General features: G+C 70.4%; 45 protein-coding genes and 3 pseudogenes. 20 read left to right on the top strand and 28 right to left on the bottom strand.

Annotation, left to right across the window (positions count from 1 at the left end; genetic code table 11):
- Positions 1-42: 42 nt before the first annotated feature.
- The 5 genes from ACFXOM_RS08845 to ACFXOM_RS08825 all read right to left on the bottom strand — a co-directional run bounded on the left by ACFXOM_RS08845 (position 43) and on the right by ACFXOM_RS08825 (position 5,307).
- The gene (locus ACFXOM_RS08845; protein ID WP_385037469.1) at positions 43-1,512 is read right to left on the bottom strand and encodes a M28 family peptidase; all 1,470 of its coding nucleotides are present in this window, start codon (positions 1,510-1,512) and stop codon (positions 43-45) included.
- Positions 1,513-1,650: 138 nt separating this feature from the next.
- Positions 1,651-2,823, bottom strand: a complete 1,173-nt coding sequence (locus tag ACFXOM_RS08840) for an ABC transporter permease (RefSeq protein ID WP_384947621.1) — start codon at positions 2,821-2,823, stop codon at positions 1,651-1,653.
- An 11-nt stretch (positions 2,824-2,834) separates the two neighbouring features.
- Positions 2,835-3,560: an ABC transporter ATP-binding protein gene (locus ACFXOM_RS08835; protein ID WP_384947618.1), complete on the bottom strand. Its 726-nt coding sequence runs from the start codon at positions 3,558-3,560 to the stop codon at positions 2,835-2,837.
- Positions 3,557-4,777, bottom strand: a complete 1,221-nt coding sequence (locus ACFXOM_RS08830; protein ID WP_385037466.1) for an efflux RND transporter periplasmic adaptor subunit — start codon at positions 4,775-4,777, stop codon at positions 3,557-3,559. The genes ACFXOM_RS08835 and ACFXOM_RS08830 overlap by 4 nt, the downstream gene beginning before the upstream one ends.
- Before the next feature lie 14 nt (positions 4,778-4,791).
- Entirely contained in the window at positions 4,792-5,307 is a 516-nt protein-coding gene (locus ACFXOM_RS08825) for a hypothetical protein (protein ID WP_384947612.1), read from the bottom strand.
- A gap of 130 nt (positions 5,308-5,437) precedes the next feature.
- On the opposite strand from ACFXOM_RS08825, the gene ACFXOM_RS08820 reads away from it, so the two are divergent.
- Together ACFXOM_RS08820 and ACFXOM_RS08815 are read left to right on the top strand one after the other, a co-directional pair.
- Positions 5,438-6,094 (top strand): response regulator transcription factor, encoded by a 657-nt coding sequence (locus tag ACFXOM_RS08820; protein WP_384947609.1) that lies wholly within the window; start codon positions 5,438-5,440, stop codon positions 6,092-6,094.
- Positions 6,091-7,368, top strand: a complete 1,278-nt coding sequence (locus ACFXOM_RS08815; protein WP_384947607.1) for a sensor histidine kinase — start codon at positions 6,091-6,093, stop codon at positions 7,366-7,368. Before ACFXOM_RS08820 ends, ACFXOM_RS08815 begins: the two co-directional genes overlap by 4 nt.
- A gap of 632 nt (positions 7,369-8,000) precedes the next feature.
- On the opposite strand, the gene ACFXOM_RS08810 is transcribed toward ACFXOM_RS08815, so the two are convergent.
- Positions 8,001-8,543: a TetR/AcrR family transcriptional regulator gene (locus ACFXOM_RS08810; RefSeq protein WP_384947605.1), complete on the bottom strand. Its 543-nt coding sequence runs from the start codon at positions 8,541-8,543 to the stop codon at positions 8,001-8,003.
- Positions 8,544-8,633: 90 nt separating this feature from the next.
- On the opposite strand from ACFXOM_RS08810, the gene ACFXOM_RS08805 reads away from it, so the two are divergent.
- Complete coding sequence (locus ACFXOM_RS08805; RefSeq protein ID WP_384947602.1) at positions 8,634-9,374, top strand: alpha/beta fold hydrolase; 741 nt, start codon at positions 8,634-8,636, stop codon at positions 9,372-9,374.
- 428 nt (positions 9,375-9,802) lie between these two features.
- Here the strand turns inward: ACFXOM_RS08805 and ACFXOM_RS08800 are convergent, their stop codons facing one another.
- Together ACFXOM_RS08800 and ACFXOM_RS08795 are read right to left on the bottom strand one after the other, a co-directional pair.
- On the bottom strand, positions 9,803-10,405 hold the full coding sequence (locus ACFXOM_RS08800) for a response regulator (protein ID WP_384947600.1): 603 nt from the start codon (positions 10,403-10,405) through the stop codon (positions 9,803-9,805).
- A complete protein-coding gene (locus ACFXOM_RS08795) occupies positions 10,402-11,541 on the bottom strand; it encodes a sensor histidine kinase (RefSeq protein ID WP_384947597.1) in 1,140 nt (379 codons plus the stop codon). Before ACFXOM_RS08795 ends, ACFXOM_RS08800 begins: the two co-directional genes overlap by 4 nt.
- A 383-nt stretch (positions 11,542-11,924) precedes the next feature.
- On the opposite strand from ACFXOM_RS08795, the gene ACFXOM_RS08790 reads away from it, so the two are divergent.
- Entirely contained in the window at positions 11,925-12,812 is an 888-nt protein-coding gene (locus ACFXOM_RS08790; RefSeq protein WP_384947594.1) for an ABC transporter ATP-binding protein, read from the top strand.
- 90 nt (positions 12,813-12,902) lie between these two features.
- On the top strand, positions 12,903-13,622 hold the full coding sequence (locus tag ACFXOM_RS08785) for an ABC transporter permease (protein WP_384947591.1): 720 nt from the start codon (positions 12,903-12,905) through the stop codon (positions 13,620-13,622).
- A gap of 166 nt (positions 13,623-13,788) precedes the next feature.
- On the opposite strand, the pseudogene ACFXOM_RS08780 reads toward ACFXOM_RS08785, so the two are convergent.
- The 4 genes and pseudogenes from ACFXOM_RS08780 to ACFXOM_RS08765 form a co-directional block, all read right to left on the bottom strand.
- Positions 13,789-14,227: pseudogene (locus ACFXOM_RS08780) on the bottom strand (transposase); the annotation flags it as partial.
- Positions 14,228-14,539: 312 nt separating this feature from the next.
- Positions 14,540-17,266, bottom strand: a complete 2,727-nt coding sequence (acnA, locus tag ACFXOM_RS08775) for an aconitate hydratase AcnA (RefSeq protein WP_385037463.1) — start codon at positions 17,264-17,266, stop codon at positions 14,540-14,542.
- 652 nt (positions 17,267-17,918) lie between these two features.
- Positions 17,919-19,226 (bottom strand): cation:proton antiporter, encoded by a 1,308-nt coding sequence (locus ACFXOM_RS08770; RefSeq protein WP_384947588.1) that lies wholly within the window; start codon positions 19,224-19,226, stop codon positions 17,919-17,921.
- A gap of 577 nt (positions 19,227-19,803) precedes the next feature.
- Positions 19,804-20,475 (bottom strand): TMEM175 family protein, encoded by a 672-nt coding sequence (locus ACFXOM_RS08765; RefSeq protein ID WP_384933536.1) that lies wholly within the window; start codon positions 20,473-20,475, stop codon positions 19,804-19,806.
- A 610-nt stretch (positions 20,476-21,085) separates the two neighbouring features.
- Between ACFXOM_RS08765 and ACFXOM_RS08760 the strand changes: the two genes are divergently transcribed.
- The 7 genes from ACFXOM_RS08760 to ACFXOM_RS08730 all read left to right on the top strand — a co-directional run bounded on the left by ACFXOM_RS08760 (position 21,086) and on the right by ACFXOM_RS08730 (position 26,698).
- Positions 21,086-21,490 carry a WXG100 family type VII secretion target gene (locus tag ACFXOM_RS08760; RefSeq protein WP_385037460.1) on the top strand — a complete coding sequence of 135 codons (405 nt, stop codon included), beginning with the start codon at positions 21,086-21,088 and terminating at the stop codon, positions 21,488-21,490.
- Between the two features lie 61 nt (positions 21,491-21,551).
- The gene (locus ACFXOM_RS08755) at positions 21,552-21,866 is read left to right on the top strand and encodes a WXG100 family type VII secretion target (RefSeq protein ID WP_384933541.1); all 315 of its coding nucleotides are present in this window, start codon (positions 21,552-21,554) and stop codon (positions 21,864-21,866) included.
- Positions 21,863-23,581, top strand: coding sequence for an RNase A-like domain-containing protein (locus ACFXOM_RS08750; protein WP_385037457.1), 1,719 nt, complete (start codon positions 21,863-21,865; stop codon positions 23,579-23,581). The genes ACFXOM_RS08755 and ACFXOM_RS08750 overlap by 4 nt, the downstream gene beginning before the upstream one ends.
- Before the next feature lie 57 nt (positions 23,582-23,638).
- A complete protein-coding gene (locus tag ACFXOM_RS08745) occupies positions 23,639-24,289 on the top strand; it encodes a hypothetical protein (RefSeq protein ID WP_384933547.1) in 651 nt (216 codons plus the stop codon).
- Positions 24,290-24,344: 55 nt separating this feature from the next.
- A complete protein-coding gene (locus ACFXOM_RS08740; RefSeq protein WP_384933549.1) occupies positions 24,345-24,662 on the top strand; it encodes an RNase A-like domain-containing protein in 318 nt (105 codons plus the stop codon).
- A 35-nt stretch (positions 24,663-24,697) separates the two neighbouring features.
- Positions 24,698-25,381, top strand: a complete 684-nt coding sequence (locus ACFXOM_RS08735) for a contact-dependent growth inhibition system immunity protein (protein WP_384947582.1) — start codon at positions 24,698-24,700, stop codon at positions 25,379-25,381.
- Positions 25,382-25,528: 147 nt separating this feature from the next.
- Entirely contained in the window at positions 25,529-26,698 is a 1,170-nt protein-coding gene (locus ACFXOM_RS08730) for a low temperature requirement protein A (RefSeq protein WP_385037455.1), read from the top strand.
- Positions 26,699-26,781: 83 nt separating this feature from the next.
- On the opposite strand, the gene ACFXOM_RS08725 is transcribed toward ACFXOM_RS08730, so the two are convergent.
- Positions 26,782-27,543 carry an NUDIX hydrolase gene (locus ACFXOM_RS08725; protein WP_384933556.1) on the bottom strand — a complete coding sequence of 254 codons (762 nt, stop codon included), beginning with the start codon at positions 27,541-27,543 and terminating at the stop codon, positions 26,782-26,784.
- Positions 27,544-27,928: 385 nt separating this feature from the next.
- On the opposite strand from ACFXOM_RS08725, the gene ACFXOM_RS08720 reads away from it, so the two are divergent.
- The 3 genes from ACFXOM_RS08720 (at position 27,929) to ACFXOM_RS08710 (ending at position 30,897) form a co-directional block, all read left to right on the top strand.
- The gene (locus tag ACFXOM_RS08720) at positions 27,929-28,261 is read left to right on the top strand and encodes a class I SAM-dependent methyltransferase (RefSeq protein ID WP_384933559.1); all 333 of its coding nucleotides are present in this window, start codon (positions 27,929-27,931) and stop codon (positions 28,259-28,261) included.
- 9 nt (positions 28,262-28,270) lie between these two features.
- Positions 28,271-29,800: a helix-turn-helix domain-containing protein gene (locus tag ACFXOM_RS08715; RefSeq protein ID WP_384933562.1), complete on the top strand. Its 1,530-nt coding sequence runs from the start codon at positions 28,271-28,273 to the stop codon at positions 29,798-29,800.
- 578 nt (positions 29,801-30,378) lie between these two features.
- The gene (locus tag ACFXOM_RS08710) at positions 30,379-30,897 is read left to right on the top strand and encodes a hypothetical protein (RefSeq protein ID WP_385037452.1); all 519 of its coding nucleotides are present in this window, start codon (positions 30,379-30,381) and stop codon (positions 30,895-30,897) included.
- Positions 30,898-31,215: 318 nt separating this feature from the next.
- On the opposite strand, the gene ACFXOM_RS08705 is transcribed toward ACFXOM_RS08710, so the two are convergent.
- The 6 genes from ACFXOM_RS08705 to ACFXOM_RS08680 form a co-directional block, all read right to left on the bottom strand.
- Positions 31,216-32,763 (bottom strand): MFS transporter, encoded by a 1,548-nt coding sequence (locus tag ACFXOM_RS08705; protein ID WP_384933568.1) that lies wholly within the window; start codon positions 32,761-32,763, stop codon positions 31,216-31,218.
- Positions 32,764-32,943: 180 nt separating this feature from the next.
- Complete coding sequence (locus ACFXOM_RS08700; RefSeq protein ID WP_384933571.1) at positions 32,944-33,657, bottom strand: GntR family transcriptional regulator; 714 nt, start codon at positions 33,655-33,657, stop codon at positions 32,944-32,946.
- A 39-nt stretch (positions 33,658-33,696) separates the two neighbouring features.
- Positions 33,697-34,668: an ornithine cyclodeaminase family protein gene (locus ACFXOM_RS08695; protein ID WP_385037449.1), complete on the bottom strand. Its 972-nt coding sequence runs from the start codon at positions 34,666-34,668 to the stop codon at positions 33,697-33,699.
- A gap of 52 nt (positions 34,669-34,720) precedes the next feature.
- Complete coding sequence (locus ACFXOM_RS08690; protein ID WP_384933653.1) at positions 34,721-35,773, bottom strand: proline racemase family protein; 1,053 nt, start codon at positions 35,771-35,773, stop codon at positions 34,721-34,723.
- Between the two features lie 26 nt (positions 35,774-35,799).
- Complete coding sequence (locus tag ACFXOM_RS08685; protein WP_384947577.1) at positions 35,800-36,801, bottom strand: proline racemase family protein; 1,002 nt, start codon at positions 36,799-36,801, stop codon at positions 35,800-35,802.
- 319 nt (positions 36,802-37,120) lie between these two features.
- Complete coding sequence (locus ACFXOM_RS08680) at positions 37,121-38,023, bottom strand: dihydrodipicolinate synthase family protein (RefSeq protein WP_384933579.1); 903 nt, start codon at positions 38,021-38,023, stop codon at positions 37,121-37,123.
- 380 nt (positions 38,024-38,403) lie between these two features.
- On the opposite strand from ACFXOM_RS08680, the pseudogene ACFXOM_RS08675 reads away from it, so the two are divergent.
- Positions 38,404-39,636, top strand: a pseudogene (locus ACFXOM_RS08675) (IS110 family transposase).
- A 47-nt stretch (positions 39,637-39,683) separates the two neighbouring features.
- On the top strand, positions 39,684-40,205 hold the full coding sequence (locus tag ACFXOM_RS08670; protein ID WP_384947574.1) for a hypothetical protein: 522 nt from the start codon (positions 39,684-39,686) through the stop codon (positions 40,203-40,205).
- A 33-nt stretch (positions 40,206-40,238) separates the two neighbouring features.
- On the opposite strand, the gene ACFXOM_RS08665 is transcribed toward ACFXOM_RS08670, so the two are convergent.
- From ACFXOM_RS08665 to ACFXOM_RS08650, 4 genes are read right to left on the bottom strand one after another with little or no spacing between them, the layout of a single operon-like run.
- Complete coding sequence (locus ACFXOM_RS08665; protein ID WP_385037446.1) at positions 40,239-41,957, bottom strand: FAD-dependent oxidoreductase; 1,719 nt, start codon at positions 41,955-41,957, stop codon at positions 40,239-40,241.
- On the bottom strand, positions 41,938-42,252 hold the full coding sequence (locus tag ACFXOM_RS08660) for a (2Fe-2S)-binding protein (RefSeq protein WP_385037443.1): 315 nt from the start codon (positions 42,250-42,252) through the stop codon (positions 41,938-41,940). The genes ACFXOM_RS08665 and ACFXOM_RS08660 overlap by 20 nt, the downstream gene beginning before the upstream one ends.
- Positions 42,249-43,520: an NAD(P)/FAD-dependent oxidoreductase gene (locus tag ACFXOM_RS08655; RefSeq protein ID WP_384947570.1), complete on the bottom strand. Its 1,272-nt coding sequence runs from the start codon at positions 43,518-43,520 to the stop codon at positions 42,249-42,251. The genes ACFXOM_RS08660 and ACFXOM_RS08655 overlap by 4 nt, the downstream gene beginning before the upstream one ends.
- A 54-nt stretch (positions 43,521-43,574) precedes the next feature.
- A complete protein-coding gene (locus ACFXOM_RS08650) occupies positions 43,575-45,935 on the bottom strand; it encodes a collagenase (protein ID WP_385037441.1) in 2,361 nt (786 codons plus the stop codon).
- A 212-nt stretch (positions 45,936-46,147) separates the two neighbouring features.
- Between ACFXOM_RS08650 and ACFXOM_RS08645 the strand changes: the two genes are divergently transcribed.
- Positions 46,148-47,551: an aminopeptidase P family protein gene (locus tag ACFXOM_RS08645; RefSeq protein ID WP_385037438.1), complete on the top strand. Its 1,404-nt coding sequence runs from the start codon at positions 46,148-46,150 to the stop codon at positions 47,549-47,551.
- A 168-nt stretch (positions 47,552-47,719) separates the two neighbouring features.
- Here the strand turns inward: ACFXOM_RS08645 and ACFXOM_RS08640 are convergent, their stop codons facing one another.
- Both ACFXOM_RS08640 and ACFXOM_RS08635 read right to left on the bottom strand, forming a co-directional pair.
- Positions 47,720-48,118, bottom strand: a complete 399-nt coding sequence (locus ACFXOM_RS08640; RefSeq protein WP_384933599.1) for a RidA family protein — start codon at positions 48,116-48,118, stop codon at positions 47,720-47,722.
- A gap of 320 nt (positions 48,119-48,438) precedes the next feature.
- Positions 48,439-49,569 (bottom strand): annotated as a pseudogene (locus tag ACFXOM_RS08635) (acyl-CoA dehydrogenase family protein); the annotation flags it as partial.
- 128 nt (positions 49,570-49,697) lie between these two features.
- Here ACFXOM_RS08635 and ACFXOM_RS08630 point away from each other — a divergent pair.
- Together ACFXOM_RS08630 and ACFXOM_RS08625 are read left to right on the top strand one after the other, a co-directional pair.
- Positions 49,698-51,314 carry an AMP-binding protein gene (locus tag ACFXOM_RS08630; RefSeq protein WP_385037435.1) on the top strand — a complete coding sequence of 539 codons (1,617 nt, stop codon included), beginning with the start codon at positions 49,698-49,700 and terminating at the stop codon, positions 51,312-51,314.
- 4 nt (positions 51,315-51,318) lie between these two features.
- Positions 51,319-52,149, top strand: coding sequence for a PaaX family transcriptional regulator C-terminal domain-containing protein (locus tag ACFXOM_RS08625; protein ID WP_384947563.1), 831 nt, complete (start codon positions 51,319-51,321; stop codon positions 52,147-52,149).
- Here ACFXOM_RS08625 and ACFXOM_RS08620 read toward each other — a convergent pair whose 3' ends face one another.
- The 3 genes from ACFXOM_RS08620 to ACFXOM_RS08610 all read right to left on the bottom strand — a co-directional run bounded on the left by ACFXOM_RS08620 (position 52,150) and on the right by ACFXOM_RS08610 (position 57,311).
- Complete coding sequence (locus tag ACFXOM_RS08620) at positions 52,150-54,558, bottom strand: bifunctional salicylyl-CoA 5-hydroxylase/oxidoreductase (protein ID WP_384933608.1); 2,409 nt, start codon at positions 54,556-54,558, stop codon at positions 52,150-52,152. It lies immediately after the preceding gene.
- A gap of 1 nt (position 54,559) precedes the next feature.
- Positions 54,560-55,387 (bottom strand): enoyl-CoA hydratase family protein, encoded by an 828-nt coding sequence (locus ACFXOM_RS08615; protein WP_384933611.1) that lies wholly within the window; start codon positions 55,385-55,387, stop codon positions 54,560-54,562.
- Positions 55,388-55,859: 472 nt separating this feature from the next.
- Positions 55,860-57,311 carry an amino acid permease gene (locus ACFXOM_RS08610; RefSeq protein WP_385037432.1) on the bottom strand — a complete coding sequence of 484 codons (1,452 nt, stop codon included), beginning with the start codon at positions 57,309-57,311 and terminating at the stop codon, positions 55,860-55,862.
- Between the last annotated feature and the right edge of the window lie 161 nt (positions 57,312-57,472).

Genomic DNA, 57,472 nt, shown 5'->3' with positions numbered 1-57,472 from the left:
ATGGTCGTCTGTGAGAATTCTTCTGCCGCTCGGGGCGGGCGGTTACCGGGTGGTGGCGCGGAGTGCGGCGTGGGAGGCGGTGGTGCAGATACCCAGGGCTGTGGTGCTGATGTTACTGAGGGTGTCGCCGGGGGCGTGGTGCTGGGGGTCGAAGGGCTGGCCGGCGACGCCGCCGAAGATGGCGGCCTCGTGGTCGTCCTTGAGACGCGCAGGGGCACTGTTGACGGTGTCGATCCCGGCTACCGGGATGCCGGCTTCGAGGAAGGGGACTTGGTCGGACATGCCGTCGACCGGGCCCTCCAACCAGGGCAGACCGATGGCGGCGAGGTGGTCGGTGTAGTGGCGCTGCGGGCCGTCGCCGTAGACGCTGATGACGTAGTTGGGGGCAGCGACCATGTCGGAATTGAAGTAGCCGCGGACGAGTTTGAGCGGTTCGGTGGCGACGAAGTGCCGAGAGCCGCGCATCCCGTCCTCCTCGCCGCCCCACCAGCAGAACTGGGCACGGCGCCCGGCGCGGGCGGTCGGGGAGAGAGCGAGGTCGAGCAGGAGCGCGGAGCCGGAGGCATTGTCGTCGATGCCGGGGCCCGCCGGGACGCTGTCGAGGTGAGCTCCGAAAAGATGGCGGGGGGCGGTGATATCCGGCGGGACGGTCAGGACGTTGAAGGTGTCGACCTGGCGCTCTTGCAGTTCGAGATCGACACGCACCGTCGCGCCCCCGGCGTCCATGTCCTGCCGCAGTGCGGTGGCGGCACTGGAAAAGACGGCGGCAGCCGGCGGCAGGCCGGTGTCGCCGGGAGCGTCGAAGAACAGGCCGATGAGAAAGTCGAATTGGTCGAGGTAGAACAGCACCGCCGAAACGTCGGCGGCGCGGGCGTGGACCAAGGCTCGGCGGGCCATTGCGGTCTGGTCGTCCGCGATCCGCTGGTGGCCGGACGGTCCGTCTCCTGTGTGGCAGCCCGTGCGGCGTTCCTGCCGGGCGCCGCGCAGCGTGTTCGGGCGCAGTTGCAGCAGCGCCACCTTTGCGCGGGCGTCGATCCCCTCCCAGCTGTCTGCGGCGTCGCCGAACGGGTCGCGTGGGACGACGAGTTCACCGATGTGTCCGCCGTCGGGCGATGCCGCCAAGCCATGCGCCGGGAAGTGGATCACCTCGCGCCGCTGCGGGCGGATCTGCTCCACGGTGTCGCGTACGAAGTCCGTACGGGGGTAGCCGAAGGGCTGACGTCGGGTGCGCAGGCCGGCCGCGTGGAGCCGGCGCTCCACGTAGCGGGCGGAGTGCTCGAAGCCGGGCCGGCCGGCCGCCCGGTCGCCGCCATGCCGCGCGGCGACGGCGTCCAGTGCGCGCAGGTGCTGCCGCACCCGCTCGCCCGCGCTCTCCGCAGGCGGGCAGGCGGGTGGGGCGCCGTACGCCTGCCCACCGAGGGCTGTTGAGGCCACGAGGCCGGTAGCTATCGCGCCCAGCACTCCTCTCCGGGACATCCCCTGTGGCTGCTGATGCGAGTGCGTCGATGTCATCGGGCGTTCCTTCTGGTCACTGATGGATCACTGTGGGATCGGGCGAGAGCGGAGGCGCTGGGCCGACCCCGGGGAGCGGGAGTTCCCGGTGAGCCCGCTCGGGGGCAGGCAGGGAGAGGGCCGTGGTGCGTGTCGGGATCAGGCCCCGGACAACGCCTCGGTCGGCGGCAGTCGGGAGGCCCGCACAGCCGGGTAGAGGCCGGCCAGGGCGCCGATCGCGAGGGTGGCGAGCAGGCCACCGGCCATCGCCCAGGCTGGAACGACGGCTGGCCAACCCTGAGAGAGGGCGTAGACGGCGGTGACAGCCGCCCCGATGACGATTCCGGCGATCCCGCCGATGCCCGCCAGCAGCTGGGACTCCGCGAGGAACTGCGTGCGGATGTTGCCGCGCCGTGCGCCGAGGGCGCGGCGTAGGCCGATCTCGGCGCGGCGTTCCAAGACGGAGATGACCATGGTGTTGGCCACGCCGACCCCGCCGACGAGGAGGGCGACCCCGCCGAGGCCGAGCATCAGACCGGTGAAGGCCTCGTCGGTGGCGCCCTTGGCGGCGAGGGCGTCCGAAGGGCGGCTGACGAGCACTTCGGTAGGTGCCTCGGGGTTGACGGTGGCGGCGAGGACCTCGCGCACCGCCGTGACGGCGCTGTCGGTGGTGCGGACGTAGAGCGTGGTGGGGTGTCCGTCGAAGGCGAGGTGCCGCTTGGCGGCGTCCCAGCCGACGAGCGCGCTGTCGTCAAGCTCGGGTGCCAGGGCCACCTCGTCGAGGATGCCGACGACGCTGAACCACTGACCGCCCAGCCATACCTGGGAGTCGGGGCTGATGCTGCCGATGCCCAGCCGGTCGGCGGCGCCTGCGCCAAGCACAGCGGCCGGATACCTGGAGGTGGCGGTGTTGAGCCACCTGCCGCGGGCGAGGGTGCCGCCGACGGTGTCCAGGAGGTCGAGGCGTGCAGCACGGACACTGATGCTGCTGTTCTCGGCGGCCGGGATGCGGTCGTTGCGGTAGACGTACGCCTTGACCTTGCCGGTGCCGGTCGCGGACTCGACCGGGGCGATACGGCCGACCATGTCGATGGAGCGTTCGGGGAGCTTGGCCTCGCCGCCGCTGAAGGTCCGGCCGGGGGCCGCGGTGAGGAGGTTGGTGCCGAGGCGGTCGAGGGTGCGCTGTAGTTCGGCGTGGCTGGAAGTGGAGATGCCCACAACGCCGATCATCGCCGCGATGCCGATGGCGATGCCGAGCGCGGACAGGAAGACCCGCAGCGGGCGGGCCCGCAGTCCAAAGGCTCCTACGCGAACGACGTCACGCGTGTTCATACGAGAGACCTTCAACACGGCGACACCGCCTGGGCGTCGGCCGGGCCGCTCTGCACGGAACCGGGCGCGGAGTCGTGCACGATGCGGCCGTCGCGCACGTGGACCTGGCGGGGTAGGGAGGCGGCGATCTCCCGGTCGTGGGTGATGATCACTACGGTGGTGCCCTCGGCGTTCAGGGCACGCAGCAGGTTCATCACCGTGGTACCGGAACGGGAGTCCAGGGCCCCGGTCGGCTCGTCCGCGAGGAGTAGGCTCGGCCCACCCACCAGGGCGCGGGCGATGGCAACGCGCTGCTTCTCGCCGCCGGACAGCTCGTGGGGCCGGTGGTAGACGCGGTGGCCGAGTCCGACCCGTTCCAAGGCCGTCCGGGCGGCGACGCGGCGCTGGGCGAGAGGGATGCCCGCGTACAGCAGGCCCTCGGCGACGTTGTCGAGGGCGCGGACGCCCGCCGTGAGGTGGAAGTGCTGGAAGACGAAGCCGATGTGGAGCGCGCGCAGCGCGGACAGTTCCCGGTCGCCGAGGGTGGCGACGTCGTGGCCGTCGACGGTGACGGTGCCGTGGTCGGGCCGGTCGAGGCTGCCGATCATGTTGAGGAGGGTCGATTTGCCTGACCCGGAGGGGCCGACGATGGCGACCAGTTCGCCGCGGTAGATGTCGAGGCTGACGCCGTCGAGGGCGGTGACGCCCCCGGGGTAGGAGCGGGTGATGCGGTCAAGGCGCACGACGGTGGAGGTCATCGCGGCACCCCGACCTTGTCGCCCGCCTTCAGTCCGTCGCCGGTGATCTCGACCCGGCCGTTGGCGAACATGCCGGTCTTCACCGCGACGGTGGTGGTGACGGAGCCCTTGACGACTTGGACGCCGTAGCCACCCTCCGACAGGGCGAGGAGTGCGGAGATGGGCACGGTCAGCACGTTCTTCTTCTTCTCGGAGGTGATCTCCACGTCGACGGGCGCGCCGTCGTAGCTTCCGAGCTTGTCCTTGTCCTTGTCGCCGATCCGAACGGTGACCTTGATGACGGTCTTGCTGTTGTCACCTCCCTGGCCGCCCCCGCCGGTCTCGGTGCTTGCCACCTTGCCGACGGAGGAAACGGTGCCGGCTGCGCGCGCGCCGTCGGGCAGGACAACAGCGACCACGTCGCCGCGGCGCACGAGGTTCTGCTTCTTGGCATCGAGGTCGATGACGACCAGCCGGCCGGTGCTGGTGTACGTCAAGACGGGTGAGCCGGGCCGGAGGGGCTCGCCCAGTTTCACCTCGTGGCCGGTGACGCGTATCTTGTCGCCGGCCACGACCAGGTCAGCGGGCTCAACTGTGCCCGTCTGCGGCACGCCGAGTTTCTTCTGCCAGCGCTTGACGGCCGCTGCAGTCTTGTCTGAGTACTCCTCGTCGGCGGTGAAGCCGATGTAGCCGAGGGCGACCAGTGCACGTTCCACCTCGGCAACGTCGGGGCCTTTTGTGCCGGGGTGCACAGCGCGGTAGAGCGGGGTGTCGCCGTAGATGAGAGGGACGGGCCGCCCGTCGACCTTGAAGGCGTTCTGGCCCTGCGCGACGGTGGTGCCGGGTTTCGGCATCCAGGTCACGGTGCCCGATGCGCCGCTCAGCAGGGGCTGTTTGTCGCCGTAGCCGAGGCTGCCGGTGACGGTGTCCTGGCGGGCGAGGTCGGAGCGGGTCACGGTGGCGGTCGCCGGTGGCAGGCCGCTGCTCTTGTCGGTTTTCCCGCCGTCGTCGCCGGCGCCGTACGCCACCACCCCGACGGTCCCCAGCACGACCGCGACCGCAACCGCGACGAGGGCGACGACGGTGCGGCGGCGGCGGACGCGCGGCGGCTCCTGCCGCCTGTCGTCAGGAGGCGTGTCCGGCGGGTTGTGCGCGGGTGTCTGTGCTGGGTCCGCCGGAACGGGGAGGCGGTCGGTGCGGTCCGACCGGTCGTCCGTGGTGCCCGGTGTGTGTGTCATTCCGTCGCCACCCGTCACTGCTTGGGGGCGGGGTTGACGTCCTTGCACTTCTCCGCAGCGGCCCGGAGCTTGTCCATGTCCTTCATGGCGTTCTGGTCGACCGGCAGGCCACCTGTCTCCGGGTCGGGGTCCGGGGCGTCGTAGCCGTTGGCGCGCAGGCACTTGACGTACTCGCGTGCCTGGGCGAGCTGCTTCGCGTCGGGCTTGGTGTCCTGCATGTCCTGCGCAGTGGGCGCGAACTCCTTGCACGCCGCGAGCGCGGCCTCCACTTCCTCGGGCGAGGCGGTCTGCTCGGGCGCGTCCTCGCCGGCCTTTCCACCGGGTGGCGCCACACCTCGCTCGGAGAGACAGGCGGTGTACTTCTTGCTCTTCTCGGCGGCGGTGAGTTGCTGTCCGCCCCTCTGCTTGTCACCGCCCGCGGAGGCGACACCGTCGTCGTCGCCGTTGTCGCCCCCGCAGGCGGCGAGCAGGAGGCTCATCAGCGGTATGGCGGCCAGCAGGCCCCATCGAGTACGCGAAATGGTACGCATGCGCTCAACAATCTCGTCCGTGCCGGGCGTCTCCCGGCGTCGGGGACCAGTAGAGGTGGGGCCCGGTATCCCCGGCGTAACCGGATGTGTTTACGTTCCGGTTATCCGCGCCTCTGCCATCCTGTGCGGCATGAGAGTGCTGATCGCCGAGGACGAGCGCATGCTGGCCGACGCCCTCGCCGAGGGACTGCGCGAGGAGGCATTCGCCGTCGACCTGGTGCACGACGGCGACTCCGCCCTGGAACACCTCTCCGTGCACGACTACGACGTGCTCCTGTTGGACCGCGATCTGCCGGTGGTGCACGGCGACGAGGTGTGCCGGGCCGTCGTGGGGTCCGGCGGCAGCACCCGGGTCCTGATGATCACCGCCGCCTCCGACGTGCCCTCCCGCATCGACGGTCTCGCCCTGGGCGCCGACGACTACCTCCCCAAGCCGTTCGCCTTCGAGGAACTCGTCGCCCGTGTGCACGCCTTGGCCCGCCGCGCCCGGCCTGCGGGCCCGCCCGCCTACGAACGAGCCGGGCTGCGGATGGAGACCGCTCGCCGCGAGGTCTACCGCGACGGACGCCACGTGCCCCTGGCACGCAAGGAGTTCGCCGTTCTTCTGGAACTACTCCGGGCGGACGGCGCGGTCGTCTCGGCCGAGGAGCTACTGGAGCGGGCATGGGACGAGCACATCGACCCCTTCACCAACGCCGTCCGCGTGACGGTGATGAAACTGCGCAAGAAGCTCGGGCAGCCACAGGTCATCCTGACCGTCCCGGGCGCGGGATACCGGATCCCGTGAGGCGCCTCGCGGGGTCGGCGCGACTCCCGCAGCCGCCCATCCGCATCCGGCTCACGCTCCTGTACGGCACCCTGTTCATGGCCTGCGGAGTGATTCTGCTCGCCGTGACCTACCTGCTGCTCGAAGCAGGGCTGGCCGAACGGTTCCAGGCGGCGGGGGCCCTGTATGTCACCAGGGAGGGCGGGATCACCCCGGTGCCCGAAGCCTCACTTGATCCCCTCGCGCAGGACTTCCGCGCCAGCCAAGCGGCCGGCAGCACCGGACTGCGTGAGCTGGAGGATGTCTACCGGGCCGTGGCCCTGCAGTCCCTGCTGCGCCAGGGCGCCCTCGCGCTGGGCGTACTCACGGTCGTGGCGGCGTTCTTGGGCTATCTGATGGCCGGCCGAGTGCTGCGTCCCCTGGACCGGATCGCGCAGACCGCGCAGCGCATCGCCTCCCGCGGCGACCTCGCCGAGCGGCTGGCATTCACCGGCCCGCGCGACGAGGTCACCCGGCTCGCCGACACCTTCGACACAATGATGGGTCGCCTGGAGAAATCCTTCCGGGACCAGCAACGCTTCATCGCCGACGCCTCCCACGAACTGCGCACGCCTCTCGCCATCAACCGCACCCTCATCGAGGTGGCCCTGCGCCGTCGGACGGCCACCGAAGACACCCGGCGCCTGGGTCTCTCCCTGCTCACCGTCAACGAACGCAACGAACGCCTGATCAGCGGACTCCTTGCCTTGGCCAAGGGGGAGGCGGGGGTCGCCGACTACACGCCCGTCGACCTCGCCGCGCTCACTCGTCACACCGCCGAGTTGCACCAACCGCAGGCGGACGCGGCAGGCATCGGCCTGCGACTAGAGATCCGACCGGCCATCGCCTCGGGCAACGCCGTGATGGTGGAACGCATCATCCACAACCTGCTCGAGAATGCCGTCCGCTACAACGGGCCGCACGGCTGGGTACGCCTCTCCACCGGCACCGCCCCCGACGGCGGCGCCGCCCTTACGGTCGAGAACACCGGCCCCGTGGTCGCGGGCCAAGACGTCGAGTCGCTCTTCCAGCCCTTCCGCCGCCTGGCAGCGGACCGCACCGAATCCGAGCGGGGCTCGGGCCTCGGCCTGGCCATCGTCCGGGCCATCGCGCGCTCCCACGGCGGGGAGGTCACGGCGCTTCCTCGCAAACACGGCGGGCTCATCGTCACCGCCGCCCTCCCCCGTTGGGTCCCGCCCCCGCACCGCGGCGGCCACCGCGGGACCGGGACGGGCGACACAGACGGCGCCCGGTGAAACCGGGCGGCGGACGCGGACGGAGCCGCGCACCGACTACACCGCAGTAGTAGCGCGTGACCCCCACAAGCCCAGCGAGGCCCTCGAACCAGCAGTGCCAGGCGGCATGGCAGAGCCCCTCTGAGACCAGGCCGGACAGCGCAGCGGCCCTGTCGATCGGGACCGGCGACAACCCTGAACGACTGGGCAGCGATGCTTCCTTCACCGCGCTCTGCGGCGTCAGTCCCGTCGAGCAGTCTCGGGCCGGAGCCGGCATCTCCCGCTCAACTCGGGCGGGCACAGACAGTCCAACACCACCTTGCACCGCATCGTGTCACCCGCATGCGACTGGACGAACCCACCCGCGTCACATGGGAGCGACGCACGGCCGAAGGAAAGGGAAGCACGAGGTAATGCGCTGCTTGAAACGCTACACGGGGTGAGCAGGCAGGTCGTCGCCGATCCGTTTCGGTCGGCTGCCGTGGCCTTCCCCTCCCCTGCCCGGGGCCGTCCGCGACGTCCGCCCGGCCAGCGGTCTCTGCGTCCCAAGCCATGTGGCAACTGGCGGACATCCAAGGGCCCGTCACACTCCGAAGCGCAAGGCGGCCTCCGGCCCCATCACCAGGTTCGGACCCCACCCCCGGATGTGGCCGTCAGGGGGTGGGCGCGAGGCCGACCTGGAGGATGCCGAAGTAGGCGTCGATCGCTGCACCCTGCCGCTCCGCAGGGTGCTCACTGACAGCGTGAATCAGTCCACACAGGAGCTTGAGCAGGTTCTCGCCGGTGAGGGCAGGGAGCGGGCTAATACGAGCGAGCAGGTGAGAGGTGACTTCGACCAGCTCCGCCTTGGCTCGGTGCAAAGTGTCCGTCTCGTCGGACCCGGTAATCAGAACGTCAGTGAGGCCCGGTTGGGCCATGGCTGCCAGGAGTGCCGTGCGGAGGAAGTCAACAAGGGCCTTGGTGGGGTCGGGGTGTCTGCCGACTGCGGTCGCGGCATCGATGAGTTCTCGGACCGCCTCGGTCAGGACGGACTCCAGCATGGCCCGCTGCGTGGGAAAGACCCGGTAGACCGTCCCCACGCCTACTCCCGCCTTGCGTGCAAGCTCGTTGAGGGTGAGCGTGGTCTCCCCGCGAATGACGGCACTGTAGGCCTCCTCGAAGATCCTCTGCCTGTTGCGTGCGGCGTCGGCTCTCATGGCCCTCCTCGAAATCTATACGGATAGCCTATCAGGTAGGTGTTAGAGTGAAATGGATAGCTAATCCACTTACCCTTGTCAGGAGCGGCCATGACCGTCGTGTTGATCCATGGAGTGCCCGAGACGCCCTCTGTCTGGAACGAGCTCCAGGAGCGGATCGACCGCCCCACCACAACCCTGCGGCTGCCCGGATTCGGCAGCCCTAGACCGGCTCACCTGGACGGTAAGGAGGCATACGCCGCCTGGCTGGCGAACGAGCTGCGAGCCCTCGGTGAGCCCGTCGACCTTGTCGGCCACGACTGGGGTGCGCACTTGGTGATGCGGATCGTCTCCGCCTACGAGGTTCCGGTGCGCAGCTGGGTGTCCGACGTCGCCCACGGCTGGCACCCCGACTATCAGTGGCACGAGGCGGCGACTCTCTTCCAGAAGAGCCCGGACGGTGAGGAGTTGCTCGCCTCGTTGCGCACGCAGACTCCTGGCAGTCCCAGCTTCGGCGACTTCCTCCGCCCCCGAGGGATGAGCGCCGAACTGGCGGCAGAAGTCGACAGCGTCCACGACGAGGAGATGAGCACGGCCATCCTGACCCTCTACCGTTCGGCCTGGCCCAACTTCCACACCGACTGGGGCCAGAGCTTCGACCGCCCCGCTCCGGCGCCGGGGCTCATCCTGATCCCGACTGGCGATCCCATGGCCCAGCCTGCAATGGACCTGGACATGGCGAGGCGAATCGGGGCACAGGCAGTGGAACTGGACCACCTTACCCACTACTGGATGCAGCAGGACCCCGATCGGGGCGCGGAGGTGCTGAACCGGTTCTGGGGGACCGCATGACATCCGGGTGGCGGGCGAAGTCCTTGCGATGACGGGACCGCTCGCACGTGAGGGCGGGACCGTGATGGCAGGTGACTCAGTCCGGTCCCAGGGCGAAAGGTGGGCCGTCGAAATCGATGGGGCTCGTCCTCACCCTCCAACTCCTCCACGCCAGGAAGGATGGCCAACGCGTAAGCGAGGTCCACTCATCGATCTCGCCCTGCCCAAGATTTGCACGGTCAGTCACCGATGCCAGGATGAGACAGCACCCGGAACAGCAACCAGAGCGACTGGAGATCTTGGTCCGGATCGACGCTGCAGTCCGGACGTACGCCTCCGCCGTTTCACTGAGAGGTCAACCAAACTCGCGACGATGCCGCCGACCAAGCCAAAGGGGGCACCCCTGCGGAGTACCGGGATGCCCGCGACGCGTCCCGTCCGGAACGCCCTCACAGCCAGTCGTGTGTCCACGCGTAGCGGGCTGCCTCGTGGCGGGTTCGCGTCTGGGTCTTCTGCATGGCGAACGACAGGTAGTTGCGTACGGTGCCCTCAGCAAGGTGCAGGCGGGCGGCGATGTCGGCGACGGAGTAGCCGTCGCGGGTGCCGCGCAGAACATCGATCTCACGGTCGGTCAGGGGGCAATCGTCGACGACGGCGAGCGCGGAGACGTCGGGGTCGATCCACCGCTTGCCCGCGTGCAGGGTTGTGATCACGGACGTGATGTGGGCGGGCTCTGCCGACTTACTGACGAAGCCTTGGACGCCGAGTTTCAGGGCTTTGCGCAGCACTCCGGGGCGGGCGTGCCGGGTCAGCATGAGGATCACCTGCTCGGGCCGGACACGGCGGATCTCCGCGACCGCACCGAGGCCATCCACGCCGGGCATCTCGAGGTCAATGACAAGCACGTCGGGCTGATGTTCGAGCGTCGCCCGGACAGCGGATTCGCCGTCCTGGGCTTCGGCGAGCACCGTGATACCGCCCTCCAGGGTCAGCAGCGCTGCCAGGGCCTTGCGCAAGAGTGCTTCGTCGTCGGCCAGCACCACCGTCATCATGTCTCGGTCCTCCCGTACGGGAACTGTGCGCGGGTGCGGAAGCGCCCGTCCCTCTTCTCCACCGTCAGCTCCCCTCCGCTGCCGGCAACTCGTTCCCCGAGCGTGGACAGCCCACTGAGACCGGGCAAGGGCGTGGGCCCCGCGCCGTCGTTGAGGACGGTGATCCCCCCCTCCGAGAGCAAGATCCTCACGTATGTGGCTTGGGCATGGCGCAGAATGTTGGTCGTCGTCTCGCGCAGCACCTGGCCGAGCAGTTCGTTGGCCCGCTGGTCGACCTCGCCCTCCCGCTCCACCCGGACGTGGATGCCGGCGGCCTCAAAGAGGTTCTTTGCGTTCTCCAGCTCGGCGGACAGGTTGAGTCTTCGCTGTGCGTAGGCGAGCTCCCTGGTCTGGGTGATGGTGTCGCCGATGAGGGCGCGCACCTCCCGAAGCTCCTCCCCCGCGCGCCTCGCGTCGATGCCCAGCAGCTTCTCGGCTAGCGTGATCTTCAGTTTCACCACGTGCAGGGTGTGCCCCTGGATGTCGTGCAAATCGCTGGCGAACCGCATCCGTTCCTGGACGACGGCCAGTTCGGCCTCCCGTTCCCGCGCATCCTCCAACTCCTCGACAAGGTCGTAGAAGACCTGGCCGGCGAACATGCTGCCTGTCACCACTACCGTGCTCCCCGCCGGGATGAGGACGTACCGGAGCAGGAGGTCCGTCACGTCCTCTGGCGCGATCAGGAGCCTGGCCGCGCCCACGAGGGCGACGAAGGCAACGAGTCCGAAGGCGGCCGAGACACGGTGGCGCGGCAGCTTAGGCGCGTAGAGCGAGCCAACGACGCAGATGCCGTAGAACGCGGTGTGGGCGTCCAGTACCAGCGCGCCGACGATCCACACCGCTGCCGTGACGATCAGGCAGGGGCGGACGACGCGCGGGATGCCGACCGCCGTCCACCGCGCAGAGGCAACGAAGGCGGCGATCACACCGGTGCTCAGGACGGCCGCCTGCCACCAGGTCCGAGCGTCGACCGCGATGAGCAACGTGCCCACCGACAAGGTGGCAACGATCATCATGAGGACGTGGAGCCGGCGCATTCGCTCACGGGTTTCGTGCCGGCGTTCGGCCAGGTCGACGCCGGCTCCTTGCGCTGTCACCGCCGGGTCCGCGGTCCGAGCACGGGGATCGCGACAGCGCTCGGCGCGACCATGCCTGCGGCCGTCCACATCAGCCGCCGGCGGTCTTCGAGCCAGGAGTCCATGGCGCCAGGGTAATGGCTGGCCCCAGGCAGTAGACGAACAGAACCAAGCAAATTAGAACATACGCTGCAATATTACCCGTCGATGGAACGAGCAGAGGCCGGGTGTCCATGTGCGGCCACCTCTCCGGGAGCGAGCAACCGGTCGATCTCGAAGTGTCGCGCCGGTTCCCCGGGTGCCACCAGTGACACCACGTCATGCCGCCACCCCCAGAAATGTCACGGACCGGCAGTGACACCACGCCACTACCAGGCGGCCGGAGACTCTCGTGCAATCGACCCATGACCTCGACACCCGTCATCGACGTTGACCGTCTCAACCTGAGCTACGGCGACTTCCACGCCGTGAAGAACCTGTCTTTCCAGGTGGAGAAAGGAGAGCTCTACGCGCTGCTCGGCACGAATGGGGCCGGCAAGACCTCGACCCTGGAAACAGTGGAAGGCCACCGCACGGCCGACTCAGGCACCGTGCGCGTCTTCGGCCACAGCCCGCGCGACCGGCGGGCCGTGCGTTCCCGGATCGGCATCATGCTGCAGGAGAGCGGTTTCTCGTCAGACCTGACGGTGAAGGAGTCGGTCCAGCTGATCGGCACGCTCTCCCAGCGCACCGACACGGTCGAGCGCGTGCTCGACATCGTCGACCTGAGGCGCAAGGCCGACACCAAGGTGTCCCATCTCTCCGGCGGCGAGAAGCGGCGTCTGGACTTCGCCACCGCCGTCTACGGCACACCCGAGCTGATCTTCCTTGATGAGCCGACCACCGGTCTGGACATCCATTCCCGGGACGACCTGTGGCGGGCGGTGGACAAGCTGCGCGAGGACGGCTCCACCGTCGTGCTGACCACGCACTATCTGGAGGAGGCGCAGCAGCACGCCGACCGTATCGGGCTCATGCACAAGGGCGTCTTCCACCAGGAAGGGACTGTCTCCGAGCTCACCCGAACCCTGCCGGCCACCATCCGCTTCACCTTGGCAACCCCCGCACCAGCGGATCTACCGCTGCTGGGCAGGAGCGACGGCGAGGGGAGGTTCCTGATCGAGACCTTCGACCTGCCGCACGACCTCTACATCCTGCTCGGCTGGGCGCACGCCAACGAAGCTGAACTGCGCGAACTCGAGGCCGGGCCGACCCGGCTCGACGACGTCTTCCGCAAGATCAGCGGCGTCTGAATCCCCCAAGACGCCCCGGCCGGATCCGCCGCGCATTCGGCGCCCTGCCGCCGGAACCCCACAAGAACCTCACAGGAAAGAACCCTCACGATGCTCCCCATCGCTCTCAGCGAGCTGAAGCAGATCTTCCGTAACCGGCTGGTGCTGCTGACCAGTTTCGTCATCCCGATCGTGCCGTGCGCGTTCTTCGTCTACCAGAATGAGATCTTCGCCGACCTGGGCAGCCTCGGGTACATCGCCGCCGTGGTGATGTTCACGGTGACAGCCTTCGGGCTCTACACGACCGTCGTGACCACGCTGGCCTCGCGCCGCCAAAGTCTCTTCCTCAAGCGGCTGCGCTCCACCCCGACGAGCGACGCTGGGATCCTCGTCGGGCTGACACTCCCGGTCACCCTCCTAGCGATCGTGCAGGTGGTGGCGATCCTCACCGTACTGGCCGCGGTCACCGGCGCGCCGGCCAGCCTCCCGCTGCTGGCAGTAGCGGTCCTGTCCACGGTGGCCATGATGCTCGCCCTGGGCCTGGCCACGGCGGGACTGACGAACTCCCCCGAACATGCCCAGGTGACCACCCTGCCCGTCAGTCTCGGCGCCATCGGCGTCTCCACCTGGGTAGGGATCACCGGCACCACGGAGCTCACCCAGCTCAAGCGGCTCCTCCCCGGCGGCTCCGCCACCGAACTCGCCCTCAACGCCTGGAACGGCGGCGTACCCGCAGCGGACTCCCTGCCACTGCTGCTGCCCACACTGGCCTGGGTCGTCGTCGCCGTCGCGCTGGCTTCCCGCATGTTCCGCTGGGAACCGCGCCGCTGACCCCGCCGCCCACCCGTGGTCCGCATTCCTGACAGTGCGCCGCCGAACCTGTCTCCGCGCGAACGTCGCCGCCCTTCCCGCCCCTGACCCCAGCGCGGGGCCGTGCGCCCCAGACCGCCTCTTCTCTCGCTCTGTCACTGAGAGGTCGTCTTCTCCCGTCGTTTCGTCCCTGGATCCAGATTGGGCACCGCGATGTCGGGTCACGCCAGGAGATGGCGGGCTTCGCCGGTGAGGCGGCGGGCCATGAGGTCAGTCATGGCGAGGTGGATCATGGCTTCGGAGCGGGCCGGGAGGGTCTCGTAATCGCGGGCCGGGCGGCGGTTCAGCATCAGCCAGCCGTAAGTGTGCTCCACGGCCCAGCGTTTGGGTATGGGGGTGAATCCCCTGGTCCCGGGCGTACGGGCGCTCATCTCCATGTCGATGCCGAGGCTGGCGGCGTGCTCGACGAAGTGCTTGCGGTAGCCGTCGCCCACCCAGGTCGTGCGGATCGTGGGGTGGTCAGCGGCGACCCGGTCGAGCAGGCGGGTGCCGGCGTTGGAGTCCTGGACGCTGGCCCCGGCGACCAGGACCGCGAACAGGAGGCCGAGCGTATCGGTGACGATGCAAGACCAATGGACAACTGCAGTGCGACGGGACATGAGAGGCCGCCCCAGCAGCGGAAACGATCCTCGGCTGACTGGGAAGCGATCTTCAACCGCTTCTGTCCCGCCTGGTCAGAGACAGTCGTGAGCACCCCACAGAAGAACCCCGAACCTGGTACCAGGTTCGGGGTTCTTCGTCGTCGCAGGATGTGCAACTCCGCTCCCGGAGCAGATCGCGTGCGATCATGCTCGCGGGGCGCGTCTTCCGCCCCGTCGCGCGCGAGCGCCCTGCCCCTGCGCGCGAGATGCAGGAGCAGGGCGCTCGTTCACGTCAGGTCAAGAACCGACAAGTTGACGCAGCACGTACTGCATGATGCCGCCGTTGCGGTAGTAGTCGGCCTCGCCGGGGGTGTCGATGCGGACGACCGCGTCGAACTCCACGCCCGTGTCGGTGGTGACCTTCACCGTGCGCGGCGTGGTGCCCTCGTCGAGCTCGGTGACGCCGGTGATGGAGAGGGTCTCCTCACCGGTCAGGCTGAGGGACTCCGCCGAGGCGCCCTCGGGGAACTGCAGCGGGAGCACGCCCATGCCGATGAGGTTCGAGCGGTGGATCCGCTCGTACGACTCGGCGATGACGGCCTTGACGCCGAGGAGCGCGGTGCCCTTCGCCGCCCAGTCGCGAGACGAGCCGGAGCCGTACTCCTTGCCGGCCAGGACGACCAGCGGGATGCCCTGCGCAATGTAGTTGCGCGAGGCGTCGTAGATGAAGGAGACCGGCGCGCCTTCGCCTTCGGCGGACCGGGTGAAGTCGCGGGTGTAGCCGCCTTCGGTGCCCGGCGCGATCTGGTTGCGCAGGCGGATGTTGGCGAACGTGCCGCGGATCATGACCTCGTGGTTACCGCGGCGCGAGCCGTAGGAGTTGAAGTCACGACGCTCCACACCGTGCTCGGTGAGGTACTTCCCGGCCGGGGTGTCGGCCTTGATGGCGCCGGCCGGGGAGATGTGGTCGGTGGTGACCGAGTCGCCGAGCTTGGCCAGGACGCGGGCGCCCGCGATGTCGGAGACCGGGGTGGTCTCCATCGTCATGCCCTCGAAGTACGGGGGCTTGCGGACGTACGTCGACTCGGCGTCCCACTCGAAGGTGTTGCCGGTCGGGATCGGCAGCGCCTGCCACTGGGCGTCGCCCGCGAAGACGTCCTGGTAGGACTTGTTGAACATGTCTTCGCCGATGGCGTTCGCCACGACGTCGTTGACCTCGGCCTCGGACGGCCAGATGTCCTTCAGGTAGACCGGGTTGCCCTCGCTGTCGGTGCCGAGCGCGTCACGGGTGATGTCCACCTTCATGGAGCCCGCGAGGGCGTACGCGACGACCAGCGGCGGGGACGCCAGGTAGTTCATCTTGACGTCGGGGTTGATCCGGCCCTCGAAGTTGCGGTTGCCGGACAGCACCGACGTCACGGCGAGGTCGTGCTCGTTGACGGCCTTCGACACCTCCTCCGGCAGCGGGCCGGAGTTGCCGATGCAGGTGGTGCAGCCGTACCCGACGAGGTTGAAGCCGACCTTGTCGAGGTACGGGGTGAGGCCCGCCTTGTCGAAGTAGTCGGTGACGACCTTGGAACCCGGGGCGAGGGTGGTCTTCACCCACGGCTTGCGGGTCAGGCCCTTCTCGACCGCCTTCTTGGCCACCAGCGCGGCGGCGACCATGACGTACGGGTTCGACGTGTTGGTGCAGGAGGTGATCGCGGCGACGGTGACGGCGCCGTGGTCGATCGTGTAGGTCGTGCCGTCAGGGGCGGTGACCGTGGTCGGGCGGGACGGCACGCCGTCCGCCGTGGCCGGGGAGTCGGAGGCCGGGAAGGACTCCTTGCCCGCCTCGTCGGCGTCGTCGACGTAGTTGCGGACGTCCTGCGTGAACTGCTGCGCGGCGTTCGCGAGGACGATGCGGTCCTGCGGACGCTTCGGGCCGGCGATCGAGGGGACGACGGTGGAGAGGTCGAGCTCCAGCTTCTCGGAGAAGTCGGGCTCGGCGGCCGGGTCCAGCCAGAGTCCCTGCTCCTTGGCGTACGCCTCGACCAGCGCGACCTGCTGCTCGCTGCGGCCGGTCAGGCGCAGGTAGTTCAGGGTCTCGCCGTCGATCGGGAAGATGGCGGCGGTGGAGCCGAACTCCGGCGACATGTTGCCGATGGTGGCGCGGTTCGCGAGCGAGGTGGCGGCGACGCCCTCACCGTAGAACTCGACGAACTTGCCGACGACACCGTGCTTGCGGAGCATCTCGGTGATGGTGAGCACGAGGTCGGTGGCGGTGGTGCCGGGCTGGAGCTCACCGGTGAGCTTGAAGCCGACGACGCGCGGGATGAGCATCGACACCGGCTGGCCGAGCATGGCGGCCTCGGCCTCGATGCCGCCGACGCCCCAGCCCAGCACACCGAGGCCGTTGACCATGGTGGTGTGCGAGTCGGTGCCGACGAGGGTGTCGGGGTACGCCTGGCCGCCCCGGACCATGACCGTGCGGGCCAGGTGCTCGATGTTCACCTGGTGGACGATGCCGGTGCCCGGCGGGACGACCTTGAACTCGTCGAAGGCCGTCTGGCCCCAGCGCAGGAACTGGTAGCGCTCCTTGTTGCGGCCGTACTCCAGCTCGACGTTCTGCGCGAAGGAGTCCGGCGTGCCGAACTTGTCGGCGATGACGGAGTGGTCGATGACCAGCTCGGCCGGAGCCAGCGGGTTGATCTTCGCCGGGTCGCCGCCGAGCTCCTTCACGGCCTCGCGCATCGTGGCGAGGTCCACGACGCACGGCACGCCGGTGAAGTCCTGCATGATCACGCGGGCCGGGGTGAACTGGATCTCCTGGCTCGGCTGCGCCTGCGAGTCCCAGCCACCGAGCGCCCGGATGTGGTCGGCGGTGATGTTCGCGCCGTCCTCGGTGCGGAGCAGGTTCTCCAGCAGGACCTTGAGGCTGTAAGGGAGGCGCGCGGAGCCCTCGACCTTGTCCAGCCTGAAGATCTCGTACGACTCGTCGCCCACCCGCAGCGTGGCACGGGCGTCGAAGCTGTTCGCCGACACGACAGTCTCCTTCATCAATGTGCGCGTTCTTACCGCATCCTGCCGCCAGCGGCTCTCGCCGATCCGCTAAGGTGAGGCTCAGTTAGGTAACCCTTACCGATTACCTCGGGACAGAAGGCGTTGCGGTACGTCTTCGGTATTTATCTCGATGTCGAGATAACTCTAGTACATCACCGCTGCGCGGTCATGCCCGGATACCAGTTGACCGCTCTCATGCCCATCGAGGCGCTTACTCGGCGAACCCGGCCGTTCGGCCTGCTGTCTCAGTCAACCTCGTCGTGTGGGCGATCGCACTGGGGGTGCTGGGCGGCTGTACCGGCTGGGGTGGATCTTGCGGGACCGTACGTCGAGCTGTCGTACGTGGACGCCGTACATCAGCGGCAGCGCCCGCTGCCGAGGGCGCCTCCCAGCCGTTCCGGCTGCACCGGCACGAGGGCGAGCGGGAGCGCCGGCATGCACCGGAGTACCTCATGCGCCACGCGAACGGCTCGGCGGTGGCCGTCGATGAACCGCGTGCCGAGCGCGGTGTACCGGCGACGGCTGCACCGAGGTCACCGAACGCGCCCGCTCCCACGGCGCCGAATCATCGCCGGCGGATCCTCCGTCACGGCGGCGATCCTGGGGGGTACCGGCAAGGCGTGCGCCTACGCGTCTACCGAGCCCCCCGGCGGCCCCGCAGAACACGGGCATCGTCGGCCAGGAGTGCGTTCTCCCGCAGGCCCGGTTCCACCCGGAGCGTTCTCGTGAACCAGTCGCCGTAGCGGACGCCCAGAAACGGGGCCGACGCGCCGTGCAGCAGAACGCTCAGACCCACGGTCACGGCGATGACCCCGCTCACCAGTTCCACCCCTGGCAGGTGCTCCTCGAAGGCGATCAGACCGAAAACCAGGGAGGCGAGCCCACGAGGACCGAACCAGCCGATATATCCGACCGAGGCAGGGCGCAGGCCCGTACCGATCAGGGCGAGAGCGACCGGCAGCATCCGGCACGCCGTCAAGCTGATCACCGCGTAGACCACCATCTGCCACCTCAGATGCTGCAGTACCGGCCCCAGGATGACCGCACCGAAGACCAGGAAGCTCACCGAGGCCAGCAGGAGGCCGAGCCGGTCGGTGAATTGCACGCTCTGCAGCGGATCCGAGCCTTCCGGCCCCGCTCCTCGGCCGGAAGGCGCCCCGCGCAGACGGCTCCCGAAAGCCAGGCCGGCGATCCAGGCGCCGATGAACCCGCTTCCTTCGGCCGCCACACACACGCCGTAGGCCATGACCGGAACCGCGAGCGTCAGGAACTGCCGCCAGTCAGGGCTGCTCCGGCCCTGCACGACCGACCAACGCAGCACGCTCGCCCCGCCCCACCCGGCCACCAGTCCGACCGCACCGCTCAGCAGCAGCGCCCGGAGGAAGGTCACCGCGACGTCCGGATGCCCTTGGCTCTCACCTGCCGCCGCCAGCGCGAGAACGAAGAACGGAAGCACCAAACCGTCGTTCAGACCCGATTCGACCTTCAGACCGCCGCGGACCAGTGCCGGGACCCGCTCGTTGGAGACGGCCTGCTGCCCGAGCGCGGCATCCGTCGGAGCCAGGACGACGGCGACAAGCGCCAGCTCCCACACACCAAGTCCGGGCAGCAGAGGCCAGGCAAGCAGCCAGCCCAGCGCCATCGTGGCGGGCAGGCCGACCAGGAGGAGTCGCACCGGCAGGAACTCCTCCCTGCGCAGGTCCGGGATCCTGATCGCCGCCGCGTCCGTGAACAGCACGAGGATCAGCGCACTCTCCAAGAGCGCCCGGGTGACCGCCGGGTCCCGGTTCCGGTCCAGCAGGTCCAGCCCCAGCGGCCCGATCGCCAGGCCGGACACCACGAACACCAGGGGCGCGGAGAGCACAGTGGTCGACAGTCGCCGGGAGAGCGCCCCGTAGCCGGCGACCACGCCACCGATCACCACCACACCCCACTGGCTCATCGGCGCTCCTTCACACGGGACACGGGACACGGGACACGGGACACGGGACACGGGCCATGGGCCATGGGCCATGGGCCGGACAGTGGCACCCGGGCGACGCGCCACGTGCCCGACCGTGCCGTCACGCCTCACACAGGGGCGCGAGCCATCACTCTAAGTGGCCACCGGGTGGGGATGCGGTCACCACGGCGTGCGCGCCGAACTCGGCGCCGCCGGCGCGCGGAGAGACCTGCGGTCCGTGGCAGCACGGAGGACGGGTTCGTCCGGGTGTGCTTCCGCCCGGGGACGAGGGGTCGGTTCACGGAGTTCATGGGACACCCGCTCGGTGGTCACCCGTGCGAGCGCTGCCGCGCGTCCCAGCACGTCGAGCATTCCCCGGAGAAGGAGAGCCGGTCGTCGACCGCCTCGCCCAGGAAAGCCATCCTGGGGAGGCTGCGACACCTGCCGAGCCGGTTCGTCCGCTCACCGTCGAGGCGGAGCTCGCCGACTGGGCGGAGCCGGTCGACGCCAGCCTGTCCACCGTCCGTGGACGAGCAGCGGCCGGTGCGCCCCGGCTCCGCCCCACGATCGCACCTCCTTACGGTGGTGCCTTCCTCGACCGCCGGTCGTGTCGGCGTCGTCCGGCCCTTCCGATACCGAGCGGCACGAGATAGTAGACGGCGACGGCGAGGTACCCAACGACGGCCGCGACCGGTACGAAGAGACCCAGAACGATCATGACAACGTAGCCGATGAGTCCGGGCGTGAGGCGTTCGGTCAGAACCTGGACGTCTCCCTCGTCCGCATCGCGGCGGACCAGCCCTCTGTGAACCGCGTACCGCCAGAACAGGGAGAGCAACGCGGAGGTCGCCAGGAGGGAGAGACCGTAGAAGGTGGTGGCGACGCGCTCCGAGTTGCCCTCGCGGATGTACTCGGCCAGCAGTCTGGTCGGAAACGGCAGGAAGGCGACCGCGAGCATCAGCAGCAGGTTCAGGCGCATCAACCAGAGGTCCGCGCGTTCGAGGTACTCGGTGATGACCGAGTGGGCCAACCAGATCGCCCCGATCGTGGCGAAGCTCGCCAAGTAGCCGAGGTAGGAGGGCCACTGCTCGAAGATGGCGTGCAGCAGGCGCGTCGCCCCGGGGGGAACAGCGATTTCGAGGACGAGCAGCGTGCCGGCGATGGTGAAGATGCCGTCGCTGAACGCCTCCAACCGGGCAGTCCGGAGCCGACGGCGGGGCTGCTCCTCATCCATCCCTTCCTCTGCCATGACCGGAGTGTGGCAGCTCTGCCCTGGGGCGCCCCGCAGGCGAGCGGCCGCCACGGGGCCCGTGTCGCGCCATCTCACCGAGGTCATCCGGCTGCCGCCTGCCATGGGATCGGCCGCGTGTCGCTGCCGAGGAACGACCAGGATGGGCATCGCCGGTCAGGGAGCGACCACGGAGCGCAAGAGCCGCCGTTCCACGGATCCCGCGATGCTCCCCACGTGGGCGGAATCGGCCCGGGCGGCAACTCGACGAGCAGCAAGGCGAGTTCTGTCTCACTCTCGGCGGGCTCCGCGGCAGAGCCGGGGCGTCGTCGCTCACCTCCGCGTCGACAGCGTGGCTGCGTCCGACGTCTCCTCCGCAGCGTCCACCACCCGGCGTCCACCGAGTCCCCACGTCGTCGGCGGCTGTTCGGTCCTCGGCCCGTTCGGCACACGGTTCCTGCATTCCTTCAGGTACAGACGGTCCGACGACCATGCACCCAGGCCTGCCCGGCCAGATGGACGGCACCTACCCGTAATCGCTCCCCCCGTGGGCTAGGCTCACATGTGCGAATCATGGCCCACGCGGACCGGTACGACCGACGCGTGGAGCGACGTGACGAGGGGGCGAGCGATGGCTGATCCGAAGGGACCCGGGGATCTCCGGGCGAAGAGCGACCACCTCACCAGGCTGGCCGATGACCTCGACGACATGCAGGGCCAGTTGGACCAGCAGGTCAGACGCATGGACGCCATCGTCGACACCATCGAGGCGGGCTGGCGGGGCCCCGCGGGTACGGCCTACCGGGACTTCCACAGGGCGGCGGCAGAGGACGCCGTGCGCATCCGTGAAGTGATGAAGGTCCTGGAGGCGGCCGTTCGCATGAGTCGGGACGGTTTCACCCAGACCGAGCTGGACGTGCTCGACAGCCTCCGCAAAGTCCGCGTCGACGTCGACAGCGAGGTGGATCGGCTCTCCACCCCGCACACGGACCCGGCGGAGCCCACGCGCCCGCGGAGTGGACTCGACACGTTGTGACAGCCGACCGCCACCACCGTTCCGGTACGGAGCCGCACACCCGCGGGGGACACGGGGAATCATGCCGCCAGACACCAACGACGACCACATAACCGTAAGCCTCGCCACCCTCCAGCACCTCGCCGGTGAGCTGGAGGACATCCTCAAGAAGCTCAACGCCGGCCTCGACGCTCTCTACGACCGCGTGGAGCCGGTCGTCCTGTCATGGAACGGGGAGGCGCGCGAGGCCTTCGTCGACAAGCTCGACGAGTGGAACCGCAGCGCCCAGGACCTGCAGGCCGCCCAGAAGTGGCTGCACGAGTGCGTGACGACCGGCCACACCAACTACGCGGCAGCGCACCGTGCGGTACTGCGAGGCTGGGGAGGGGCGCCGTGAGCATCCCGCCACCACCGCCGTCCCAGGGCGGCGGCACCATCGACGTCAAGCCGTCCACGCTGCACCAGGTGGCCGGCGGCTTCGCCGGCCAGCAGACGCCGTACGACAAGGCGGCGAAGACCCTCCTCACCAAGCTCAAGGAGTACCCGGACGCGGGCGGCTACGGTACGGCGTCCCAGGCTTTCGCCGCCTCGTACCTGAAGGTGGGCAACCGCTTCCTCGAGGTGTGGGCCAGGTCCGTTGCCAGCATCGGGGGCGCGGCGGTCGGGTTCGCCGTCACCGCCAACAACTACTCGCGGGCGGAGGCGGCCAACGACGCCTCCGGCAAGACGAAGGCCCAGACCCAGCCACCACCCGTCGTCATCGACAAGGTGCCGGACTACGGCTCGGTCCCGGACCTGAAGTGGGGTGACGACGACGGCGGCGACGATTTCATCCGCTCGCTGCTGGAATGGGTCCCGGACCTCCTCTGGGACGTCATCCGCCCGTTGCTCGAGCACGCCTTCCGCTGGGGCAAGGTCGCCGAGGTCTACCCGTTTCCGCAGCAGCACTACCTCAACTCGCTGTCCCAGGCGTGGGCGGACACGACCATCTCGCTGTCGATGACGGAGAGCGGCCTCACCGGTCTCGTCAGCAGCATCACCCAGCAGAGCAACAGCGAGTGGTACGACGCGATGCGGGCCTTCTGCAGCTCGCTGTGGGGGACGACCGCCTGGGGCGGCAGCACGGCGAACTACGAGTGGAAGCACGACTCGTCGGCGAACCGCACTGCGAGCCATCCGGTCATGACCGTCCTGTTCGATACCGCGAAGAAGGTCAGCGACCTGCTGCGCGACTTCGCGGAGGCCGCGGTCGACTTGAACGGGAAGGTCTGGGACATCTACATGAAGGCGGTCCGGCAGGCCGTCGGAAACGTCGACCTGAGCGACGGGGTCGACCTCAAAGACCTCAAGGAGGGCGCGAAGGGGGTCGGCCGCTTCCTCAAGGGGTTGGCCAAGGGCGGTGCCGAACTCAGTGCCGAGATCACCCTCAGCATCGATACCGCTGCCCTGAACGCCGTCGTGGAGGAGTACAACCGGCGGGTCAACGCGCTCGTCCCCCAGCTGGACAAGCTGTCGAGCGCCCTGGAAGAGGCACACCGCAGCGCTCCCACGTACGCGGCGGAGGAGGCCCGGGCCGAGGCCTTCGGCGCCCGAGCGCTCAACGACTTCAAGAACGAGCACCGCTACACCACGGACGACGACGAGAAGAACCACTTCTACGCCGTGGATCTCGCGAACGCGGAGGGCCTCTACGGAGGCCACAGCGTGGACAAGCACGTCGGAAAGACGGACGAACAGCTCGCGCAGCGGCTCCGGGACCAGCAAGTGGTCCGCCCCGATGGTTCCGTACGGCCCGAGGCGGCCTCGTCGTTCAAGGACCTGGCTTCGGCGCAGCGCCTGACCCAGTCGACGCTGGACGACATCGGGAACGCGGAGAAGATCGAGCGGTGGCTCGATCGGCTGGAGAGGCAGCCGGTCGCGAACGAGAGGTCGACCCTGACCCTCGACAAGACCTACGCCGATGTCACGGGCCGGACCGTCACCCGCGACAGCTACGACAGGGACGGCCTGCGGGCGAGCGGAAGCGATACGCACGGTGTCAACGTCGTCCTGCGGTACAAGAGGGGCCTGGTGCCACCGTTTATCGTGCTCACGTCCATGCCGACCGCCTAGCGGGACGGCTCGCGGAGTACACCAGCGACCAGAACCGGAGAGGAACACCCAGCGGCCGTGACTACCTACACCGGCGCAGTCTTCAACAACGGGGCGGTGGCGAGGCTCGTCGACGTGGCCGTCGCCGCGGCCGGCCGGACGCCGTTCGCCGACGAGCTCGCGCGCTTCAACCGGACGCTGGCCGACTCGCCCACGGCCAATTGGGCGATGCCGAGCGCGACCCTGTCCGCCCTCCTCGACCTCATCGCACAGGAGCTGGAGGCCCGGCCGGAGACGCCCCTCCCGCAGGGCTTTGCCGAGCGGCTCGCCGCTGCGGCGGGCAGTCGGGGCGGTCCCCGCTTCCTGAAGGACACAGCGCGGGCGCTGAGGGAGGGACAGCGCCGGGGCATCCCCCGCTTCGACGAGTTGCCGATGTCCCCGTGGGAGGCCGAGCTGCGCTTCTCCGGCCTGCGGGACTTCTCCTGGTGGGTCGAGTCCGACGAGTACGACTCGTTCGAGGAGGGGGTGGTCGCAGGAGTGACCAGCGAGCACCCGGACGGCTGCGCCTTCCTCCTCCCCCGCTTGGCCCAGGAGTTGCACACGGCGCTCCTCATCGGTGCCGACACCGAGTCCGGCATGAGCCTGCGCGCGGTCGTCCCCTGGGCCACGCCGCCCGTCCTGAGCGAGATCCTGCGAGTGGCGTCCGCCCACCTCCTCGAAGCCCACTGAGCCCGTCCACGTCCCCCTCTGACCCGTCCGTCCCCTCCACGACAAGGCAGTCACCGTGCCGGCATCTCCCCCCGTCCGCACCAGGAGCTCGACCTATCCCGACCGCGAGACCGCCCAGTGGGCCACCCAGGAGGTCGTCACGGCCAACGAACAGCTGATCCACCGCTGGCTCGCACGGTCGACCCGGCCCCGACTGACCATCGAGGCGTCCTGGCCGTCGCGCCCCCGACCGGTGGGCCGGGTTCTGTTGCAGGCGATGATGCTGGCGGGCCGTGATCCCATCGACGTGAGGGCCGCGCGGGTGGTCCTGAGGCGGGAGCCGTCGAGCCCGCACGGCTTCGTCGTGCACGCCACCTTCCCGATCCATCTCTAGCCGCCTGATCCCCGCACCCGCAAAGGCTCCCGCACATGCCCATGAAGCCCCTCGAACACGACCGTCGCTACGGAGAGCTGGACCAGGTCCTCCGCGCGTACGCGGGCCAGCCGGCCGACGACACCGAGGACAGACCGAGCGTCGCCCTGACCGCCTACTTGCGCCACACCTGGCACACCCGTCCCGCGGCCCTGGCCGTCGCCGAGACCCAGCTGCGTGAGTACGCCCGCAACCCTCCCGGCCGGCTCCGCCTCAAGCTCGGGGAGTTCTACCCGGTCCCGGACGTCGGCCTGCCCGAACCCGAGGTCCGGGACTGGCTGTTCGTTCTCGCCACGCACATCAGGCGGAGCATCGAGGAGGGCGAGGTACCGCCCCCGTCTGCGCCGGTCACGCACTGGGAGTGGCACGCGCGTTTCCCCGAGCTCGCGCAGTTCCTCGGCGGCTGGTTCTCACAGGACATGCCGGACGAGTTCGAGGACCACGACGCGGCCGTGGCGCACTACGCGGCAGCGGCGGATCCCCAGCTCGTGGCCCGTCTGGTCGGAGAAGTGCACGAACTACTCACTCTCGGCCTCGAAGAGTCCGACTGTGCCCTGGCGCTGACCGAGTTGGGCATGGAGGTCGATCCTCCCGCACCGTACGGCCCGAGCGGCTGGCTCGCGCAGGTCGCCGACCGGCTGGGCGGTCCCCGGGCGGAGTACGGGTCCCCGCGTCCCTGAGACGTGCGGCGAGCCGGAGCGACGGACCGTGGGCCGTCCGGAGGGGGTGACCGCGACCGAGCCGGGGGCCGCTGCTCGAAGTGGTTCCGGTGCGGTCACGGCGTCCGGGATCTACAGGTGGCCTGATCCGTCCCCCAGAATGGGCCGGTGACCACCACCGAATCACCCGCGAGCGAGAGGGCCGAGCACCGGCGCGTGCGCTGGCTCGAGCTCTTCTTCGATCTCGTCTTCGTCGCCTTCGCAGCCCAGTTGTCCCACTCCCTGCACGGTGACCCGAGCCCGCAGGACTTCGCCGTCTTCCTCGCGCTGTACTTCCCACCGTGGTGGATGTGGATCAACTTCACCGTTTCGGCGAACCTCTTCGAGGACGACAGCGCCCGTCGCCGGCTGCTGATGCTCTCCGCGATGGCCTGCCTGGCCCTCATGGCCGCCGCCGTGCCCGAGGCCACGGGGGACCGCGGTCCGGCGTACGCGCTGGGGTACGCCGGGACCCGGCTCGTACTGCTGGGGTTGTGGTGGCCGGCCACCCGGTTCCCGGAGCCGCTCCGCGTACCGAAGTGGCGTCCGCTCAGCTATTCCCTCGCGTCGGGGGTGCTGTGGGCGGTCTCGGCATTCGTCCCGGCGCCGGCGCGGTACGTGATGTGGGCGCTGCTGATCGTCGCCGAGATGGTGCTGCTCCTGAGTGCCCGGGGCCGAGGGATCCCGGGACAATTGCACACCGGGCACCTGGTGGAACGCGTGGGGCTCTTCGTGATCATCGTGCTGGGCGAATCGGTGCTGGCCCTGATCACGTCGGCCGACCACACGTGGACGACCGAAGCGGGCGTCGTCGCCGTGCTCGGGTTCGTCCTCCTCGCCGCTCTCTGGTGGTCGTACTTCGACTTCGGCACGGTGTCGGCCGAGCTGATGCTCGGCTCGGTCAGGGGCCGTGAGGCCTACCTCCTCGCCCGTGACGTGGCCGGGTTCCTGCACTTCTTCGTGACCGCTTCGGTGATCGCCGTCGCGGCCGGGCTCGCCACGGCAGTCGACGAGGCCGGGCACCCCCACCTCGCCCCGGGCGCGGTCCTCGCCCTCGCCGGCGGATTGGCGCTGTACCACTTCACCCACGCCTGCATCGCGCTGCGCTACCGCAGGCCGGTGGCGAGCGTGGCGATCTGGGCCGTGCCCGGCGTCGGCATCCCCGTACTGGTCATCGCCTTCGCCGATCACCTGGCTGCTCCCTGGCTCGTGGTCCTGATCCTCGGCGCCGAGGCGATCGCCCATCTCCTGTACGCGGCGGCGAAGGCGCGCTACCGGCGCGCGCAAGACGCGCCGTGACACGGGCACCGGACGCGGGCGGCAGCCAGCCCGTAGGTGCCACCACGGGGCGTGGGGTCGCGTGCGGCCGGTCGGATCCGCGATCAGGGGAGGGGCCGGCGGCGGTCTTCCTCCGCGTGCCGGCGGACGACCGTTTCGAGGTAGTCCATGCGGGGTCCGGGGACACCCACCAGTTCGGCCGCGGAACGAACGAGCAGGATGCGGTCAAACTCCGGCTGGTGCCCGTGGGCCGTCTCCGCGGACACCAGGGCGGAGAACCGTTCATGCAGCTCGGCGGGCGGGCGGCTCGGGGCGCGGAAGAGGAATCCGACGTTGCCGTACTCCCCGCGCGTCACGCACCACAGGGCCAGGTCCTCGGCCGGTGTGTCCACTCCCGTCTCCTCCACGAGCTCCCGCGCCGCATGGCGGCGGAGGCCGGCCACGTCGAGCGGTTCACCCTGACCGGGCGGCTCCATGGAACCGCCGGGAAGCTGAATCCGGCCGGGAACGACCGTCGACGACGACATGCGCCCCACCAGCAGGCGTCCGTCATCCGACGGTTGCACCACGCCGACGAACACCGAGGCCACCGGAGGTGCGCCGGGAACCACGCGCAAAGCGCGGTAGCGGTAGCTCGCCCTCGCCCACGACAGGACCAGGGTGTCCGAGCCCTCCCCTTCCAGCCCCGTGCACGCGACGACCGGTCCGTCGAACAGGTTCGGATTGGCCTCGACCGCCTCGCTCCAGGCACGGTCCATGGCACGCCGGTGCTCGATCGACAGTCGGGGCGGCCGACCTTCGGTGAAGAGGATCCGCCGAGCTTCGAACAGTTCCACACCGGACGCGCGCTGCCGTGGCTGGGTCACCGGTCGATGCTTTCACAGGGGGTCCACGGCGGCCGGCATGCTCAGCGGTTGGGGAACGGTCTTCCTTCCCGCCGCATCGGACGACCTCGGGTGGCGGCCGACCGACCGACGGCTGCATCCGCGGCCGCGTCGGTGCGCGGTACCGGCAGTCGATGTCTGCAGCCGCCGAGAGGTTCACTGCCGCCCTGTTCACGTGGAAGGCGTGGCAGGAGGCCCCCTGGGGCCGCCCGCGCTACGCGGTCGGCGCGGCGAACCTGCAGCGCCGCCTCGATGAGGTGGCGGACGTGCCGCTGCGCGTCCTCGACCTGGCCGGCGGGGACGGTGACGATGCCGTGCGTCTCGCCGCCCGGGGGCATCACGTCACGATCGTCGACCACGCCCCGCCATGCTCGCAGCGGCGGGCGAGCGTGCGACAGCCAGGGGTCTGGCGGAGCCGGTCGCCTGCGTCCGGGCAGATGTGCACGCGCTGCCGGCCGGCCTCGGTGGGGGCGGCTTCGACCTGGTCCTGTGCCACGGCCTCCTCCCGTACGTGGACGATGCCCGGCGGACACTCGCCGCGGCCCTCGCCCCGTTACGAATGACCGACAGGGTCTCGATATCACTCCAGGGCCAGCGCATCACCCGATTTGCCCCTTTTTTTATCGTGATGGACCATCAAGACAGCGCATCACCCGGACGGCCCACCCCCATTGGACGTCTCATCTCATATACGAGATAGCCTTCCCCCATGGCAGACGACTACCTCGTACGCATCGGCAAGCTCATCCGTGACGCCCGTCAGCACCGGGGCTGGACACAAGCGCAACTTGCCGAGGCTCTCGGTACCAGCCAGAGCGCGGTCAACCGCATTGAACGCGGCAACCAGAACATCAGTCTTGAGATGATCGCCCGCATCGGTGAGGCGCTCGACAGCGAAATCGTCTCGCTCGGCTACGCCGGTCCCATGCATCTGCGCGTCGTCGGCCGCCGCCGACTCTCCGGCGCCATCGACGTCAAGACCAGCAAGAACGCCTGTGTCGCGCTGCTCTGCGCCTCCCTGCTGAACAAGGGCCGCACGGTCCTCCGCCGCGTCGCACGGATCGAAGAGGTCTACCGCCTGCTGGAGGTCCTCAACTCCATCGGCGTGCGCGCCCGCTGGATCAACGGCGGCACGGACCTGGAAATCGTCCCTCCCGCGCACCTCGACATGGATGCGATCGACGCCGAGGCCGCGCGCCGGACCAGGTCGATCATCATGTTCCTGGGACCGCTGCTCCATCGGCTGGACCGGTTCCGTCTGCCCTACGCGGGCGGCTGCGACCTCGGCACCCGCACCATCGAGCCGCACATGATCGCACTGCGCCGCTTCGGCCTCGACATCACCGCGACCGAGGGTCTCTACCATGCCGTCGTCGACCGATCGACGGCTCCGGACCGACCGATCGTCCTGACCGAGCGGGGCGACACGGTCACGGAGAACGCGCTGCTGGCCGCCGCCCGCCACGACGGCGTCACCGTCATCCGCAACGCCTCCTCCAACTACATGGTTCAGGACCTGTGCTTCTTCCTGGAGGCCCTGGGCGTACGCATCGACGGCATCGGTACGACGACGCTGACGGTGCACGGCCTGGCCACCATCGACGTGGACGTCGACTACTCCCCCTCGGAGGACCCGGTCGAGGCCATGAGCCTGATCGCCGCAGCCGTGGTCACCGAGTCCCAGCTGACGATCCGCCGAGTGCCGATCGAGTTCCTGGAGATCGAGCTCGCGGTCCTGGAGGAGATGGGCCTCGACCACGACCGGACGCCGGAGTACAGCGCCGACAACGGTCGCACGAGGCTGGTGGACCTGACCGTACGCCCCTCCAAGCTGGAGGCGCCGATCGACAAGATCCACCCCATGCCCTTCCCGGGCCTCAACATCGACAACGTGCCGTTCTTCGCGGCCATCGCCGCCGTGGCCCAGGGCCAGACCCTCATCCACGACTGGGTCTACGACAACCGCGCCATCTACCTCACGGACCTGAACCGCCTCGGTGGCCGACTCCAACTCCTCGACCCGCACCGCGTCCTGGTCGAGGGCCCGACCCGCTGGCGGGCCGCCGAGATGATGTGTCCACCCGCGCTGCGTCCCGCCGTGGTGGTCCTGCTGGCGATGATGGCGGCCGAGGGCACCTCGGTGCTGCGCAACGTGTACGTCATCAACCGTGGATACGAGGAGCTGGCGGAGCGCCTCAACTCGGTGGGCGCGCAGATCGAGACGTTCCGGGACATCTGAAGGCCCACGGAAAAGGCGCCGTCACACCTCTTCCGAACTGCGTGCACGCGAGTCAAAAGAGAGCATGGCGGCGCCTCTGGGACTTTCCTCGGCCTCTTGGTCGGCACGGAAGGCATCGTCTTCTGGGGCGGAGCGGGCCCAGGAAAGGGGTCAGGTCGGGACCATTCCCGGTGCACTGCGCGCGTGCGCACCCCCAGAGCGTCAGACGGGAACCATGCAGGCACGTCCTTCAGCCCACGGCGCCCCGCCCCGCGCCGATGGACCTCTCTGGCACGGATGTCGAAGATCTCGAGCTGTTCCGGACCGGCGGCGGTCGCGTCCATTCGGGGCACTGTCATGGCTCTCCCTGAGTGACTGCACGGAATGGCGCCAGGGCACAGCCCTTGCCCATGGAATATTCGATCCTTGAAAAGAGGCCGTCGCGAGTGTTGGGCACGAAGGGCAGCTCCTACGTTCTGCATGCTCCTGAGGGGTCGCCAGGAAGTTCTTACGACATTCCTTCTGGTGAAATCTGAACGGACTGCTTTTCTGTCCCGGCATTTCCAGCAGGCCTTGCACTCATGGAGAGGAAAGCAGGAATGAAGAAGCTCGCTTGGGCTGCCCGGGGAATCTCGGCAGTGTCCGGAGCCCTGCTCGCCGGGGTCCTGGTGGCCCCGTCCGCGGTTGCGGACAGCGACCCGTTCGCTTCCGCCCTGGAACTGGCCAGCACCCTCCAGTCGAACCACGGGGGGAGCAAGTGCGGGGCGTTCGCCCGTGACTTCGACTCCGACCTCGTGGACGACCCGGCCAGCACCTTGTTCGGGACGGAGTTCCGTACGGCCACGGACCGTTGGGGCCACGCGTTCCTCAACGACAGCCGGAACCCGGGCGTCTGGGTCAACCTCGGGCTCGTCCCGGGTGCACCGGGCTGCGTGGCGAAGGCCGACGTGGCGGTCTCCGAGGCCAACCCCGGCCAACTGGTCCTCCACCTGCTGACCGACAGGGGTTACGTCCACCGCGCCCAGTGCGTCACCGACGGGACAGCGTTCTCCTCGGCGACCATCGTCGCGGCGTGCAGCCCCGGATTCCTCCCGCTTCCGGGCGCTCCGGTCGGATAAACGCATCGCGTCGACCCTTCGTGCGCCTGTCCGGAGGGCAGCAGGAATTCCGGGGAGGACGCGACAGCGAGGCCGGTCACCCGACGGTGACCGGCCTCGCTTTCCGTTTCCCTTCGACGAATACCGCAGGCAGGAGCGCGCGAGCGGTCACCTCGGACGAAGACAGCGGAAAGGCCCGGGCGCGGATCCCCCGGCGGTCGCCGTTCCTCCGCGCACCTTGGCACCAGGTGACGCATCGCCCTCGCACTTCACAGCGGGCACCGGCCCCGTCGCCGCCAGCGCCGGCCGCGAGGGGCATCAGCGCCGGCCCCGAGTCCCTCAGCGCTTTCCCTGGACCGTCCGGCCGTTGAGCCGCGCGATGTCCGCGGGCCGCACCTGGATGACCGTGAGGGCGATCAGCGCTGCAACGGCGGTGAAGATCGCCGCGATGGTGAATGCGGTGGAGATCCCGCTCGTGAGGACCTCGTCTGCCCAGGGCGGCGGCAACCGGCCGGTCCGCTGGAGTTCCAGGCGTTCCCTCGGTGTCGCCTGGGCGAGGAAGTCCGGGATCTGCTTGGCCGCCTCGTGAGCGCTGGCGGTGCCGAACACCGTGACCAGGATGGACAGCCCGAGGGAGCCGCCGATCTGCTGGCTGGTGTTGAGCAGACCGGACGCCGCGCCGGTTTCCGGTGACGGCACGTTCGACAGCGCCGTCAGGGCCAGCGAGACGAACTGCGTGCCCATGCCGAGGCTGAAGACGAGCATCGGCCCGAGGACGCTGCCGAGGTACGTGGAGTGGACGTCGATGAACGTGAGCCAGGACAAGCCCGCCGTCGCGAGCAGCGCTCCGGTCACCATGAAGGGCTTCGGACCGAACTTCGGCAGCAGCCGCGAGGTCACGTTGGCGCCGGTCGCGATGAGCACGCTGACGGGCAGGAAGGCGAGTCCCGCACGCAGGGGACTGAAGCCGAGGACACCCTGGACGAAGAGCGTCAGGAAGAAGAACATGCCGAACATCGCGGCGGCGAGGCTGAGCATCATCCCGTACGTGCCCGCCCGGTTGCGGTCGGCGAACATGTGCAGGGGCGTGATCGGCTGCCGGGACCGAGTCTCCACCAGGACGAAGACGGTGAGGACGGCGATCGCCGCGATGAAGGACGTCACGGTGACGGGGTCGCCCCAGCCCTCCTGCGCGGCCCGGATGAAGCCGTAGACCAGCAGGACCATCCCGAGCGTGCAGGTCAGCGCACCCGGCGCGTCGAAGTGACCTGGACGGCGCTCGGACTCCGCGATGTAGCGCCGGGCGGCGAGGGCGATGAGCACCCCGATCGGGACGTTCACGAAGAACACCCAGCGCCAGTCGAGCCATTCGACGATCACACCGCCCGCGAGCAGGCCGATGGCACCGCCGCCCGCGGACACCGCGGCGAACACGCCGAACGCACGGTTGCGCTCGGGGCCCTCCTTGAACGTCGTGCTGATGAGGGCGAGGGCGGTGGGCGAGGCGACGGCGCCTCCGCATCCTTGGAGGGCGCGCGCGGCGAGGAGTTGTCCCGCGTCCTGGGCGAGGCCACCGAGCAGCGAGGCGAGGACGAACAGCAGCACGCCGAAGACGAACACCCGGCGGCGGCCCAGGATGTCGCCGGCCCGGCCGCCGAGGAGCAGGAGGCCGCCGAAGGTGAGCGTATAGGCGTTGACGACCCAGGACAGGCTGGTGGTCGAGAAGTTCAACGCGGTCTGGATGTGCGGCAGTGCGATGTTCACGATGGTGATGTCGAGGACGACCATCAACTGGCACGAGGCAATGACCAGGAGCGCGATCCCGCGGCCCGCGCCCGGGTCGGGGGCGGGGGCCTGCGGCACGGGAGTCGGCTGAGGCGTGGTCATGGCACGGCGCCCTCGACGGAGGGTCGGCGGGCGGCTCCTGAGGGTCGGCAGCGGTACCGCCCATCTCTCGACCGTAAGCCTGTCGCAACACAGCCACCAGTCGATCACCCAGGGTCGCGGGGAGCCTGGCCAGGGGGGTGCGGAGGAGGTCACACAACGCCTCGGCGGCCGTTGCCGCCCTCAGCGGGTGCCGAGCGTGCGCCGGGCCCGCGGCTGCTCCGCCGGCTCGTTCCCGGACTGCGCCCACAGGGAGCGGACGTGCCCGAGGTGACGGGCCATGCACTCCTCGGCGGCCGCCTCGTCGCCCGCCACCATCAGGTCGAGCAGCACGTGGTGCTCCTCGGCTGAGGACACCAGCAGGCCGAGTTCGTCGAGCTTGTTCAGCCCGTAGAGACGGGAGCGCTTGCGCAGGTCGCCCACCGTCTCGACCAGTCGGTCGTTCCCGGCGAGCCCGAGCAGGCCGAGGTGGAAGCGCCGGTCAGCGTCAAGGTAGCCGATGAGGTCGTGGTCCCTGGCGCGTTCCACGATCTCCTCGGCGACCGGCCGCAACTCCTCGAGCTGCTCCACGGTCGCCAGCTGGGTGACCCGACCGATGGTCGGCACTTCGATCAGGGCGCGCAGTTCGTAGTACTGGTCGAGATCACGCTCGCTGACCTCGGTGATGCGGAAACCCTTGTTGCGCACGGGCTCGACGAGACCTTCCCGGGCGAGATCCAGCATGGCTTCGCGCACCGGCGTGGCCGAGATGCCGAAGTCCGCGGCGAGCCCGGGAGCGGAGTAGACGTTGCCCGGGCGGAGTTCACCGGCGACCAGGGCGGCGCGCAAGGCATGGGCGACCTGGTCACGCAGCCGCTCCTGGGCCGTGATCAGGTTGATCTGCTTGAGTTCCCCCATGACAACCTCCGTGAATCCGAGAGGTGCCAGCGTACAATGTCACGTTGCGCCAGGGTCGCGTGTCGCCGCTGCCCTGTGGACAACCGCGGCCACGGCCAGATCCTCCCAGGCCATGCCCACACTCTTGAAAAGCCGGGGCCGACCCTCGGCCCGCCCAGCGCGTCCCAGGACGAGGTCGGCGAGCGTTCCGGCGAGGTGCCGGGGGCCGATCGCTCCTTCCGCCTGGGGAATCAGCAGGTCTCCCGCCTCGGTCGCCGCCACCGTCCGCGCTTCGGCGTAGACCGCCGACCGCCGCACCAGCGCCGTATCGGTCTCGCGCGCATCCGGTTCGTGCGAACCGACCGCGACCACCGTGGCGCGGTCCGGGACGAGCCGGCCGTCGAACAGCGGCTCGCGGGCGCTGGTGCAGCAGATGACGAGGTCGGCGTCCGCCACGTCCCGCGGGACACCCGCGCGGGCGTCGACGTCCCGCGCCCTGGCGTGGGCGACCAGGGTCTCGGCCGTCTCCCGGTGGCGGGAGACAACCGTCAGCCGCCCCAACCCTCGTTCCTGGTGCACCGCTTCCAGGTGCGCGTACGCCTGCGGGCCGGCCCCGAAGATCACGGTGTGCGCCAGGTGCGCAGGGGACGCCAGGTGGCGCAGGGCGACGACCGAGACGGCGGGTGTCCGCAGGGCCGTCAGCGCCGCTCCGTCCAGCACGGCCAGCGGGAGCAGCGTCCGGCCGTCGAACAACAGGTGACTGCCGGTGATCCGGCGTAGCCCTCGTCCCGGGTTGGCAGGGGCGACGCCGGCGATCTTCACTCCGGCGTACGCACCGGACGCGGCCGGCATCAACAGCAACTGGCCCGCAGGGACGTCGACCTGCACGCGGGGCGGACAACGCTCGGGGTCGAAGCCGTCCCTGAGCGCCGCCTCCACGGCGTCGGCGGCGGCCCTCGGCTCGACCAGCCGCGCGATGTCCTCGGCGTCCAGGTGCAGGACGCCTCGCGGGCCGTCCGGTGAGCCGCTCACCGCGCTCGGCCCCCGTGCCGGACGGTGCCTGCGTGTCCCGGGTCGTCCCCACTCACAGCAGGAAGCCCGTCGCGAGAGCGTCGTGGGGGTCGCGGACGAAGGTGTGCTCACCGGTGCGGTGGGCGTTCCCGCTGACCTCCGTGATGACGCCCTCGTCCGTCCACGAGACCGCGCGGCCGGTGAGGACCGTGCCGATGACGGACTCGTGGTGCAGGACGTCACCCGGGCCGAGTCTGCCGTCCTCGGCGAGCAGTGCGATCCGGGCGGAGGTCCCGGAACCGCAGGGCGACCGGTCGATCTGGCCGTCGGCGAAGACGGTCACGTTGACCTGGGCGGGCCCCGCCGGGGTGTCGGGCAGTTCCTCGTGGAGGACCACACCGTAGACACCGGACAGCAGGGGGCCGTCAGGGTGCCACGTGGCGGGGTGCCCGGCGAGCGCGGCGCGGATCTCCTGCGCGGCGCGCACGAGCAGCGGCAGCGAAGCCAGGTCCACGTCGAGACCGAGCTGGGCGGCGGGCACCGAGGCGTAGCAGGCTCCGGCGTGCGCGACGTCGACGTCCGCAGTGCCGAAGCCGGTGGCGACCGGGACCTTCCGGGCGGTGACCCGGGTGGCGACGTTGCGGAAGGCGATGGACGTGGTGCGGCCGTGTTCACGGCGGACCGTGGCGGTGACCCGTCCGGACGGCACATCGACGCGGACAACCACGGAGCCGTCGCGGGGCGCGTCGACCCGTCCGCTGTCCACCGCCCAGGCGCCGAGCGCGAGGGTGCCGTGGCCGCATGCGGTGGAGTAGCCGTCCTTGTGCCAGAACAGCACGCCGAAGTGGGCTCCTTCGTCATCGGGCGGAACGACGAAGCCGCCGTACATCCCTGCGTGTCCACGCGGCTCCTGCACCAGGAGGCGGCGTACGTCGTCGAGCGGACCGGGGCGCGGCGCGGTGCTGGAGCCGCCGGGGCCGATGGCGTTCGCGCAGCGCTCTGCCACGGTGTCGCCGGGGACCGGCGGCAGCCCGTCGGCGACGATCCGGAAAGGCTCCCCGGCGGTGTGGTAATCGATGGTGCGGACGACGGCGGCGTTCGGGGCGGTCGGCCACGTCTGCGGCACGGACGACGCCGGCGGATCGGACGGGGTCACAGCAGGAATCCTCCGGGGAACGGGTCGGACGGGTCCAGGAAGAACTGGGCCGTGCCCGTGATCCAGGCGCGGCCGGTGACAGTGGGCACGACGGCGGGCAGTCCGCCGACCGTTGTCTCCCCGACGAGCCGTCCGGTGAACTCCGTGCCGATGAAGGACTCGTTGACGAAGTCCCGGCCGACGGCGAGTTCACCGCGGGCGTGCAACTGCGCCATGCGGGCACTCGTGCCCGTGCCGCACGGAGAACGGTCGAACCAGCCCGGGTGGATGACCATGGCGTGCCGGGAACGAAGGGCGTCGGAACCCGGAGCCGCGAGGTAGACGTGTTTCACGCCGCTGATGCCCGGGTCCTCGGGGTGCAGGGGCCGGGCGGTGGCGTTGATGGCGTCCATCACGGCCAGCCCCGCGGCGAGGAGGTCGTCCTTGCGGGTGCGGTCGAAGGGCAGGCCGAGTGCCTCCAGGGAGACGATGGCGTAGAAGTTGCCGCCGTATGCCATGTCATAGGTGACCGTGCCGTGTCCTTCCACATCGACCTTCTGGTCGAGGCCGAGGCAGAACGATGCGACGTTGGTGAGGGTGACGGAGCTGGCCACGCCGTCCTCGACCCGTACGTCGACGCTCACCAGCCCGGCCGGAGTGTCGAGGCGAACCGTGGTGACCGGCTCGATGACGGGGACCATCCCGGTCTCGACGAGCACGGTGGCGACGCCGATGGTGCCGTGTCCGCACATCGGCAGCAGCCCGGACACCTCGATGTACAGGACGCCGTAGTCGGCGTCCGGGCGGGTGGACGGCTGGAGGATCGCCCCGCTCATCGCGGAGTGGCCGCGCGGTTCGTACATCAGGAGCGTGCGGACGTGGTCCAGGTGCTCGGTGAAGTGCTGCCGGCGTTCGGCCATGGTGGCGCCGGGGATCACCCCCACGCCGCCGGTGATGACGCGGGTCGGCATGCCCTCGGTGTGTGAGTCGACGGCGTGGTAGACGTGGCGGGTGCGCATCGGGTGGTCCCCTTCTCGCTGCGGTGGTTCGGGCTCCGGCCGGGTTCCGGACAGCGGACGACGGGCGTGGGCGCAGCGCCGGCGCGCGGCCGACGGGTCACGTGGTGCCGGTTCGCGGAGTACTGGTTCGCGGAGCACCGAATCGCGGAGTGCGCCGGGTGGCCCGCCGGTTGACGGTTCGAGGCTCGTGCGGCACCAAGGCACGGGCGGCGGCGACAGGTGCGCCGCGGATGCGGCTCATGTGCGGGCGGCGGCGGTCGCGCTTCGTCCCGGTGCGGCGTGCGCGGGCGTCACCGGGCCGGGGCGGCGCACCGGGTGTTCACCGGTACCCGTCGGCGAGTGCCTTGCCGGTGGCGGCGCGAACGGCTGCTTCCTGGTCCCCCGTCAGCGGGAGGCGCGGCGGGCGGGCGGGACCGGCCCGGCGTCCCGCCAGGTCCATCGACAGCTTGATCGCCTGGACGAACTCGGTCTTGGAGTCCCAGCGCAGCAGCGGGTGCAGGGACCGGTACAGCGGGAGTGCCGTGTCCAGGTCCCCCGCGACCGCGGCGCGGTAGAGGGTGGCGCAGGTCTCGGGCAGTGCGTTCGGGTAGCCGGCGATCCAGCCGACCGCCCCGGCGAGGGCGAGTTCGAGCAGGACGTCGTCGGCACCGATCAAGAGGTCCAGTTCCGGGGCGAGTTCGGCGATCTCGTACGCGCGACGGACGTCACCGCTGAACTCCTTGACGGCGACGATGCTGTTTTCGCCGTGGAGCCGGGCAAGCACGGCGGGTGTGAGGTCCACCTTGGTGTCGTACGGGTTGTTGTAGGCGACGACGGGCAGCCCGGAGCGCGCGACCTCGGCGTAGTGGGCGACCACCACGGCTTCGTCGGCACGGTAGGAGTTGGGCGGCAGGAGCAGCACGGATCCGGCGCCGGCCTCGGCCGCCTGGTCGGCCCAACGGCGGGCCTCGGTGCTGCCGTAGGCCGCTACGCCGGGCATCACCCGCTCCCCGTCGCCGGCGGCCTCGACCGCGGTGCGGACGATCCGGGCCCGCTCCTCGTCGGTGAGGGTCTGGTACTCGCCCAGGGAGCCGTTGGGGACGACGCCGTCGCAACCGTTGCCGATGAGCCATGCGACGTGGGCGGCGTAGGCGTCGTAGTCGATGGAGAGGTCGTCGCGCAGGGGCAGGGTGGTGGCCACCATGACGCCGTGCCAGGGACGCATACGGGAGGTGAGTGCCATAGGAACTCCTAGTGTGAGGTGTGACATTTTACTCAGCCGCGCGCGCCCGCCACAAGGCGACCGCCGCGGCTACGGAGGTCGGTTGCCGAGGACCCCTCACCGAACGACCCGCCGGCCTCCGGGAGACCGCCACGGGCACGGGGTGCGCTCCTTGCCTTGTTGGCGGGTTGATTCCGGTCCTTCGTACGATCGGAAGACCCGGGGGCCTGGGGGTGGCTCGGGGCGCTCATGCCGTGGTTGTGGCTTTGACTGATTGGCCGCCCAGTGCCACGCGACGACACGGCCACTCATTGGGATGAGCAAACTGAGATCGCTTCGTAAGGACACGTCGGCGTGGTCGTCTGCAGGCACCAGTCAACCGATCGACGAGGGAGGCTCGGGTGCCCGAGTTCTGGGCGGGGACGACTGCCGGCAAGGCCGCGCATCACTGCGCGGTGATCGACGCGGAGGGGACGAAGGTACTCTCGCGCCGGGTTCCCAACACCGGGCCCGAGCTCTTGGAGCTGATGGGCGACGTCCTCGCACTGGCCGAGGACAGCCCGGTGACCTGGCCGTCGACCTGAACGCCGGCGGCGGGGCTCTGCTGATCGCTCTCCCGACCAGCCACGGCCAGCAGTTGCTCTACATTCCCGGCCGCACCGTCCACCACGCCTCCCGCGGCTACCGAGGCGACAGCAAGACCGACGCGAAGGACGCCTACGTCATCGCCGACCAGGCACGGATGCGCCGGGACGTGCAGCCCGTGCAGGAATGGGACGAGATCGCGGTGGACCTGAAGATCCTCACCGCCCGCCGCTACGATCTCGCCGCTGACCGCACCCGCGCCGTCAGTCGGATGCGAGCACAGCTCCTGGAGTACTCCATCGCTCTCGAGCGGGCCTTTGACTATGCCGCCTCCGAAGCGGGGCTTGTCCTGCTAACCGGCTACCGAACACCAGCTGGTCTGCGCAGGGTCGGCCCGAGCCGGCTCGCGACCTGGCTGAAGAACGCCAAAGATCGCAAAGTCCGCGGCGCCCAGGCCATGGCCGACGCGGCCGACGCCGCGGCAAGGGCCCAGCACACCGCCGTGGCCGGGGAGAGAACTGCCGCGGCCGTGGTCAACACCTTGGCCAGGGCCGTGTTGGCTCTGGACGACGAGATAGCTGAAATCGACGCACAGATCGCAGCCCGTTTCCGTGAGCACCGCCATGCGGAAGTGGTCCTCAGCATGCCCGGCATGGACCCGTTGCTGGGGGCGGAGTTCATCGCCCGCACCGGTGGGGACATGGACGCCCTCGGCAGCTCGTCTCGCCGGCGTCGCCGGGACTCGCAACGGTCCCACGGGACTCCGGTCGCATCGGCGGCAACATTGCGTCGGCCCACACCGCCACCACCGTCGACTCCTGCGGGTCTTCTGTCTCTCCGCCCAGATCGCCGCCCGGTTCTGCCCCGCTTCGAAGACCTTCTACGACCGGAAGAGAGGCGCAGGCGAGAGTCACGAGCAGGCGATTCTCGCCCTGGCTCGCCGCCGCCTCGACGTCCTGTGGGCCCTCGTCCGCGACCAACGCCACTGGACAGCCCAGCCATCACCACCGGGCCTGACCGGCGCCGCACAACGCAGGCCGACCCGGTGAGGGTAGGTTGATCATCGGTTGGCTGGAGGCCGTGGGGAGGGGCTGCTGTGGCGGAGATCGAGGTCCCGGGGCCTGAGCCCGACTGGCAGCCGGCTGCGCAACCGCCCTACCACACCGGCAGGAACCCCGCCTACCAGTACAGCGTCTGGGAGCACTTCGCCCCGCTGTTCCGGATGATCGGAGTGCTGGCGCTGCCGGTGCAGCCCGTGGCCCGGCGGCTACGTCTGCACGTGGAGCGGTCGTGGGACGGGCTGGACGAGCTCGACGTCGTACTGTTCCGGCTGAAGGGATTCAGCTTCGCGGTCAGCAAGCACGACGGCAATCCGGTGGGCGTCTCGTATGTCTGGCTGACCGAGCCGCATGAGCACGCCGACAAGGCCCTGGACGTCCTCCTGGAGGTGGTCGGGATCGGGGAGGACGCCGTCGCATTCCGCGGAGACGCTCGCGAGGACCCAGCAGAGCGGACGGCCACGGCGCACGATGCCGGCTCTCCGGATGAAGCCACTGACGTCACCTTGCCGACTTCTCTATGGGCGAGGTTCCGGCGTGGGATCGGCAGGACCCAGTAGGCACCTCCGATGCTTGGCAACGGTCATTGGGAATCAGTCGGCTGTGTCGCACGGCCCCGGTTCGCCGTGGTCCCCCCACGCCCCCGGCGCACCGCTGGCCCCGGACGCCCCATGGACGTCCGGGGGTTCGCCAACCCCTCGGCCTCCGGGTGGACGTGGGGCCGGGAACTCGTCGGGACGCCGTGGTGCTCCCGGTGGAGCCGACGGACCGGGCTCACCGCCTGGTTGCGACGGATCGTGCAGGCCGGCCAGTTGCTTCAGGGGAACCGGGCAGGACAACGGTCGCCGGTCGGGCACCGGCTCCTGTCCGACCAGGTGCGACACGGCCGGGCCGCAGGTACGTCCCTGGCACCAGCCCATGCCGGCGCGGGTGAGGAGTTTGACCGTCCGGGCGTCGATCGTCCCGAACTCCGACACGGCCTCCCTGATCCGCCCGGCCGGCACCTCCTCGCAACGGCACACGTCCGTGGTGTCGTCCAGCCAGTCCGTCCATCCCGGCCCCGGGCGGTGGGTCGTCTCCATGGCCTGGGCGAACCTCCGCAGCCGGTCCCGGTGTGCTCCCAACGTGGCCGTTCGCCTCGCACGACGGGTGCCCGACACGTGGTGGGCTATGGAGTGGGCGGCCAGTTCGCCTTCCAGGAGGGCGAGTTGGACGCCACCGACGCCGCCTGCCTCCCCCGCGGACCACACACCGGGGACGGAGGTGCGCTGTTCACCGTCGAGGTCCAGGGCGATCGTGCCGTCGGCCGACCGCCGGACGGCGCATCCGATGCCGTCGGCGAGTTCCCGTTGCGGTACGAGCCCGAACCCGACGGCGAGGGTGTCGCAGGCGATGCGTCGTCCGCTGCCGGGCACGGGGCGCCATGAGCGGTCGAGCCTCGCGACCGTGACCGCTTCGATGCGACCCGCGCCGTGGGCGGCGACGACTGCCCGCCGGTTCAGGAGCCGCACGCCGTGCCTGACGAGCGCACCGCCGTACGCCGCGCCCTCGACGAGCTTGCCGGGACTGCCCAACAGGGCGGGCAGTCGGAGTGCGTACGCCGCGTAGTGGGCCGCCTCCACGACGGCGGGGACCCTGGCGCCTGCCGCCGAGAGCGATCCGGCGACGGCGAGCAGAAGGGGCCCGCTTCCCGCGACGACGATCCGGCGACCGGGCAGTGCGAGTCCTGACTTGAGCACGGCCTGCACACCACCGGCACCGACGACCCCGGGAAGCGTCCAGCCGGGGAACGGCAGTTGGCGTTCGTAGGCGCCGGTGGCCAGCAACACCGTACGGGCCCGCACGGTGACGGCCTGCTCGTCCGCGGCGTGTCCGGCCACGGCGTGCAGGCACCAACCGGGTGTGGCGGGGAGACTCCCGGCTCCCGGCGGCACGGGGCGGGCGTCGCCTCGTTGGTCCGGTTCGACCGGGGGACGCTCCTGCGCCGCGGAGGCCAGGTCGCCTTCGGCCTGCACCGTCCACACGTGATGGGAAGGCAGGTACAGGATGCGTCCCGCGGCCCGGTGGGCCTGCAGGCGTCGCTCGCGGTCGGCGAAGGCCCGCCAGCCGCGGTGCAGCGCCCCGGGCCTGGAGGCCCGGAGTTCGGGTGCTGGGTGCCGGTAGTACTGTCCGCCGGGCCGTTCCCCGGCGTCCAGGAGCGTGACCCGCAGGCCCAGGCCGGCGGCGGTGACGGCGGCGGCGAGGCCCGCGGGGCCGGCACCGACGACGGCGAGGTCGCAGGGCTCCGGGTGATCAGACGGCGAGGTCGTCACGACCGGTGCCCTCCTGGGTGGTGATCACGTCGCCGGATCGTGCCGGGACCACGCAGGCTCGCTGGTTGGGGCGGCCGTTGACGGTGGCGAGGCAGTCGTAGCAGGTGCCGATGCCGCAGAAGGCGCCGCGGGGTGCGCCGCTCCCGCGGGTGGTGCGCCAGGCGAGGATTCCCGCAGCCCACAGGGCGGCGGCGATGCTCTGCCCCGGGAGCGCGGTGATCGGGCGCCCGTCGAAGGTGATCCGGTGCGGGGGCCCGGGCTCGGCCCGCACCAAGGACGTCGGTGTTCTCCTCACAGCCCTGCTCCTTCCTGGTCGGGACCTCGCTCGTCGGAGGCTCGTGGATCTGCCCCCCGGTCTGCGTCGGGGTCGGCGGTCGCCGGGGCGGTGCCGTCCGTTGCGCATGCGCCCTCGAAGCGTTCCGGCTTGAACGGTCGTGGGTCCAGTGCGGGTTGCCCGCCGGTCAGGGCGCAGGTGACCAGCAGTCCGGTCGCCGGGGCGAGTCCGATGCCCGCCCCTTCGTGCCCGCACGCGTGGAACAGTCCCGGCACCCGGGGATCCGGTCCGATGGCGGGGAGGTGATCGGGCAGATAGGGACGGAAGCCGTGGTACGCGCGCATCACGCGCACCTCCGCCAGGACGGGGAAGAGCGCGACGGCCTGGCGGGCGAGCCGGTGCAGCGCCTCGACGGAGAGGCTCCGGTCGAAGCCGACGCGTTCCCGTGTTGCACCGATCAGCACCGGTCCCGCGGGCGTGCCTTCGACCACCGGGGAGGACTGGAGGGCAGCCGAACCGCTGGCGACGTCAGCGATGTAGTCGGCGGCGTACACCTTGTGGCGGACGACGCGCGGCAGGGGTTCGGTGACCAGGACGAAGCCACGGCGCGGCAGGACGGGCAGCTCGGTCCCGGCGAGCCGGGCGAGTTCGCCGCCCCAGGCGCCCGCGGCGTTGACGACGGCGGGGGCGAGGAGCCGACCGCGTGGGGTGCGCACTCCGCGGACGCGTCCGCCCGGCCCGCCGAGGATGGCGGAGACTTCCTCACCCAGCCGGACGACGGCGCCCGACGATCGGGCGGCGGCCAGTAGTCGGGCAGCCGCTTGGGCCGGTTGGACCTGGGCGTCCTGTGGGTAGTGGAAACCGCCGGACAGGCCGTGCGCGAGGTGGGGTTCGAGGTCGTGGATCCGGTCGGCGGTGACCTCGTGCGCCTCGACACCGGCCTTGCGCTGCGCTTCGGCGAAGCCGCGCAGTGCCGTGAGGGAGGTCTCGTCCGGCGCCACGACGAGACCTCCCTTGGGCTCGTACTCGGTCTGTTGCGGGAGCACGTGGGCGAGTTCGCGCCACAGCCGGGTGGACAGCAGGGCGAGGTCGAGCTCAGGCCCGGCCTCCTTGTCGGAGACGAGCAGATTCCCTTCCCCTGCACCAGTGGTGCCGCCCGCGACGGGACCCCGGTCGACGACTGCCACGGCGAGTCCGGCGCGACTCGCGTAGTAGGCGCACGCCGCGCCGACGACACCGGCGCCGACGATGACGACATCCAGGGGGCCATGAGGGCTTCTGGTGGACACCACAGTAATATGTCACATGCCACGTGGTGGGGGAAGGGAATCCGGGAACTCCACTCAGCTGCGCAGCGGACCCTCACAGCCGTAGGACGCACTGCCCGCCCGCCCGTTGGACCAGATGTCGACGGACCCGAAGGAGCAGTTCATGTCCGCGAGGTTGTTGGACGCGGTTCCGGCCCGGTCGAGGATGAAGTAGTCGACCGTCTCGGACATGTCCTTGAAGACCAGGTCCGGGTCGCCCGCGTCGGAGAGGTTGGCAGTGATGCGTCCGGTGCAGGTGAAACGCCGTTTGCCGGGTTCGCCGCTCTCCACGCAGGTGGGGTCCCCGTACGTGGCGGCGGCGAAGGACGAACGGACCGCCTCCACCGAGGCGTCCCTGAGCTTCCCGTTGGGCGTGTACGTGGTGTCGGGGACGAACAGGTCGTCGACCTTGGCGATCTGGGCGTCCAGGAAGGCGTCGTACGCGCGTTGGATCGCGGGGTCGCCGCCCATGCGGTTCCGCCAGGCGTCGAAGCCCACCGGGTCGTCGGACCGCAGGTGGCCGTACATCTCGCGCAGCAGGGAGGGGTGTTCGGTCCACAGGAACTCGAAGAACGTGCCGGCGTAGTTGTAGAACCGGAAGCCGTCCCCGTCGTAGGTGGCGTGCAGCAACTGGTTCACGGTCATCCGCGGGCCGCCACCCGCCGTGTCCCTGATGATCCCCTTGACGAGGGACTTGCGGACGGCGATGCCGTCGGCGCGGGTGGCCCCGTCGAAGAACTCCGCGGTTCCCTCGTCCATCGCCGTCGTGCGGTCGTCGGTGTACCAGGCGCCTTCACCGAAGTATCCGGGCACCGCCCAACGGCCGTTGAGGTAGTGGGTGTACTCGTGCCTGAACAGTTCTTCGAGGGTGAGCGAGGAGTCCTGCGGAACGCGGCGCTGGTAGGTGTAGAAGGTGGCACCGCGCTCGATGTAGACCCCGCCGTTCTCGGTGCCCATGCCGGTGAGGAGCGGGTGGTAGACCTCGTAGTCGGCACGGGAGGCGTACAGCACGACCGTGAGCGCGGTGTTGGTGTCCCCCGCCAGCGGCTCGTCGGTGCCGAGCACGCGGTGGAACTGCGCCTTGACCTGCTTGCTCGCGTAGTAGAGCTGGTCGACGGTGGCACGGTCGAGGGCCGTGCGCACCTTGATGGCACCGTTGTCGTAGCTGTAGGCGTACGGGAAGATCTTCCGTTCGATGTCGTCCTTGCAGACCGCGTACGGCTTGCAGGCTTGGTAGTAGTTGAGCCACGACACGAGCGAGGCCCACGGTCGGCTGCCGTTGCCGAAGTTGCCTCGGGTGACGGAGAGCAGGGCCCCCAGATCCGGGACGATCTGCGCCTTGAGCCCCTCGACCTGCCCGAAGCGACCGTACTCCCCCATGGCGTCGCGCACGACCCACTCGTTGACCGTGCCCTTGAGGTGGGTGTAGCCGGAGAACGCGCGGAAGGCGGCGCGGTACGAGGCGTTCTGCGTCACCACGTTGTGGAAGGCGGTGTCCCGGTTGCCCGGGTAGATGCCGAGGTAGTTGACGGACAGGGCGGCGAGGGCTGCGCCTCCCCACGAAGCGTCGTCGTACTGGCCCTGGTGGTACTTGTCCATCGTTGCCAGGACCTTCTTGATCAGCCCGAGCTGGCTGTGCCGCAGCCCGGCGGCGCTGCCGGTGTAGAGGGCCTCGCGGAGGGTCTCGGCGTTGGTCCGGGTGACATCGAAGGTGCGGGCCGCGGTCCCGAAGGCATTGACGGCGCGCCGGACGACTTCGATGGTCGGGGGGTCGCTGATGTCGATCTCGGGGCGCGAGAAGTCGTGGTACACGACCGCGTGGAGGTACGTGAACAGCTCCAACAGGTGCGTGCCGTTGCGACCGTCGTGCCGGGCGGCGAGCGAGGAGATCCGACGACCGACGGCCTGCACGTGGGCGTCGGACATGATCGGCGCGAGCCGGGCGTCCCAGGCCCAGATGAGGCCGCGCAGACAGCCGTCGGCGGTGACGGCGGGGTCGGCGAGGAAGTCGGCGAGCTGTTCCGGGCGGAGGCCGGTGACGCCGTCCAGGGTGCAGGGGACGCCGGCGGCGCTCCGGGCCGCCATGCGGTCGGCGGTGCCCTCGACGGCGCCCTGCCGACCGGGGGTCCGGCCCTGGACCAGGCCCCCGGGCGCCGGCGCGGGGCTGGCCACGGGCTTGGGGGCCCGGCCGAGGCGGTCGACCTCGTCCGAGGGGTTCTGCCCCCGGACGGAGCGGGGGGCCGCGGTCGGGGCGGGTGCGCCCGGCCGCGCGGCGAATGCGGCGGGGACCGTGGTGGACGCGGTGGCCGGTCCGGCGCCCTGCCCGAGGGGGGCGAGCAGGGTGGCGGCTATGGCTCCGGCGAGCAGGGGGGTACGCACGAGTCTGAGCTGGGACACCGGTGACTCCTGTGTGGGAGGTGGAAGTGAGGTGTGGCAGCGGTGCGGTCATCGCAGGGCCTCTGAAGTCCTGTGCTGTGACTGGGGATTGGCCGGACAGCAGAGCGCGATGTGACCCGTAACATAGTAATGTGAAATTGCACTGACAAGAGGTCTGCGGCAGTGTTCTCGCCGCACGCCGCACCCCACACCCGCCTTGACCGGGAGGCTCCATGGAAGAAGACCCCGTGCCCACGTCCCCCCGACTCAACACCGGCAGCCATGATCTGCCCGTATCACCGGAGTTGGCCGCTTCCATGAGCTCCGGATGGGAAGCCACTCGCCTACCCGGCGGCGTCCGGCTCCCGGCCCGGGCGGTGACCCCCGCGCGTCGGTCCCGCCTCTCCGCATGCTTCCCGGGTGAACGGCTGCTGGTGCCCGCAGGTGAGTCGACCGTCCGTTCCAACGACTGTGACCACCGCTTCCGGCCGCACAGCGCCTACGCCTGGTTGAGCGGGCTGACGGGCGAGGACCAGCCCGGCCATGTGCTGGTCATGGAGCCGTCCGGCTCGCACTCCCACGAGGCCGTGCTGTACCTGCGCCCGAGGTCGCCGCGGGGGGACGGCAACGGCAGAGGCGGGGACGGCGACTCCTTCTACCGGGACCGCCGTCACGGCGAGTTCTGGGTGGGACGACGCCCCGATCTCGCCGAAGCCGAGCAGTTGACCGGCATCCGATGCGCACACCTCGACGACCTCGCCCGGCTGCCACCGGGCCGCAATGCGGCCACCGATACCGAACTCGCCACCGTCCTCTCCGAACTCCGTCTGGTCAAGGACGCGTGGGAGGTCGAACAGGTGCAACTCGCCGTGGACCACACCACCGCGGGCTTCGAGGACGTCGTGCGGGCGTTGCCGCGCACCCTCGGCCACCCGCGCGGCGAACGCTGGATCGAGGGCGTCTTCGGGCTGCGCGCCCGCCTGGAGGGCAACGGCACCGGCTACGAGACCATCGCGGCCTCCGGTGCCCACGCCTGCGTACTGCACTGGACGCGCAACGACGGGCCCCTCGACCCGTCGGAACTGCTGCTGCTCGACGCGGGCGTCGAGACGGACACCCTCTATACCGCCGACATCACCCGCACCCTCCCGCTCTCCGGTCGCTTCTCCCCCGTGCAGCGACGGGTGTACGAACTCGTCCTCGCGGCCCAGGAGGCGGGCATCGCCGCGCTGAAGCCCGGTGCGGGCTTCCGGGACTTTCACCGGGCGGGTATGCGCGTGATCGCGGAGGGGCTGGTCGACTGGGGAGTCCTCCGGAGCGCGGACGGCGACCTGCACAGGCGGTACACCTTGTGCAGCAGCGGCCACATGCTCGGACTCGACGTGCACGACTGCGCGAAGGCCCGCGCCTCGGCCTACCTCGACGGCGTGCTGGAGGAGGGTCAGGTGCTAACCGTCGAACCCGGTCTCTACCTCCAGCCCGACGACGAGACGCTCCCCACCGAACTGCGTGGCATCGGAGTGCGCATCGAGGACGACCTGCTCATCACGGCGGACGGCGCCCAGCTCATGTCCGGAGCACTGCCGCGTACACCGGACGCCGTCGAGGAGTGGATGGGCGCCCTCGCGGGCGACTGACACAGGGCGTTGGGGACCGGCCCGCACGCGGGTCACGGTCCCCGCCGTCCCGGTTGCGACCGGGTCCCGTGCCGGACGCGCACCGCCCGGCGCGCGACGGCAGGCACACGACGGCAGGCGCGGGACGAAAGCACACGACGGCCAGGGCCTGTTGCCGAGGACCGACCGCTACGGCAGTACCGCGGTCCCGTCCAGTTCGACCAGCGCTTGCTCGTCCCACAACCGCACGGCCCCGATGACCGCCATCGCCGGGTAGTCGCGCCCCGCCAGCCGGTGCCAGACGCGGCCGAGTTCCTCGGCGTGGGCCCGGTAGTCCGCGACGTCCGTGGCGTAGACGGTGACTCTGGCGAGGTCGTGGGGGGTGCCGCCGGCCGCGGTCAGGGCTCCGAGGAGGTTGGAGAGCGCCACCTCGAACTGCTCGACGACGCCGGACCCGACCACGGCGCCGCCCGGGTCGAGTGAGGTCTGCCCGGCGAGGAACACGAGCCGCGAGCCCGTCGCGGCCACTGCGTGCGAGAAGCCGGTGGCCGGGGACAGCCCTGGTGGGTTGATGCGTTCGAGGCTCATCGCACGTCGTCCTCACGGTCGGTCGGGTCGTCGCAGTCGATTCGATACTCGCGGTCGATTCCGTCGTCATGCTCCGTCTGGTCGCCCGCGGTCCGTTCGCCGCGCTCCGATCCGGTGACGCCACCGGATCGGGCGCCCGGCGACGAGGGGCCCGTCACCCTGTCACCCGCCGCGGCGCCGCCTCCTGCGGCGCCGCGCCGCACCGGGGTACCTCCCCCACCGGATCCGGCGGGGGTGCCCCCGTGCCCCGGAGCACCCGTGCCGAGGTCCGAGGCACCCGGCGACGCGGCGCCACCGGTCGCCCCACCGGCGGCATCCGGCGGCTTCGGGCGCGCTCCGGCACGCCCGTACAACTCCTTCGCGATGATGTTGCGCTGCACCTCGCTCGCCCCCTCGTAGATCCGTGGCGCGCGGACCTCGCGGTAGAGGTGCTCCAGCAGGTGGCCTCGTTGCAGTGCCCGTGCACCGTGCAGTTGCACCGCCGTGTCGACGACGTACTGCGCTGTCTCCGTCGCGAACAGTTTCGCCATGGCCGAGCGCTGGGGGACGTCCGGCGCGCCGGAGTCGTAGGCGCAGGCCGCCGCGTACACCAACAGGCGTGCGGCCTCGGTCCTGGTGGCCATCTCGGCCACCTGGTGGGAGACGGCCTGCAGGTCCTTCAGGGGGCCGCCGAAGGCGGTCCGGCGCGCGGTGTGGGCCAGCGTCGCGTCGAGTGCCGCCTGCGCCATGCCGATCGCGAAGGCGCCGACGCTGGGGCGGAAGAGGTTGAGGGTGTTCACGGCGACGCGGAATCCCCCGCCGGGTTCGCCGAGCAGGTCGTCGCGTGTCACGGGCACCCCGTCGAACGTCAGGGAACCGATCGGGTGTGGCGAGAGCATGTCCAGTGGGGCACCGGTCAGTCCCGGCCGGTCGGCGGGGACGAGGAAGGCGGTGATGCCTCGGGCACCTGGTGCTTCGCCCGTTCGGGCGAAGACGGTGACGAAGTCGGCTTCGGGCGCGTTCGAGATCCACCGCTTCTCACCGGTCAGCCGCCAGCCGTCCGCGTGCGGCACGGCCCGGAGGGCGAGGGATGCGGCGTCCGATCCGGCGTCCGGCTCGCTGAGGGCGAAGGCGGCGACGGCCCGGCCCGCGATCACCTCGGGGAGCCAGCGGTCGCACTGCGGCCCGGTACCCGCCTGGACCAACGGATAGGCGCCGAGTCCCTGCAGGGCCAGCGCGGTCTCCGCCTCCGTGCAGCCGTGGGCGAGGGACTCGCGCAACAGGCAGAGGTCCAGCGCACCCGCCGTGAACAGGCGTTCCAGCAGGCCGAGTTCACCAAGGGAGGCGATCAGGGCCCGGTTGACGCGGCCTGGTTCGCCCTTCTCCGCGAGCGGGCGCAGCCGCTCGGCAGCCAGGTTCCGCAGTTCGACGCGCCAGGCGGTACGTACCGGGTCGAGCGAGAATTCGGGCATCCGAGCCCCCACCTCCTGAGGCCGAGTGGCCGGGGCCACCCCGGAAAAGCACGTTATCGCGATCTGTTGACTGTCGTCACCTTCACGATACGCTCGGTGCGCGACCCCACCACGACAAGGGGGCGAACATGGAGCTGACACCCTCGGCCCACCGGGACTCCTTCCCGCGCGACCACCTGCCGCCCACGGAGCAGTGGCCCCGGCTGCTCCTGGACCGACCCGGGCTGCGCTACCCCGAGCGGCTCAACTGCGGGGCGGAGCTGCTGGACGGCACGATCGGGCGGCACGGTGCGGACCGGCCCGCGTTCCGGGACGGTGCCGGCACGATCTGGACGTATAGCGAGCTGCGCAGCCGGGTCGACCGGATCGCACACGTGCTCACCGACGACCTGGGCGTGGTGCCCGGCAACCGGGTCCTGCTGCGGGGCCCGACCACTCCCTGGCTGGCCGCCTGCTGGCTCGCGGTGATGAAGGCGGGCGCAGTGGCCGTGACCGTCCTGGCCCAGCAACGTGCCGGGGAACTGGCGACGATGTGCGAGATCGCCCGGGTGGGGCACGCCCTGTGCGACGTCCGCTCGGTGGACGACCTCGTGAAGGCGGAGGTGCCGGGACTGCGGATCACGGCGTTCGGCGGGGACGCGCCGGACGACCTGCTGCGCCTCGCGGAGCCCAAGCCGTCGGTGTACGAGGCCGTGGGGACGGCGGCCGACGACGTCGCGTTGATCGCCTTCACGAGCGGGACGACGGGGCGGCCCAAGGGGTGCATGCACTTCCACCGGGACGTACTCGCCGTGGCCGACACCTTCTCCGCCGAGGTGTTGCGGCCGACGCCGGACGACGTCTTCGCGGGTAGCCCGCCGCTCGGTTTCACCTTCGGTCTCGGCGGTCTGGTGATCTTCCCGTTGCGGGCCGGCGCCTCGTCACTGCTGTTGGAGCAGGCGGGTCCGAAGCAACTGTTGCCCGCTGTCGCCGAGCACCGCGTCTCGGTGCTGTTCACGGCCCCGACGGCGTACCGCGTGATGCTCGACGAGCTGGCCGCGCACGACATCGGCTCGCTGCGCCGCTGCGTCTCCGCCGGGGAGAACCTGCCGGCGGCGACCTGGGAGGCATGGCGGGAACGGACCGGTCTGCGCATCATCAACGGCATCGGGGCGACCGAACTGCTGCACATCTTCATTTCCGCCGCCGACGGGGACATCCGGCCCGGCACGACCGGTGTCCCGGTGCCGGGGTGGGAGGCACGGGTGATCGACGGCGGCTCGGGGGAGCCGGTGCCCGACGGCGAACCCGGTCTGCTGGCCGTGCGCGGCCCGGTCGGCTGCCGCTACCTGGCCGACTCTCGGCAGAGCGGGTACGTGCGGGGCGGCTGGAACGTCACCGGCGACACGTACGTGCGTGAGCCGGACGGCTGGTTCCGCTACGTCGCCCGCGCCGACGACATGATCATTTCAGCGGGGTACAACATCGCGGGGCCCGAGGTGGAGGACACGCTGCTGGACCATCCCGATGTGGTGGAGGCGGCGGTGGTTGGCCGCCCCGACGAGCTTCGGGGTCACATCGTGGCGGCGTACGTGGTGCTGCGGGACGGTGCGGCCGGCGACAGGGCAACGGCCGAGGAACTGCGCGCCTTCGTCAGGACCCGACTGGTCCCGTACAAGTGCCCGCGGGTGGTCGTCTTCCTCGGAGCGCTCCCCCGTACGCCGACGGGGAAGCTGCAGCGGTTCCGGTTGCGGGGCCTAGAGTGATCACGTGGCAGAGCAGCACACCCCCCGTTCCCTGATCGTCACCCTGTACGGCGCGTACGGACGCGAGACGGCGGGGACGCTCGCCGTGGCGGAGCTGATCCGCCTGATGGGTGCCGTCGGCGTGGACGCACCTTCCGTGCGCTCGTCGGTCTCGCGGCTGAAGCGCCGCGGCCTGCTCGTCCCGGAGCGCACGCCCGCCGGGGCGGCCGGCTACGCCCTGTCGGCCGACGCCCGGCAGTTGCTGGACGACGGGGACGACCGCATCTACGGCCGGTCGACGCCGAAGCTGTCGGACGGTTGGGTCCTGGCGGTCTTCTCCGTGCCGGAGGCGGAGCGGCACAAGCGGCACCTGCTGCGGTCACGGCTCGGTCGTCTCGGTTTCGGCACTGCCGCCCCGGGTGTCTGGATCGCACCCGCGCGGCTCTACGAGGAGACCGCCCACACGCTGCGGCGATTGCACCTCGACCCGTACGTCGACCTCTTCCGGGGTGAGCACCTGGGCTTCGCGGTAACCGCGGAGGCCGCGGCGCGCTGGTGGGACCTGGCGGCGATCGCCAAGGAGCACGAGGAGTTCCTGGACGCCCACGGCCCGGTGCTGCGGTCGTGGGAGACGCGCCGTGACACTCCTGCACAAGACGCTTACCACGACTACCTGCTGGCCCTCGACTCGTGGCGGCGGCTGCCGTACCTGGACCCGGGGCTGCCCGAGGAGTTGCTGCCCTCCGGCTGGCCGGGGGCCCGCTCCGCGGCGGTCTTCGCGGGGCTGCACGAGCGGTTGCGGGACGCGGGGGCCGGATTCACGCGGCTCGCACCGCCGGACCGGACCACGGGCTGATCACGGGGAGCGCAGCGTGAGGCGCGGCCTGGGCCCGTCGGTCCGGCCGGTCGGTGGTTTGCGGCTGCCTGCACGGTAGGGCGCGGGCCAGGGCGCGGCGGGGCCGCCGTAGTCCTGGTCGGCGGCGGCGTGCAGGGTCCAGTGCGGATCGTGGAGGTGTGGGCGGGCCAGCGCACAGAGATCGGCTCGGCCGGCGAGGAGCAGGGAGTTGACGTCGTCCCAGGAGGAGATCGCGCCGACGGCGATGACCGGGACGTCCAGTGCGTTGCGGATCCGGTCGGCGTAGGGGGTCTGGTAGGAGCGGCCGTACTCGGGGCGTTCGTCGGGGACGACCTGGCCGGTGGAGACATCGATGGCGTCGGCGCCGTGCGCCGCGAAGGCGCGTGCGATCTCCACGGAGTCCTCCGCGGTGGTGCCGCCCGCCGCCCAGTCGGTGGCGGAGATGCGGACCGTCATCGGGCGGTCGTCGGGCCAGACGTCACGGACGGCGTCGAACACTTCGAGGGGGAAGCGCAACCGTGCGGGGAGACTTCCGCCGTATGTGTCGGTCCGGTGGTTGGTGAGCGGGGAGAGGAAGCCGGAGAGCAGGTAGCCGTGGGCGCAGTGCAGTTCGAGGAGGTCGAAACCGCAGTCGGCGGCACGGCGTGCGGCGGTGGCGAACTGTTCGCGGATCGTGCGGAGCCCGGTCTCGTCGAGCTGGTGGGGCACCTGGTTGACACCCGGCCGGTAGGGCAGTGGCGAGGCGGCGACGAGGGGCCAGTTGCCCTCGGACAGCGGCTGGTCGATGCCGTCCCACATGAGGCGGGTGGAGCCCTTGCGGCCGGAGTGGCCGAGTTGGACGCCGATGGCGGTGCCGGGTGCGGTGTCGTGCACGAACGTCGTGATGCGTCGCCACGCGTCGGCCTGCTCCGCGGTGTAGAGGCCGGTGCAGCCGGGAGTGATACGGCCTTCGGCACTGATGCACACCATTTCGGTCATCACGAGTGCGGCGCCGCCGAGGGCCCGGGAACCGAGGTGGACGAGGTGGAAGTCGCCGGGGACCCCGTCCGTGGCGGAGTACATGTCCATGGGGGAGACGACGACCCTGTTGCGCAGGGTGAGTCCGCGCAGCCGCAGGGGGGTGAACATCGGGGGTGTGCCGTCGGGGCAGCCGAAGTCCCGCTCGACGGCGCCCGTGAAGTCGGGGTCGCGCAGCCGCAGGTTGTCGTGGGTGACGCGGCGGCTGCGGGTGAGGAGGTTGAAGGCGAACTGCCGCGGGGGCTGGTCCAGGTACGTGCCCAGCTCCTCGAACCAGCGCAGGCTCGCGGCGGCGGCCCGCTGTGTGGACTCCACGACGGGCTTGCGCTCGGCCTCGTACGCGGCGAGTGCCCCGGGGAGGGTGGGGTGCTCCTCGATGCTGGCCACGAGGGCGAGGGCGTCCTCGACGGCGAGTTTGGTGCCGGATCCGATGGAGAAGTGCGCGGTGTGCGCGGCGTCGCCGAGGAGGACGACGGGGCCGTGCGACCAATGCTCGTTGACGACGGTGCGGAAGGCGGTCCAGGCGGAGTGGTTGCCGCGCAGCGGTCGGCCGCCGAGGGCTTCGGCGAAGGTCTTGGCGCAGCGCTCGGCGGACTGCTGCTCGTCGCAGTCGGCGAATCCGGCGGCGCGCCAGACCTCCTCGCGCATCTCGATGATGACGGTGGAGGCGGCGGGCCGGTCGTCGCGTCCCCTGCTCCCGCCCGACGGTCGGGAGAAGGGGTATCCGTGGAGTTGCATCACGCCGTGCTCGGTCTCGGCCGTCTCGAAGCGGAACGCGTCGAAGGCGAAGTCGGCGGCGAGCCAGATGTACCGGCAGCGGTGGGTGGTGATCCGGGGCGCGAAGGCGCTGGAGTACGCCTCCCGGGTGGGGCTGCCTGCGCCGTCGGCGGCGATGACGAGGTCGTGGGTGGTGGCGAGTTCGACGGCGGGCGGGGCCTGTTCGCGGAAGCGGAGCCGTACGTCGAGGGAGCGGCACCGGTCGTGCAGGATCTCCAGCAGTCTGCGCCTGCCCAGTGCGGCGAAGCCGTGTCCGCCGGAGGTGAGGGTGCGCCCGCGGTGGACGACGTCGATGTCGTCCCAGCGCACGAACTCGTCCTGGAGGGCCCGGTAGACGACCGGATCGGCGTGCTCGATCCCGCCGAGCGTCTCGTCGGAGAGGACGACACCGAAGCCGAAGGTGTCCTCCGGTGCGTTGCGCTCCCAGACGGTGATGTCTCGGTCCGGGTCGAGTCGTTTGAGCAGCGCGGCGGCGTACAGTCCACCGGGGCCGCCGCCGATGACGGCGATCCGCAGCGCGTGCCCCTCCGGCCGCGGTGGCGCCGCGGTGCGGGCGGCGGCGTTCGCGGACGGAGGGCGGGGGCCGGGGGCGTGCGCGGCCGGTGGGCTCGTCATCTCAGCGGCCCCGCCACTTCGGGGGGCGCTTCGCGGTGAACGCCGCATGGAACTCGGCGTAGTCCTCGCCGTTCATCAGCAGTGCCTGGGTCGCCGCGTCCAGTTCGACCGATGCCGCGAGCGGCATGTCCAACTCTGCGGTGAGTAGCGCCTTGGTCTGCGCGTACGCGAGGGCGGGGCCCTCCGCCAGCCGGCGGGCCAGGGCTTCGGCGTGCTCGTGGGCGTGGCCCTCCTCGGTCAGCTGGCTGATCAATCCGATCCGTTCGGCCTCGGGGGCCCGGACCGGCTCGCCGAGCATCAGCAGCCGGGTGGCGTGGCCGAGGCCGACGACTCGGGGCAGGAGGTACGCCGCGCCCATGTCGCCGCCGGAGAGACCCACCTTGGTGAAGAGGAACGAGAAACGGGCGGAGGGGTCGGCGACGCGGAAGTCGGCGGCCAGGGCCAGCACGGCTCCGGCTCCGGCAGCCACCCCGTGCACCGCGGCGATCACCGGGAACGGGCATTCCCGCAGGGCGCGCACGACCTGTCCGGTCATCCGGTTGAAGTCCAGGAGCTGGGCGGTGTCCATGGCGAGGGTGGCGCCGATGATGTCGTCGACGTCACCGCCCGAGCAGAAACCGCGCCCTTCGCCACCGAGCACGAGAGCCCGGACGGAGCGTTCCCGGGACAGCTCGGCGAGGAGGTCGCGCAAGTCGGCGTAGGCGCCGAAGGTGAGCGCGTTGAGCTTTTCCGGCCGGTCGAGCGTGACGGTCGCGACACCGTCCTCCCTGGTCAGTTTGATGTGGCGCCATTGCTCGGTGCGGGGCGCGGAGCTGGAGAAGGGGCTCATGGACGCGGCCTCCCTCGGCGGGCCGGCAACTACCTGCCCAACGAAGTTATCACTCTTGCGTGACTTCCGTCATGAGGACGCGATATCCCGAGGATGTCGCGACGGGTCGGGGCACGGTGTCGTGCCGGCCGGGCGCGACCTCGGTCGGGTCGCAGGCGGGGCCCCGGTCCACGGCCCGGGTCGCCGTGCGGGCCGTCGCCCGCCGGCGGGACAGTCGGCCGGCCGCGGCGGGCTTCGCTCAGAGGCCCGGCGGTGAGGGCCGGGGTCGTGCGCCGCGGGGAGCCGTCGGACCCGTGAGCACGGCCTCGCACCCGTCCCGTCCGGGACACCCGCATGGCGTCGGTTCGGCGCCGGAAGTGGGACAGGGCCCACCCCCGGGGGAAGCGGGCCCTGCCGTGGTCGCAAGCGCACCCGACCCGGGCGGCAGCGCAGCCTGGGCGGCGCGCCCGGGCCTGGGGAGCGGCGGCTCGGTTCAGGCGTTCTGCGGCTCCCGCTTGGGCTCGGCCGCGGCGTTGGCGGCGTCGACGTCCGTGACCGCGCCGCGCGCCAGCCGCGAGTTGCGGCGGCCGTAGAGCGCGTAGACGAGTACGCCGGCGATCAGGAAGACGGCGAACTGGATCCAGGTGGTCGGGCCCGTGCCCCACATCAGGTAGAGGCAGAAGAGCACGCCCAGCACCGGGCTCACCGGGAAGAGCGGCACACGGAACGAGGCCCGGGTGTCGGGGTGACGGCGGCGCAGCGCGATCACGGCGACGTTCGCCACGGCCATGACGGCGAGTGTGCCGATCGTGGTCAGGTTCATCACGACGTCGAGCGGAACGACCGCGGCCGGGACGGCGAAGACGAGCGCGACGATCCAGGTGTTGGCGACCGGTGTCGAGGTGCGCGGCGAGACCTTCTGGAAGACCTGCGGGACCAGCCCGTCACGCGACATCGACATCAGGATCCGGGTCTGTCCGTACATCACGGCGAGGACCACCGAGGCGATGGCGACGACCGCGCCGAAGGCGACCACGCCGCCGCCGACCGCGGAACCGGTGACCCGGTCGACGATGAGCGAGAGGGCCGCCGGCTTGTCGGCGACGTCGTCCGCCGACATCGCACCGATCGCGGCGAGCGCGACGGTGCAGTACAGCAGGGTGACCGCACCGATGCAGATCATGATCGCGAGCGGGATGTTGCGGCGCGGGTTCTTCACCTCTTCACCGGCGGTGGTGATCGCGTCGAAGCCGATGTAGGAGAAGAAGGCGAGCGAGGCACCGGAGGTGATGCCCGCCAGTCCGTCAGGGGCGAACGGGGAGAGGTTGTCCGACTGGTAGGCGGTGAAGGCCACGGCGCAGAAGACGACCAGCACGGCGAGTTTCACGACGGCCATGGCGGCGGTGGCCCGGGCGGACTCGCGGATGCCGCGGACCAGCAGCAGGGCGGCGAGCAACATCACGACGACGGCCGGGACGTTGACGACACCGCCCTGGCCGGGCGGGTTGGAGAGCGCGGCGGGCAGCTGGTGGCCGATGAGACTGCCGAGCAGTTCGTTGAGGTATTGGCCCCAGCCGACGGCGACGGCGGAGACCGAGATCCCGTACTCCAGCAGCAGGCACCAGCCGGTGAGGAAGGCGACGCGCTCGCCGAGGGTGGCGTAGGCGAAGGAGTAGGAGGAGCCGGAGACCGGCATCGCACTGCCCAGTTCGGCGAACGAGAAGGCGGTGAAGACGCAGGTGATCGCGGCGAGCGCGAAGGACACGACGACGGCGGGCCCCGCCTCGGAAACGCTGTCGGAAAGCCCGACGAAAATGCCGGTCCCGACGATGGCGCCGATGCCGAAGCTCACCAGCTGGAAGAGTCCCATCGTGCGCTTGAGGCCGTGGCCCTCGCGATCCGCGCCGGATTCGGCGACTAGCTGGGCAGGGCTTTTCATGCGCATGGGGTGGTTCTCTCTCAGGTCTTTCAGGGCCTTGCGGTCGTACGCACAGCGAAGTGGGGGGCGGGGGGCGGGGGACGGGGACCCACCCCACTACCCGGCAACGTACAACACACGATTACCCAAACCAACCACAGCTGCCTGGCCGGGCGACTCGACCCACA

Origin of the sequence: Streptomyces sp. NPDC059169, assembly GCF_042755225.1 — a bacterium.
Classification (GTDB): Bacteria; Actinomycetota; Actinomycetes; order Streptomycetales; family Streptomycetaceae; genus Streptomyces.
The sequence above is the reverse complement of the archived record's forward strand: the minus strand, read 5'-3'. Positions and strand labels throughout refer to the sequence as shown.

Excerpts from the sequence above, each read along its gene's own strand:
- ACFXOM_RS08845 (WP_385037469.1), bottom strand. The coding sequence starts at position 1,512 with ATGACATCGACGCACTCGCATCAGCAGCCACAGGGGATGTCCCGGAGA.
- ACFXOM_RS08840 (WP_384947621.1), bottom strand. The coding sequence starts at position 2,823 with ATGAACACGCGTGACGTCGTTCGCGTAGGAGCCTTTGGACTGCGGGCC.
- ACFXOM_RS08835 (WP_384947618.1), bottom strand. The coding sequence starts at position 3,560 with ATGACCTCCACCGTCGTGCGCCTTGACCGCATCACCCGCTCCTACCCC.
- ACFXOM_RS08830 (WP_385037466.1), bottom strand. The coding sequence starts at position 4,777 with ATGACACACACACCGGGCACCACGGACGACCGGTCGGACCGCACCGAC.
- ACFXOM_RS08825 (WP_384947612.1), bottom strand. The coding sequence starts at position 5,307 with ATGCGTACCATTTCGCGTACTCGATGGGGCCTGCTGGCCGCCATACCG.
- ACFXOM_RS08820 (WP_384947609.1), top strand. The coding sequence starts at position 5,438 with ATGAGAGTGCTGATCGCCGAGGACGAGCGCATGCTGGCCGACGCCCTC.
- ACFXOM_RS08810 (WP_384947605.1), bottom strand. The coding sequence starts at position 8,543 with ATGAGAGCCGACGCCGCACGCAACAGGCAGAGGATCTTCGAGGAGGCC.
- ACFXOM_RS08805 (WP_384947602.1), top strand. The coding sequence starts at position 8,634 with ATGACCGTCGTGTTGATCCATGGAGTGCCCGAGACGCCCTCTGTCTGG.
- ACFXOM_RS08800 (WP_384947600.1), bottom strand. The coding sequence starts at position 10,405 with ATGATGACGGTGGTGCTGGCCGACGACGAAGCACTCTTGCGCAAGGCC.
- ACFXOM_RS08790 (WP_384947594.1), top strand. The coding sequence starts at position 11,925 with ATGACCTCGACACCCGTCATCGACGTTGACCGTCTCAACCTGAGCTAC.
- ACFXOM_RS08785 (WP_384947591.1), top strand. The coding sequence starts at position 12,903 with ATGCTCCCCATCGCTCTCAGCGAGCTGAAGCAGATCTTCCGTAACCGG.
- ACFXOM_RS08770 (WP_384947588.1), bottom strand. The coding sequence starts at position 19,226 with ATGAGCCAGTGGGGTGTGGTGGTGATCGGTGGCGTGGTCGCCGGCTAC.
- ACFXOM_RS08765 (WP_384933536.1), bottom strand. The coding sequence starts at position 20,475 with ATGGCAGAGGAAGGGATGGATGAGGAGCAGCCCCGCCGTCGGCTCCGG.
- ACFXOM_RS08760 (WP_385037460.1), top strand. The coding sequence starts at position 21,086 with ATGGCTGATCCGAAGGGACCCGGGGATCTCCGGGCGAAGAGCGACCAC.
- ACFXOM_RS08755 (WP_384933541.1), top strand. The coding sequence starts at position 21,552 with ATGCCGCCAGACACCAACGACGACCACATAACCGTAAGCCTCGCCACC.
- ACFXOM_RS08735 (WP_384947582.1), top strand. The coding sequence starts at position 24,698 with ATGCCCATGAAGCCCCTCGAACACGACCGTCGCTACGGAGAGCTGGAC.
- ACFXOM_RS08720 (WP_384933559.1), top strand. The coding sequence starts at position 27,929 with ATGCTCGCAGCGGCGGGCGAGCGTGCGACAGCCAGGGGTCTGGCGGAG.
- ACFXOM_RS08715 (WP_384933562.1), top strand. The coding sequence starts at position 28,271 with ATGGCAGACGACTACCTCGTACGCATCGGCAAGCTCATCCGTGACGCC.
- ACFXOM_RS08710 (WP_385037452.1), top strand. The coding sequence starts at position 30,379 with ATGAAGAAGCTCGCTTGGGCTGCCCGGGGAATCTCGGCAGTGTCCGGA.
- ACFXOM_RS08705 (WP_384933568.1), bottom strand. The coding sequence starts at position 32,763 with ATGACCACGCCTCAGCCGACTCCCGTGCCGCAGGCCCCCGCCCCCGAC.
- ACFXOM_RS08700 (WP_384933571.1), bottom strand. The coding sequence starts at position 33,657 with ATGGGGGAACTCAAGCAGATCAACCTGATCACGGCCCAGGAGCGGCTG.
- ACFXOM_RS08685 (WP_384947577.1), bottom strand. The coding sequence starts at position 36,801 with ATGCGCACCCGCCACGTCTACCACGCCGTCGACTCACACACCGAGGGC.
- ACFXOM_RS08680 (WP_384933579.1), bottom strand. The coding sequence starts at position 38,023 with ATGGCACTCACCTCCCGTATGCGTCCCTGGCACGGCGTCATGGTGGCC.
- ACFXOM_RS08645 (WP_385037438.1), top strand. The coding sequence starts at position 46,148 with ATGGAAGAAGACCCCGTGCCCACGTCCCCCCGACTCAACACCGGCAGC.
- ACFXOM_RS08640 (WP_384933599.1), bottom strand. The coding sequence starts at position 48,118 with ATGAGCCTCGAACGCATCAACCCACCAGGGCTGTCCCCGGCCACCGGC.
- ACFXOM_RS08630 (WP_385037435.1), top strand. The coding sequence starts at position 49,698 with ATGGAGCTGACACCCTCGGCCCACCGGGACTCCTTCCCGCGCGACCAC.
- ACFXOM_RS08620 (WP_384933608.1), bottom strand. The coding sequence starts at position 54,558 with ATGACGAGCCCACCGGCCGCGCACGCCCCCGGCCCCCGCCCTCCGTCC.
- ACFXOM_RS08615 (WP_384933611.1), bottom strand. The coding sequence starts at position 55,387 with ATGAGCCCCTTCTCCAGCTCCGCGCCCCGCACCGAGCAATGGCGCCAC.
- ACFXOM_RS08610 (WP_385037432.1), bottom strand. The coding sequence starts at position 57,311 with ATGCGCATGAAAAGCCCTGCCCAGCTAGTCGCCGAATCCGGCGCGGAT.